The sequence below is a fragment of the Actinoplanes sp. G11-F43 genome (genome assembly GCF_050589265.1).
Classification (GTDB): Bacteria; Actinomycetota; Actinomycetes; order Mycobacteriales; family Micromonosporaceae; genus Actinoplanes.
In genome coordinates this window covers 113,798-169,577 of record NZ_JBNZCE010000018.1, presented here as the reverse complement: position 1 = coordinate 169,577, position 55,780 = coordinate 113,798, and the positions used below count along the sequence as shown (strand labels likewise).

The 55,780-nt window shown below is 70.7% G+C and carries 54 protein-coding genes and 1 pseudogene (2 of these 55 cut by a window edge); 32 read left to right on the top strand and 23 right to left on the bottom strand.

Annotated elements, in window-relative coordinates:
• The 3 genes in view from ACQ0O7_RS22705 to ACQ0O7_RS22695 are tightly spaced (at most 44 nt apart) and all read right to left on the bottom strand, a layout consistent with a single transcriptional unit that may run on beyond the window.
• Positions 1–663: the 5' portion of a pyridoxal-phosphate dependent enzyme gene (locus ACQ0O7_RS22705; protein ID WP_430784171.1), read on the bottom strand. Its footprint begins 288 nt before the window's first position; the window shows 663 of its 951 coding nt (coding positions 1–663); its start codon is at positions 661–663; its stop codon lies beyond the left edge, outside the window.
• Between the two features lie 44 nt (positions 664–707).
• Positions 708–2,465 (bottom strand): sensor histidine kinase, encoded by a 1,758-nt coding sequence (locus ACQ0O7_RS22700; RefSeq protein WP_430784170.1) that lies wholly within the window; start codon positions 2,463–2,465, stop codon positions 708–710.
• Positions 2,462–3,133 (bottom strand): response regulator transcription factor, encoded by a 672-nt coding sequence (locus tag ACQ0O7_RS22695; protein WP_430784169.1) that lies wholly within the window; start codon positions 3,131–3,133, stop codon positions 2,462–2,464. The genes ACQ0O7_RS22700 and ACQ0O7_RS22695 overlap by 4 nt, the downstream gene beginning before the upstream one ends.
• A gap of 91 nt (positions 3,134–3,224) precedes the next feature.
• Here ACQ0O7_RS22695 and ACQ0O7_RS22690 point away from each other — a divergent pair, with 91 nt between their 5' ends.
• The 4 genes from ACQ0O7_RS22690 (at position 3,225) to ACQ0O7_RS22675 (ending at position 7,114) form a co-directional block, all read left to right on the top strand.
• Positions 3,225–4,271, top strand: coding sequence for an HlyD family efflux transporter periplasmic adaptor subunit (locus ACQ0O7_RS22690; RefSeq protein WP_430784168.1), 1,047 nt, complete (start codon positions 3,225–3,227; stop codon positions 4,269–4,271).
• The gene (locus ACQ0O7_RS22685) at positions 4,268–4,942 is read left to right on the top strand and encodes an ABC transporter ATP-binding protein (protein ID WP_430784167.1); all 675 of its coding nucleotides are present in this window, start codon (positions 4,268–4,270) and stop codon (positions 4,940–4,942) included. The genes ACQ0O7_RS22690 and ACQ0O7_RS22685 overlap by 4 nt, the downstream gene beginning before the upstream one ends.
• A complete protein-coding gene (locus tag ACQ0O7_RS22680; RefSeq protein WP_430784166.1) occupies positions 4,939–6,117 on the top strand; it encodes an ABC transporter permease in 1,179 nt (392 codons plus the stop codon). Before ACQ0O7_RS22685 ends, ACQ0O7_RS22680 begins: the two co-directional genes overlap by 4 nt.
• A gap of 166 nt (positions 6,118–6,283) precedes the next feature.
• On the top strand, positions 6,284–7,114 hold the full coding sequence (locus ACQ0O7_RS22675) for an SAM-dependent methyltransferase (RefSeq protein ID WP_430784165.1): 831 nt from the start codon (positions 6,284–6,286) through the stop codon (positions 7,112–7,114).
• A gap of 412 nt (positions 7,115–7,526) precedes the next feature.
• Here ACQ0O7_RS22675 and ACQ0O7_RS22670 read toward each other — a convergent pair whose 3' ends face one another.
• From ACQ0O7_RS22670 to ACQ0O7_RS22650, 5 genes are all read right to left on the bottom strand, one after another.
• Positions 7,527–9,332 carry a polysaccharide deacetylase family protein gene (locus ACQ0O7_RS22670; RefSeq protein ID WP_430784164.1) on the bottom strand — a complete coding sequence of 602 codons (1,806 nt, stop codon included), beginning with the start codon at positions 9,330–9,332 and terminating at the stop codon, positions 7,527–7,529.
• A gap of 374 nt (positions 9,333–9,706) precedes the next feature.
• On the bottom strand, positions 9,707–10,687 hold the full coding sequence (locus tag ACQ0O7_RS22665; RefSeq protein WP_430784163.1) for an LPXTG cell wall anchor domain-containing protein: 981 nt from the start codon (positions 10,685–10,687) through the stop codon (positions 9,707–9,709).
• Positions 10,688–10,764: 77 nt separating this feature from the next.
• The gene (locus tag ACQ0O7_RS22660) at positions 10,765–11,670 is read right to left on the bottom strand and encodes a LysR family transcriptional regulator (protein WP_430784162.1); all 906 of its coding nucleotides are present in this window, start codon (positions 11,668–11,670) and stop codon (positions 10,765–10,767) included.
• A 13-nt stretch (positions 11,671–11,683) separates the two neighbouring features.
• Positions 11,684–12,679 (bottom strand): YeiH family protein, encoded by a 996-nt coding sequence (locus ACQ0O7_RS22655; RefSeq protein ID WP_430784161.1) that lies wholly within the window; start codon positions 12,677–12,679, stop codon positions 11,684–11,686.
• 107 nt (positions 12,680–12,786) lie between these two features.
• Positions 12,787–13,425 (bottom strand): TetR/AcrR family transcriptional regulator, encoded by a 639-nt coding sequence (locus tag ACQ0O7_RS22650; protein ID WP_430784160.1) that lies wholly within the window; start codon positions 13,423–13,425, stop codon positions 12,787–12,789.
• 82 nt (positions 13,426–13,507) lie between these two features.
• On the opposite strand from ACQ0O7_RS22650, the gene ACQ0O7_RS22645 reads away from it, so the two are divergent.
• From ACQ0O7_RS22645 to ACQ0O7_RS22615, 7 genes are all read left to right on the top strand, one after another.
• Complete coding sequence (locus tag ACQ0O7_RS22645) at positions 13,508–14,716, top strand: oxygenase MpaB family protein (protein WP_430784159.1); 1,209 nt, start codon at positions 13,508–13,510, stop codon at positions 14,714–14,716.
• Positions 14,709–15,902, top strand: a complete 1,194-nt coding sequence (locus ACQ0O7_RS22640; protein ID WP_430784158.1) for an oxygenase MpaB family protein — start codon at positions 14,709–14,711, stop codon at positions 15,900–15,902. Before ACQ0O7_RS22645 ends, ACQ0O7_RS22640 begins: the two co-directional genes overlap by 8 nt.
• Complete coding sequence (locus ACQ0O7_RS22635; RefSeq protein ID WP_430784157.1) at positions 15,899–18,097, top strand: molybdopterin cofactor-binding domain-containing protein; 2,199 nt, start codon at positions 15,899–15,901, stop codon at positions 18,095–18,097. The genes ACQ0O7_RS22640 and ACQ0O7_RS22635 overlap by 4 nt, the downstream gene beginning before the upstream one ends.
• Before the next feature lie 8 nt (positions 18,098–18,105).
• Positions 18,106–18,579 (top strand): (2Fe-2S)-binding protein, encoded by a 474-nt coding sequence (locus tag ACQ0O7_RS22630; RefSeq protein ID WP_430784156.1) that lies wholly within the window; start codon positions 18,106–18,108, stop codon positions 18,577–18,579.
• Between the two features lie 65 nt (positions 18,580–18,644).
• A complete protein-coding gene (locus ACQ0O7_RS22625) occupies positions 18,645–19,052 on the top strand; it encodes a YciI family protein (protein WP_430784251.1) in 408 nt (135 codons plus the stop codon).
• Positions 19,049–20,212 (top strand): RNA polymerase sigma factor, encoded by a 1,164-nt coding sequence (locus ACQ0O7_RS22620; protein ID WP_430784155.1) that lies wholly within the window; start codon positions 19,049–19,051, stop codon positions 20,210–20,212. Before ACQ0O7_RS22625 ends, ACQ0O7_RS22620 begins: the two co-directional genes overlap by 4 nt.
• Before the next feature lie 466 nt (positions 20,213–20,678).
• Positions 20,679–21,119: an iron chaperone gene (locus ACQ0O7_RS22615; protein WP_430784154.1), complete on the top strand. Its 441-nt coding sequence runs from the start codon at positions 20,679–20,681 to the stop codon at positions 21,117–21,119.
• A 24-nt stretch (positions 21,120–21,143) separates the two neighbouring features.
• Here ACQ0O7_RS22615 and murQ read toward each other — a convergent pair whose 3' ends face one another.
• Entirely contained in the window at positions 21,144–22,124 is a 981-nt protein-coding gene (gene murQ / locus ACQ0O7_RS22610; RefSeq protein ID WP_430784153.1) for an N-acetylmuramic acid 6-phosphate etherase, read from the bottom strand.
• A complete protein-coding gene (locus tag ACQ0O7_RS22605; protein ID WP_430784152.1) occupies positions 22,121–23,029 on the bottom strand; it encodes a MurR/RpiR family transcriptional regulator in 909 nt (302 codons plus the stop codon). Before ACQ0O7_RS22605 ends, murQ begins: the two co-directional genes overlap by 4 nt.
• A gap of 48 nt (positions 23,030–23,077) precedes the next feature.
• On the opposite strand from ACQ0O7_RS22605, the gene ACQ0O7_RS22600 reads away from it, so the two are divergent.
• Entirely contained in the window at positions 23,078–24,250 is a 1,173-nt protein-coding gene (locus ACQ0O7_RS22600; RefSeq protein WP_430784151.1) for an N-acetylglucosamine kinase, read from the top strand.
• A gap of 161 nt (positions 24,251–24,411) precedes the next feature.
• On the opposite strand, the gene ACQ0O7_RS22595 is transcribed toward ACQ0O7_RS22600, so the two are convergent.
• Together ACQ0O7_RS22595 and ACQ0O7_RS22590 are read right to left on the bottom strand one after the other, a co-directional pair.
• Positions 24,412–25,644 carry an exo-beta-N-acetylmuramidase NamZ family protein gene (locus ACQ0O7_RS22595; protein ID WP_430784150.1) on the bottom strand — a complete coding sequence of 411 codons (1,233 nt, stop codon included), beginning with the start codon at positions 25,642–25,644 and terminating at the stop codon, positions 24,412–24,414.
• The gene (locus ACQ0O7_RS22590) at positions 25,641–27,320 is read right to left on the bottom strand and encodes a glycoside hydrolase family 3 protein (protein ID WP_430784149.1); all 1,680 of its coding nucleotides are present in this window, start codon (positions 27,318–27,320) and stop codon (positions 25,641–25,643) included. The genes ACQ0O7_RS22595 and ACQ0O7_RS22590 overlap by 4 nt, the downstream gene beginning before the upstream one ends.
• Positions 27,321–27,429: 109 nt before the next feature.
• Here ACQ0O7_RS22590 and ACQ0O7_RS22585 point away from each other — a divergent pair, with 109 nt between their 5' ends.
• From ACQ0O7_RS22585 to ACQ0O7_RS22555, 7 genes and pseudogenes are all read left to right on the top strand, one after another.
• Positions 27,430–29,337: a serine hydrolase gene (locus ACQ0O7_RS22585; RefSeq protein WP_430784148.1), complete on the top strand. Its 1,908-nt coding sequence runs from the start codon at positions 27,430–27,432 to the stop codon at positions 29,335–29,337.
• A 33-nt stretch (positions 29,338–29,370) separates the two neighbouring features.
• Positions 29,371–30,759, top strand: a complete 1,389-nt coding sequence (gene ngcE / locus ACQ0O7_RS22580) for an N-acetylglucosamine/diacetylchitobiose ABC transporter substrate-binding protein (RefSeq protein ID WP_430784147.1) — start codon at positions 29,371–29,373, stop codon at positions 30,757–30,759.
• Between the two features lies 1 nt (position 30,760).
• Positions 30,761–31,633, top strand: coding sequence for a carbohydrate ABC transporter permease (locus ACQ0O7_RS22575; protein ID WP_430784146.1), 873 nt, complete (start codon positions 30,761–30,763; stop codon positions 31,631–31,633).
• A 5-nt stretch (positions 31,634–31,638) separates the two neighbouring features.
• The gene (locus ACQ0O7_RS22570; RefSeq protein WP_430784250.1) at positions 31,639–32,451 is read left to right on the top strand and encodes a carbohydrate ABC transporter permease; all 813 of its coding nucleotides are present in this window, start codon (positions 31,639–31,641) and stop codon (positions 32,449–32,451) included.
• Positions 32,448–32,645: pseudogene (locus tag ACQ0O7_RS22565) on the top strand (ion transporter); the annotation flags it as partial. The gene ACQ0O7_RS22570 and the pseudogene ACQ0O7_RS22565, both read left to right, overlap by 4 nt.
• Positions 32,646–32,676: 31 nt before the next feature.
• Positions 32,677–32,799 carry a hypothetical protein gene (locus ACQ0O7_RS22560; RefSeq protein ID WP_430784252.1) on the top strand — a complete coding sequence of 41 codons (123 nt, stop codon included), beginning with the start codon at positions 32,677–32,679 and terminating at the stop codon, positions 32,797–32,799.
• An 84-nt stretch (positions 32,800–32,883) separates the two neighbouring features.
• Positions 32,884–33,507: an alpha/beta fold hydrolase gene (locus ACQ0O7_RS22555; protein WP_430784145.1), complete on the top strand. Its 624-nt coding sequence runs from the start codon at positions 32,884–32,886 to the stop codon at positions 33,505–33,507.
• On the opposite strand, the gene ACQ0O7_RS22550 is transcribed toward ACQ0O7_RS22555, so the two are convergent.
• A complete protein-coding gene (locus ACQ0O7_RS22550; protein WP_430784144.1) occupies positions 33,492–33,668 on the bottom strand; it encodes a hypothetical protein in 177 nt (58 codons plus the stop codon). The two genes, ACQ0O7_RS22555 and ACQ0O7_RS22550, sit on opposite strands and share 16 nt — an antisense overlap.
• Before the next feature lie 110 nt (positions 33,669–33,778).
• On the opposite strand from ACQ0O7_RS22550, the gene ACQ0O7_RS22545 reads away from it, so the two are divergent.
• The 5 genes from ACQ0O7_RS22545 (at position 33,779) to ACQ0O7_RS22525 (ending at position 39,616) form a co-directional block, all read left to right on the top strand.
• Entirely contained in the window at positions 33,779–35,017 is a 1,239-nt protein-coding gene (locus ACQ0O7_RS22545; RefSeq protein WP_430784143.1) for a sensor histidine kinase, read from the top strand.
• Positions 35,005–35,658 carry a response regulator gene (locus ACQ0O7_RS22540; RefSeq protein ID WP_430784142.1) on the top strand — a complete coding sequence of 218 codons (654 nt, stop codon included), beginning with the start codon at positions 35,005–35,007 and terminating at the stop codon, positions 35,656–35,658. Before ACQ0O7_RS22545 ends, ACQ0O7_RS22540 begins: the two co-directional genes overlap by 13 nt.
• A 100-nt stretch (positions 35,659–35,758) precedes the next feature.
• Positions 35,759–36,526, top strand: coding sequence for an ABC transporter ATP-binding protein (locus ACQ0O7_RS22535; RefSeq protein WP_430784141.1), 768 nt, complete (start codon positions 35,759–35,761; stop codon positions 36,524–36,526).
• Positions 36,523–38,994, top strand: coding sequence for an ABC transporter permease (locus ACQ0O7_RS22530; protein WP_430784140.1), 2,472 nt, complete (start codon positions 36,523–36,525; stop codon positions 38,992–38,994). The genes ACQ0O7_RS22535 and ACQ0O7_RS22530 overlap by 4 nt, the downstream gene beginning before the upstream one ends.
• Positions 38,995–39,160: 166 nt before the next feature.
• Positions 39,161–39,616, top strand: a complete 456-nt coding sequence (locus ACQ0O7_RS22525; protein WP_430784139.1) for a hypothetical protein — start codon at positions 39,161–39,163, stop codon at positions 39,614–39,616.
• A gap of 4 nt (positions 39,617–39,620) precedes the next feature.
• Here ACQ0O7_RS22525 and ACQ0O7_RS22520 read toward each other — a convergent pair whose 3' ends face one another.
• From ACQ0O7_RS22520 to ACQ0O7_RS22510, 3 genes are read right to left on the bottom strand one after another with little or no spacing between them, the layout of a single operon-like run.
• Positions 39,621–40,667, bottom strand: a complete 1,047-nt coding sequence (locus ACQ0O7_RS22520; RefSeq protein ID WP_430784138.1) for a zinc-dependent alcohol dehydrogenase family protein — start codon at positions 40,665–40,667, stop codon at positions 39,621–39,623.
• A gap of 33 nt (positions 40,668–40,700) precedes the next feature.
• Positions 40,701–41,369 carry a hypothetical protein gene (locus ACQ0O7_RS22515; RefSeq protein ID WP_430784137.1) on the bottom strand — a complete coding sequence of 223 codons (669 nt, stop codon included), beginning with the start codon at positions 41,367–41,369 and terminating at the stop codon, positions 40,701–40,703.
• Positions 41,366–42,229, bottom strand: a complete 864-nt coding sequence (locus ACQ0O7_RS22510; protein WP_430784136.1) for a hypothetical protein — start codon at positions 42,227–42,229, stop codon at positions 41,366–41,368. Before ACQ0O7_RS22510 ends, ACQ0O7_RS22515 begins: the two co-directional genes overlap by 4 nt.
• A gap of 49 nt (positions 42,230–42,278) precedes the next feature.
• Here ACQ0O7_RS22510 and ACQ0O7_RS22505 point away from each other — a divergent pair, with 49 nt between their 5' ends.
• Positions 42,279–42,728 carry a hypothetical protein gene (locus tag ACQ0O7_RS22505; RefSeq protein WP_430784135.1) on the top strand — a complete coding sequence of 150 codons (450 nt, stop codon included), beginning with the start codon at positions 42,279–42,281 and terminating at the stop codon, positions 42,726–42,728.
• Here the strand turns inward: ACQ0O7_RS22505 and ACQ0O7_RS22500 are convergent.
• On the bottom strand, positions 42,713–43,174 hold the full coding sequence (locus tag ACQ0O7_RS22500; RefSeq protein ID WP_430784134.1) for a GNAT family N-acetyltransferase: 462 nt from the start codon (positions 43,172–43,174) through the stop codon (positions 42,713–42,715). The genes ACQ0O7_RS22505 and ACQ0O7_RS22500 overlap by 16 nt on opposite strands.
• A 498-nt stretch (positions 43,175–43,672) precedes the next feature.
• Between ACQ0O7_RS22500 and ACQ0O7_RS22495 the strand changes: the two genes are divergently transcribed.
• A complete protein-coding gene (locus ACQ0O7_RS22495; protein ID WP_430784133.1) occupies positions 43,673–44,098 on the top strand; it encodes a hypothetical protein in 426 nt (141 codons plus the stop codon).
• 63 nt (positions 44,099–44,161) lie between these two features.
• On the opposite strand, the gene ACQ0O7_RS22490 is transcribed toward ACQ0O7_RS22495, so the two are convergent.
• The gene (locus tag ACQ0O7_RS22490; RefSeq protein ID WP_430784132.1) at positions 44,162–44,851 is read right to left on the bottom strand and encodes a hypothetical protein; all 690 of its coding nucleotides are present in this window, start codon (positions 44,849–44,851) and stop codon (positions 44,162–44,164) included.
• A gap of 100 nt (positions 44,852–44,951) precedes the next feature.
• Between ACQ0O7_RS22490 and ACQ0O7_RS22485 the strand changes: the two genes are divergently transcribed.
• Entirely contained in the window at positions 44,952–45,632 is a 681-nt protein-coding gene (locus ACQ0O7_RS22485) for a hypothetical protein (RefSeq protein ID WP_430784131.1), read from the top strand.
• Between the two features lie 53 nt (positions 45,633–45,685).
• Here ACQ0O7_RS22485 and ACQ0O7_RS22480 read toward each other — a convergent pair whose 3' ends face one another.
• From ACQ0O7_RS22480 to ACQ0O7_RS22470, 3 genes are read right to left on the bottom strand one after another with little or no spacing between them, the layout of a single operon-like run.
• Entirely contained in the window at positions 45,686–46,729 is a 1,044-nt protein-coding gene (locus tag ACQ0O7_RS22480) for an NAD(P)-dependent alcohol dehydrogenase (RefSeq protein ID WP_430784249.1), read from the bottom strand.
• Positions 46,730–46,772: 43 nt separating this feature from the next.
• Positions 46,773–47,681 carry a helix-turn-helix transcriptional regulator gene (locus ACQ0O7_RS22475; protein ID WP_430784130.1) on the bottom strand — a complete coding sequence of 303 codons (909 nt, stop codon included), beginning with the start codon at positions 47,679–47,681 and terminating at the stop codon, positions 46,773–46,775.
• Between the two features lie 42 nt (positions 47,682–47,723).
• A complete protein-coding gene (locus tag ACQ0O7_RS22470) occupies positions 47,724–48,092 on the bottom strand; it encodes a hypothetical protein (protein ID WP_430784129.1) in 369 nt (122 codons plus the stop codon).
• Between the two features lie 1,136 nt (positions 48,093–49,228).
• On the opposite strand from ACQ0O7_RS22470, the gene ACQ0O7_RS22465 reads away from it, so the two are divergent.
• The 3 genes from ACQ0O7_RS22465 (at position 49,229) to ACQ0O7_RS22455 (ending at position 51,813) form a co-directional block, all read left to right on the top strand.
• On the top strand, positions 49,229–49,714 hold the full coding sequence (locus tag ACQ0O7_RS22465) for a DIP1984 family protein (protein WP_430784128.1): 486 nt from the start codon (positions 49,229–49,231) through the stop codon (positions 49,712–49,714).
• Between the two features lie 229 nt (positions 49,715–49,943).
• Positions 49,944–50,777 carry a patatin-like phospholipase family protein gene (locus ACQ0O7_RS22460; protein WP_430784127.1) on the top strand — a complete coding sequence of 278 codons (834 nt, stop codon included), beginning with the start codon at positions 49,944–49,946 and terminating at the stop codon, positions 50,775–50,777.
• 1 nt (position 50,778) lies between these two features.
• Entirely contained in the window at positions 50,779–51,813 is a 1,035-nt protein-coding gene (locus tag ACQ0O7_RS22455) for an alanine racemase (protein WP_430784126.1), read from the top strand.
• 308 nt (positions 51,814–52,121) lie between these two features.
• On the opposite strand, the gene ACQ0O7_RS22450 is transcribed toward ACQ0O7_RS22455, so the two are convergent.
• Entirely contained in the window at positions 52,122–53,417 is a 1,296-nt protein-coding gene (locus ACQ0O7_RS22450) for a sensor histidine kinase (RefSeq protein WP_430784125.1), read from the bottom strand.
• Positions 53,418–53,420: 3 nt separating this feature from the next.
• Positions 53,421–54,104 (bottom strand): response regulator transcription factor, encoded by a 684-nt coding sequence (locus ACQ0O7_RS22445; protein WP_430784124.1) that lies wholly within the window; start codon positions 54,102–54,104, stop codon positions 53,421–53,423.
• Positions 54,105–54,367: 263 nt separating this feature from the next.
• Between ACQ0O7_RS22445 and ACQ0O7_RS22440 the strand changes: the two genes are divergently transcribed.
• Positions 54,368–55,675, top strand: coding sequence for a hemolysin family protein (locus tag ACQ0O7_RS22440; RefSeq protein ID WP_430784123.1), 1,308 nt, complete (start codon positions 54,368–54,370; stop codon positions 55,673–55,675).
• A 92-nt stretch (positions 55,676–55,767) separates the two neighbouring features.
• Positions 55,768–55,780, top strand: the 5' end (the start) of a protein-coding gene (locus ACQ0O7_RS22435; protein ID WP_430784122.1) for a sporulation protein. It continues 1,124 nt past the right edge of the window; 13 of the gene's 1,137 nt are visible here — the first part of the coding sequence; it begins with the start codon at positions 55,768–55,770; the stop codon falls past the right edge of the window.

Genomic DNA, 55,780 nt, shown 5'->3' with positions numbered 1-55,780 from the left:
GATCCGGACCGGTTCGCCGGCCGCCAGCGAGCGCCTGGTGTCGTCGCCGGCTTCCGGTTCGACGCCGATCACCCGGACGCCGGGGTGCAGGGCCTTGGCCACGGTGGCGCTGCCGGCGATCAGGCCGCCGCCACCGATCGGGGCGACCAGGGTGTCGATCTCGCCGATCTCGTCGAGGAGTTCCAGGGTGGCGGTGCCCTGGCCGGCGATCACGTCGGGGTGGTCGTACGGCGGGATCAGCGCCAGCCCGCGGGTGGCGGCCAGGTCACCGGCGATGGCGTGCCGGTCTTCGGTGTACCGGTCGTAGGTGACGATGTCGGCGCCGTACCCGCGGACCGCCTCGATCTTGGCGGCTGGGCTGTCGGTGGGCATCACGATGATCGCGCTGCTGCCCAGTTCGCGGGCGGCCAGGGCGACCGCCTGGGCGTGGTTGCCGGAGGAGAAGGCGACGATGCCCCGGGACAGCTGGTCGGCGGTGAGCCGGGAGGCGGCGTGGTACGCGCCCCGGAACTTGAACGCGCCGGCCCGCTGGAAGTTCTCCGCTTTGAGGAAGACCTGTGCCCCGGCCAGCTCGTCCAGCGTCCGGGAGTGGATCACCGGGGTGCGGTGGGCGATGCCGTCGAGTCGGGCGGCGGCGTCACGGACGTCCTGGAGGGTCACCATGTCCATGATCGTAGAAAGTGGTTCCGGGGCGTTCCACACCCAATTCACGACAGGTGGACGGTGAATACCGTGCCGAGGCCGGGGGTGCTGGCGACCTCGATCCGCCAGCCGTGCGCTTCGGCCAGCCGGCGGGTGATGGCCAGGCCGAGGCCGCTGCCGCCGGTGGCCCGGCTGCGGGACCGGTCGGCGCGCCAGAACCGGTCGAAGATCCGGGGCAGGTCGTCGGCGGCGATGCCGACGCCGGTGTCGCGCACGCTGATGGTGGACCGGTCGGCGCGGACACTCACCGCTCCGCCGGGCGGGGTGTAGCGGATGGCGTTGGACACCAGGTTGCCGACGATCTGCCGGAGCCGCACCGGGTCGGCGTCGAGGGTGAGGCCGGGCGGGACGTCGAGGGTGAGGCGTACGCCGGCGGTCTGTGCGGTGCCCTGCTGACTGTCCACCACCTGCGCCAGCAGATCCGGAACGTCCGATTCCTCCAAGGAGATCCGCAGCTCCCCCTCGGCCAAATCCCCCAAATCATCAATAATATGCTGCAACTGTACGGCCTCCTCATGCAGCAGCGTCAGCAACTGCGCATCAGTCGGCGCCAGATCGTCCTGAGCCGCCTCCAGCCAGCTACGGATGTTGGTCAGCGGCGTCCGCAGCTCATGGGCCACATCGCTGACCATGTCCCGGCGCTGCGCCTCGGCCCGGTCCCGGCGCGCCGCCGAGTCGTTGAGCGCCGCCGCCAGCCGCCCGATCTCGTCACGCCCACCGGCCGGCACCGGGGTGTGCCCGCCGGCCGCGTCGGTGAGCGCCCGCAACGGCCGGACCAGGCGCCGCCCGACCAGCACGGTGACCAGGATGGTGGCGAGCAGCACCCCGCCGGTGACCACACCGACCTGGACGATGTTGTCACGGGACAGGGTGAAGGTGGTGTAGTCGCCCCCGGTGTCCGGGTCGGTGACGAACAACAGGGCGGGCGGGGCCACGTACGGCCGCAATTGGGTCTTCCGGGATTTTTCCAGGCAGGAAGCGGTGCGGCTCTGCGGGGGCAGCGGCTCAGCCGGCTTGACGGAGAGCCGTTTGTCCGCCGGGAGCTGGAAGATCCGCAGGTCGGTGCGGATGAAGAGGGTCTTGTCAGCGGCCAGGCCCAGGCACCGGGCGGTCAGCCTGGCCAACTGTCGCAGCGCCTTATCCTCGGTCGGCGTGCTGCTGTCGGCATACACCGCGGCACACCGTTCGACGGCGCCGAACGGGTCGCCGTCGGGGGCTTCCGTCCCGAACCGCCCGCCGGGCAGTGCGACGACCCGGCCCGCGACACCGGAGTGCGCCAAGCATTCGACCTGGTCGGACGCCCACTTGCGGTAGGTGTCGCGTTCCTCCTCGGGCAGCTGGAACGGCCCGACCGCGCGGGCGTCGATGTGTGAGGTGCCGCCGGTCAGCCCGAGGTCCAGGTCGAGCGGGTCGAGCCGGGCCGACGGTCGGGCCGACTGCAACGACGGGCCGGGCCCGGACTCGACGATGACCTGCCGGTCCTCGGTCATCAGGGTGATCCGGCGGCCGAGTTCGGCGGCCCGCGCGTCGATCAGTTCGTGGGCGCCGGACCAGTCGGGGTGGGTGGCGGCGTACCCGATCAGCATGTCGTAGACGCCTTTGTCGTCGGTCAGTGACCGGCCCTGCTCCTGGCGGATGGCGCGGGTGGCGGTCTGGGTGGCCAGCCAGGCGGTGGTGGCGATGGCGGCGACCGCGATCAGCACCGAGGTGACCAGCAGCCGGGTGACCAGGCTGTGCCGGACCGGGACACGGCCGCCGGTCACGCCCCGGCCACCAGCTTGTACCCGATGCCGTAGACGGTGACCAGCCGCTCCGAGCCGATCTTGCGGCGCAGGTTCATCACGTGCATGTCGATGGTGCGCTCGGTGGAACTGCGGTCGATGCCGCGGGTGTGGTGCAGCAGCTGGGCGCGGCTGAACACCCGCTCGGGCTGGCCGGACATGGCGGCCAGGATGGCGAACTCGCCGCGGGTGCACTCGATCGGTGAGCCGTCGACGGTGACCCGGTGACTGGTCTGGTCGACGGAGACGCCGCCCACCTCACGCACGTCCAAGGCGTCCTTGACGACCGGCCGGCGGCGCAGCAGGGTCCGGATCCGGGCCATCAACTCCCGCGGACTGTACGGCTTGACCAGGTAGTCGTCGGCCCCCAGCTCCAGGCCGAGCAGCAGATCCTCCTCGGTGCGCTTGGCGGTCAGCATCAGCACCAGCACGTCCGACTCGGCGCGCAGTGTGCGGCACACGTGCAGCCCGTCGAGTTCGGGCATCATCACGTCCAGGACGATCAGGTCGGGGCTGATCCGCCGGGCCGTCTCCAGCGCGGCCCGGCCGTCGTGCACCACGACCGGGTCGTGACCTTCGGCGAGCAGATATCGCCGTACCACCTCGGCCTGGCGGGGGTCGTCCTCGGCTACCAGGACCTTCGCACACATGGCAGCGACTATAGGAGTGGCGGCAACGGTTTCCGGTGTCCTCCGGGCAGACCTGACAGCTTTCTGATGATCTCCCGACACGCTCTGCGGCATGACGCAACGCAAGATGTGGGGGCTGGTCGCGGGTCTCGCCGTGGTGCTGGCCGGGTCGGGCGCGGCGGTCGCGGTGACCCGGCACCGGGCCGACCCCGCGCCTCCGCCGGCAGCACCGGCCGCCGCGACGACGGCGATCGAGCGCCGGGATCTGGCCACCACGAAGAGCCTGGACGGCAGCATCGGGTTCGGCACCGCGCGGCCGTTCGCCGGCCATCGGGAGGCCACCGTCACCTGGCTGCCCGCACCCGGCACGAAGATCAAGCGGGGGAGGCAGCTCTACCGGGCGAACGACCTGCCGGTGCCGCTGTTCTACGGCTCGATGCCACTCTACCGGCCGATCACCGGCAAGGGCCTGACCGGCCGCGACGTGCGGATCGTGGTGGACAACCTGCGGGCCCTCGGCTATCCGACCGGGCCGGTCGCGGGCGAGGAGGCCGAACTGACACCGGCCCTGATCGACGCCGTCAAACGATGGCAGAAGGACACCGGGCTTCCGGAGAGCGGTGCGATCCAGGTCGGCGACGTCGAGGTTCTCGCCGGCGCCGTACGCGTGGAGGCGGTCACCGTGCAGCCCGGCGTCCCCGCGGACGGCGAGCTGATGTCGGTGACGTCGACCCGCAAGGTGGTGACCGTACCGGCCGAGTTGTCGCAGGCGTCGTCGATCGAGCGCGGCCAGAAGGTGACAGTGGTGCTGCCGGACGAGCGCCGGGTGCCGGGCAAGGTGCTGTCGGTGGGGCGTACCGTCGCGCCACCGGAGGGAGCCGACTCGCCCAAGCTGAACATCACGGTGGTGGTCGACCAGCCCAAGAGGATCGCCGAGATCGACTCGGCGGACGTGCGGGTGGAGTTCTCCGGCGAGATCCACGAGGACGTCCTCGCCGTGCCGGTGGAAGCACTCGTCGCACTCGCCGAGGGCGGCTACGCCCTGCAACTGCCCGGCGGCGCGCTGGTCGCCGTGGAGACCGGCATGTTCGCCTCCGGCTGGGTCGAGATCACCGGCGACGGACTCGACGAGGGCACGGCCGTGGTGGTGCCCGGATGACCGCCCCCGAACCCGTCCTGTCGGTGCGGAACGCGAGCATGGTCTACCCGGGTGGAGTCACCGCCCTGGCCGGCGTCGACCTGGACGTCATGGCCGGGGAGATGGTCGCCATCGTCGGCCCGTCCGGCTCCGGCAAATCCACCCTGCTCAACATCATCGGCACCCTGGACCGCCCCACCTCCGGCACGGTACGCGTCGCCGGCCAGGACATCGCCACCCTCAGCGACCGCAGACTGTCCGCGCTGCGGGCCCGCGAGATCGGCTTCGTCTTCCAGCAGTTCCACCTCTCCGACGGCCTGTCCGCCGCCGAGAACGTGGCCACCGGCCTGCTCTACGCCGGGGTACCCCGCAGGCACCGCCGCGACCGCGCCCGGGCCGCCCTCGACCGGGTCGGCCTCGGTCACCGCGCCGGCCACCGTCCACACGAACTGTCCGGCGGCGAACGACAGCGGGTCGCCATCGCCCGCGCCCTGGTCAACAAGCCGTCCCTGGTGCTCGCCGACGAACCCACCGGCGCCCTCGACACCGCCACCGGGCAGACCGTGCTGGCCCTGCTGCACGCCCTCAACGCCGACGGCACCACCATCGCCCTGATCACCCACGACCGGGACATCGCCGCCTCCCTGCCGCGCCGGGTGGAGATCCGCGACGGCCGGATGGTGACCCGGTGAACCCCGTCGACCTGCTCGCCCTCGGCCTGATCGGGCTGCGCACCCGACCCGGCCGGGCCCTGCTCTCCGGGCTGGGCATCGCCATCGGCATCGCCACCATGATCGTGGTCACCGGCATCCCGGCGTCCAGCCAGGCCGCCCTGCTCGACCGGCTGTCCGCCCTCGGCACCAACACGCTGCAGGTCACCGCGTTGCCCCATCAGAGCCCGCCGGCCGTACTCCCCGAACAGGCGGTCGGCATGGTCACCCGGATCGGCCCGGTCACCGGCGCGTCGGCGGTTGCCAACACCCACACTGTCGTACGCCGTAACGACCGCGTCGACCGCAACGACGGAGGTGGGCTGACCGTGCTCGCCGCCCGGCTCGACCTGCCCGGGGTGATCAACGCGACGGTACGCTCCGGCAGCTGGCTCAACCCGGCCACCGCCACCTTCCCGACCGTCGTTCTCGGCGCGGTCGCCGCCGAACGCCTCGGCCTCACCACCCTGCCCACCGGCCGGCAGTCCCCACTCGTGATGATCGGCGAGAGCCGCTTCACCGTCGTCGGCATCCTCGACCCGGTCACCCTGCACCCCGACATCGACAGGTCGGTCCTGGTCGGCTGGGACGCGGCACGCACCGAGCTGGACTTCGACGGACATCCCACAGTCATTTACGTACGCGCCGAGGAAGCCCAGCTGGAGGCGGTCCGTGACGTGCTCGCCCCGACCATCTCCCCGGAACGCCCCGGCCAGGTGGTGGTGACCCGGCCGTCCGACGCGCTGGCCGCCAAACGAGCCACCGAGAACAGCTTCTCGGTGCTGTTCCTGGCCCTGGCCGGAGTCGCCCTGATCGTCGGCGGCATCGGGGTCGCCAACACCATGGTCGTGTCGGTGCTGGAACGCCGCTCCGAGATCGGCCTGCGGCGGGCACTGGGCGCCACCCGTGGCCAGATCCGAGGCCAGTTCCTCACCGAATCGGTGGTCCTCGCGGTCTGCGGCGGAGTGGCCGGAACCCTGCTGGGCCTGGCCGCCACCGTGGGTTACGCGGCCTGGCAGAACTGGCCCCTGGTCCTGCCGGTGGAGTCGGCCGGCGCCGGGGTGGCCGGCGCGATCGTCATCGGCGTGCTGGCAGGCGTGTACCCCTGCGTCCGAGCGGCCCGCCTGACCCCGACACAGGCCTTGGCCACCACCTGAGACCTGCCGCCCGGCGGTCTTCCGGCAGGTCACGGGCCCGGCCCAGGTTGATGTATCCGGGCCGGCCCACCGCGGCCGGCCCCAGCCCGAGCCGGGCGGTGCCGGAGAAGCCGTCGAAGAGATCCACGAGATGATCCATCACCATCTGGCGTGATCGTGACTGTCGGTGTTGGATGTCAGCGTGGACGACAGCAGCGCGGCTCCCCGCGGAATCGACCCGAGTCAGCCCCACCCCGCCCGCCGCTACAACTACTGGCTGGGCGGCAAGGACAATTTCGCCGCCGACCGGGCGTCCGGTGACGAGTTGGAGAGGCATTTCCCGAAGGTCCGGCTGGGGGCGCTGGCCAACCGCGCCCTGTTGCGGCGGGCCACCCGGTTCCTCACCGAGGAGGCCGGGATCCGGCAGTTCCTCGACATCGGCACCGGCCTGCCGACCGCCGACAACACCCACCAGGTGGCGCAGCGGATCGCACCGGACAGCCGGGTCGTCTATGTGGACAACGATCCACTCGTCATGGTGCACGCCCGTGCGCTGCTCAACAGCAGTCCGGAGGGGCGGACCTCGTACATCGAGGCCGACCTGAACGATCCGGAGGCGATCCTGGCCCATCCGGTGCTGGCCGACACTCTCGACCTGAAGCAGCCGGTCGGCCTCATGCTGATCGCGGTACTGCATTTCATCCACGGCACCGGCGCCGCCCAGCCGATCGTCCGGACGCTGCTGGACGCCCTGCCGTCCGGCAGCTACCTGGTCGCCACCCACGCGACGTCCGATTTCGGTAGCCCGGAACAGCAGGCCCTCTACGAGGAGCTGGTGCGCACCGGCCGCTCGGATGTCTGGACCCGCCCGTTCGACGAGGTGTCGGCTCTGTTCGACGGCCTGGAACTGGTCGAGCCCGGCGTGGTCCCGGCCAGCGAGTGGCGCCCCGAACCCGGCACCGAGATCCCGGCCCGCACCGACATCAACGTGTGGACCGCGGTAGGCCGCAAACCGTAACTTCCCCCCACGGACCGGGCGCGGTCGCCATTCACCGCCCCGGTCCGCGTCACACCAGGCCCGGCGTCGTTCCCAACCCTGCTCGGGTACGCCAGTCGGCCCCCCAGAAACCGGGCCGCCCCGCGTCGTCCGCGCGACGTGGGCGAACCCCCGGACCGCCCAGCGACCGCCGGGCGAATGCGCCGGTCACCGAAACGCCGCCCCTGTCCGACTCTGATCAGTCCCTTCCCGTCCGGCTCCGGCCAGCGCGGTCGAGAGAGCCCTCGGGAGAGTCGAGAGCCCTCGGGAGAGCCGAGAGAGTCCTCGGGAGAGTTGAGAGAGTCCTCTGGGGAGACGCCGGCCGGCCTGGACCGGACCGAATCGAGACGGGCTGCGTTCGCGTGGTGATTTCCGGCTCGCTCCGCGCCCGAAATCACCACGGGAGGGTTCGCAGGTATGCCGTCAGGCGGCCGGCCAGCAGCTGATGGTCGGCGGCGGACGGGTGCCAGTCGCAGCCCAGCAGGTCGAGGGGCAGGTCGTAGTGCAGGGCATGCACCCGGGGACCACCGGACGCGGCTATCTGCTCGACGGCGTCGGCCAGAGCCGTGGTGTTCCACAGCGTGGGATAGGTGAGCACGAGATGGGACCGGGAGCCATATCGCTCGCGCAACTGCTCCAGGAAACCCTGATACGCCTCGGTGAACGCGGCGGCCAGGGCGGTCTCGTCCGGCCACGGTTCGCCGGGGTGCACGGGTGTGGAGAAGTCGTTGATGCCGAGGCCGATAACGATCACCTGGGGCTTCCAGGTGCGCGGGCGGGGCCAGACGGCGGGGTCGGCGGCTTGGAGGGTGCGGGGGTAGTACGTGCGGTAGTCGGTTCCGGGATCCCCGCCGTCGTAATTGCGCACCATGCCCCGGCCGGACCAGGCGTTGAGCTGGTAGTCGGCGTTCAGGGAGCGGGCGGTCAGCGCGCCGAAGCTCTGGTCGGCGTTGGTGTTGCGGTCGATGCCACCGGTCGCTGAACAATCGCGGACAGTCGACGTGTTGCCGTATCCGGCGGTCCACGAATCCCCGATGAACTCGATCTGCCGGGTGCGGGCGGCCGGTGCCGTCAGGACCGCCCCGCCCGCACCGGCGACGAACCCACCGAACAGGCCGGGAGACCAGGGACTCTCGGTGCGTTTGGCGACCCGCACGGTGTGCACGCCCGGCCCCAGATCACGCACCCAGTGAGTGGTGCGGCCCGGCGTGACCAGGTTGACCGGAGGGCGGTCGTCGATGCGGAGCTCGTAGTCGTTGACCGCGTCGTCGAGCACGATCCCGACACTGCCGCCGCGGACCCGGCCCTCGAAGTAGACGCCCGGCCAGGTGTGCCGCGCGCCGGTGCCGCGATCCTCCACCCGCCCGGCGGTGTGCACCCCGGCCAGCGCCCGGGTGCCGGGAGCGACGGCCCGGCCGGTGACCGCCGAGATCCGCCCGGAACAGAGCCGGTTGTGCCTGAGCGTGGCGGCGATGCGTGGGATGGCGGCGACGGTGTTCGGCGGCCAGTCGTGCAACAGGATGACGTCACCGTCGGTGAGCTGCCCGGCGGCGGCCACGATCTGGTCGACGGAGGCGCCGTCCCAGTCCCGGGAGTCGACGTCGGTGTTGATCTCGGTGAGCCCGAACCGCCGCTCGACCGCCCGCAGCGCGTCGTCGGTGTCCAGGTAGGGCGGCCGGAACAGTTCGGGCCGCACCCCGGTGACCCGCGCGATGGCGTCCTGGGTCCGGGTGATCTGAGTGGACTGTTCGGTTTCGGTCAGCTGGGTCATGAACGGGTGGTCCCATGAGTGGTTGCCCAGCCACATGCCGGCCCGCACCTGGGCCTTGGCCAGTCCCGGATCAGCGTCCACGTTCTGTCCGGTGTTGAACATGGTGGCCCGTAGCCCGGCCCGTTTCAGCGCGGCGAGCAGAGCGGCGGTGTTCCCACCGGTGGGCCCGTCGTCGAAGGTCAGCCCGACATACCCGGCACACGCCGACCCGGTGCTCGGGGCAGCCGGCGCGACAGGAGAGGGCGCGGTGCTGACCGCGTCGGAGCGAGTCGCGGCGGAGGGCGCGGTGCTGAGGGTGTCGGAGCGAGTCGCGGCGGAGGGCGCGGTGCTGAGGGTGTCGGAGCGAGTCGCGGCGAAGGGTGTAGCGGAGGCGGGGGAGGGCGCGGCGAGAAGCCCGGCGAGGAGGGTGAGGGCGGCGGTTCGCTTCATCCTGGGAGCCCTCCAGTTCGATGGACATCGATGGATGAGCGTAGTGGGAACGCGGAGGCCGCGCCAGGCCCGGCCCGCGAAATGCCAGCCTGGGTCGTGTGGACGGCTCATCCCGAGCAGCAACGCGAAACGTCGGCGTGGGCCGGTCGTGTGGACGGCTCACCCCGAGCCGCGACCCGAAACGCCGGTGTGGGTCGGCGGGTGGTTTCACTCCATGCCGCGACCCGAAACGCCGGCGTGGGTCAGGCGAGCGTCACACCCCGCGCCGCGATGTGAGACGTCGGACTGGGGCGGGCAGGCCTTGGCCGGTGGGGAGCACTGCCGGAACCGTGCCGGGATGCGAAACGCCGGCGCGGATCACGTGGATCGGGGGGTCAGGAGGACTTGCGGCGGGTGAAGAAGATCAGGCCGCCGCCGATCGCCAGCATCGCCGCCGCGAAGCCGACCAGGCCGATGGTGTTCGGGCCGGTCTTGGGCAGGGAGCCGCTGCCGCTGGCGACCGGCGTGCGGGAGACCGAGGGGCTCACACTGACCGACCGTGACGGAGAGACCGACACCGACGGTGACGCTGACGGGGACTTCGACACCGAGGCGGACGGTGACGCGGACGGGGAGGACGACGCCGACGGCGATGCCGATGCCGATGCCGATGCCGACGGTGACGGCGACGAGCAGTTGGCCGGTTTCTGCCAGCGGCCCTCCGACGACCGGCCGCTGTTGTCCCGGATGGTGAACGGGTCGACCTGGGCCGGCCGTGGCGCCATCACGTTCTTGCCGGCGGGCACCCGGATCGTGGACCACACCCCGTCCTTGGCCTGCTTGACGTAGAACACCGCGTCCACGTTGGCCGCCGCCCCGTTGGCGAGGGTGGCGGTCAGCTTGCCGTCGCAGGCCGAGATGAACGTCACCGCCGGGGCGGGGGCGCAGGCTCCGGTGCCGCCCTCGTAGCCGACCGGCGTGCTGAGGTCGACGGCGAGATCGGTGAGGCGGCCGGCGGGGTCGGCGAGGACCGGTTCGGCGACGGTGCCGCGGACCACGTTGATCCGGTGCTGGCAGCCGGGTGTCTCGACCGTCAGCTCCACTGTGGGCGCCGCGGATGTCACATTTGTGTGGCTGGTCGCGTCGTACAGATAGCGCTGCGACGTGTAGGAGGCCAGCAGCACCGGGACCTGCTCGCCGGCGCACAGCGGCTTGGTGGTGGTCACCGAGGCGGTGCCGGCCGGGCCGTCCCATACGACCGCCAGCGCGGCGTCGGCGCCCTTCACGCAGTCGTCGGTGTCGGCCGCGGTGGCCGGACCGGTGACGGCGATGCCGCCGGCCAGTAAGCCGGCGGCGATGGTCAGCAGAAGCCGCATGAAAACTCCCCCGTGGACTGAGGCCGTGGATGCGAAGTCGTGACTCCGCAACGGCCCCCGGAGGATACGACCATCGATCAATCGACGGAAGAGGCGATGGTGAGCATCTCGGTGGCCAGCGCGGTCGGGGTGTGGCCGAGCCACAGCGCGTGCAGGGGCCGGGTCAGTGCCAGCCCGGCGATGTGGATCTCGGTGAGTTCTCCGGCCGACACTCCGGCGGCGGCCGCCCGGGCGCTGATCACGCCGATGCCGCCGCCGGCGCGGACGGTGGCCAGGATCGTGGTGGTGGAGCCGAGACTGATCGCGTGCGGCAGCACCGGCGGGTGGCCGAGGACCTGTTCCAGGCGGCTGAGGAAGGTGTCGCGGGTGCCGGAGCCGGGTTCGCGCAGCAGCAGCGGCTGGTCGGCCAGGTCGGTGGGGCGCAGTGCCCGGCCGGCCAGCGGATAGTTCGCGGTCACGACCAGGGCCAGCCGGTCCTCGCCGACCGGGCGGGCGTTCAGGTCGGCGGGCGGGTGCGGGGTCTCCACGAAACCGAGGTCGGCGGCGCCGGAGCGGACCGCCGCGACGACGCCGTGACTGTTCGCCACGTCGACCGCGATGTCCAGGCCGGGGTGGGTGCGGCGGAGGGCGAGCAGCCAGGTGGGCAGCAGGTGCTCGGCGACGGTGAGGCTGGCCGAGACGCGCAGCCGGGCCTGCCGGTCGGCGCGCAGGGTGAGGACACCGTCGGCGAGGGTCCGCGCCGCGTCGATCACTCCGTGTGACCAGGCGACGACGGCTTCTCCGGCGGGGGTGAGCAGGCTGCCGGTGCGGGAGCGGACCAGCAGGGACACGCCGAGCCGTCGTTCCAGCCGGGCGAGGCGTGCGCTGGCGCTGGGCTGGGTGATGCCGTGCGCCCGGGCCGCACGCCCGACACTGCCCGTCTCGGCCACCGAGATCAGCAGGTCGAGCGCCGGTAGATCGCTGATCCAGGGCGGCAGTGGCATCGCGCGCAGTCTGTCACAGTGGTCCACCGGTCAGGTGCTGCGCCACGAGACTGGTGACGGTGACCGCAAGGGAGAGGATCAAACCCAGGAGCAGCGGCCGTACGCCCACCCGCCGTATCGCGCCCAGGTCGGTCCGTGACCCGATCGCGGCCATGGCGACGGCGATCAGCAGGAGGGCGACATGCCGCAGGGCGTTCTGTACGTCGTACGCAATCAGTCCCAAGGTGTTGAATTCGGCCAGGATCAGGAAGCCGATCAGGAACCAGGGGACGAGCCGCCCCCGTCCGCCGCCGCGCTGGGTGAGACCGAGCACGAACACCACCGGGATGATCATCAGGGAGCGGGCGAGTTTGACGACCACCGCCTGGTCGAGGGCTTCGGGCCCGTAGGCGCCGGCCGCCGCGACCACCGAGCTGGTGTCGTTGACGGCGGTGCCGGCCAGCAGCCCGAACGCCTCCTGGCTGAGCCCGAGCGCGTGCCCGATCGGGGGCAGGGCCAGCATGGCGGCCACGTTGAACAGGAAGATCGTCGACATCGCGTACGTCACGTCGTCGCTCTTGGCCCGGATCGCCGGGGTGGCCGCCGCGATGGCCGAGGCGCCGCAGATGCCGGTGCCGACGCCGATCAGCGTCCGCAGGTCGCGGGACACGCCGAGCCACCGGCCGAGGAGCACCGCCAGCAGCAGGCAGACACCGAGCGTGCTGAGCATCACTGGCAGTGACCGGGTGCCGACGGTGACCACCTCGCCGAGGGACAGCTGGGTGCCGAGCAGCACCACGGACAGTCGCAGTGCGGGGCCGGCGGCGCGATCGAGTCCGGCGGCCGGTTCCCGGCCGGGGCTCACGCGGCGGATCAGCGGGCTCAGCAGCACACCGCCGACGATCGCGATGACCGGCGCTCCGACCAGTGGGAGCACCGTGGCGGCGGCGGTTGCGGCGAGTCCCAGCAGAACGGCGGCGACGACTCCGGTGCCGAGTGCCGGTGCACGGTGGTGGGCGAGGACGTTCACCGTCTCAGCCTTCGCCCGCGCGGCCGGGCCCGGTAGCGATCAATACCGGTCCACGGTCATAGGCGGAGGCTATGACCGGGCGGCCGGGACTGTGCTGGTGCGGCGGGTCAGCCGGCGAGGCGGCCGGCGTCCAGCATCGGGACCAGGTAGCGGCGGGCCACCGCTGCCAGCTGGGCGGTGTCGTCCATGTCGACGACCCGGCCGGGGATGGCCAGGAACGACGCGGACAGGCGCACCCACAGTTCGGCGACCAGGTCCACGTCGACGTCGGGGGAGAGGTGGCCGCCGGCCTGTTCGCGTCGCAGCTGGCCGGCCACGAACCGCTGGACGGTGGACAGGGTCTGGCCGCCGTCGCTGATCATCGAGGGGACCAGGAGGTCGGGTTCCGCCGCCATCAGGCCGCCGATCAGCGGGTTGCCGCGGATCGCCTGCAACGAGCTGACAAATCCCAGCTCCACCCGGTCGGCGACGGTCCGGGCCTGTCTGATGTCGATCCGGAAGCGGTCGAAGTAGCGCCGGAACTCGCGCCGGACCACCTGTTCGACGAGGGCGTCCTTGCCGGCGAACCGGCGGTACGCGGTGATCCGGGAGACTCCGGCGCGGCGGGCGACGTCTTCCATGGTGGTGCGGCGGATGCCGATTCGGCAGAACTGGTCGTAGGCCGTGTCGAGCAGCCGGGCGCCGACTTCGTCCAGGTCAGCGTCTTGGGGGTCGCCGTTCAGGGCTCGCCAGAGTAAGGAATCCATCGATGCCCCCTTGTGATTCTTGATTAACTTATGCTGTCCTGGCTGATACACCGAAGCAAGTCGTGTTTCACCGTATCAGGAGATGATCGTGGAACCTCTCAGCAGGCGGAACGTACTGAAAGCGGGCGCCCTCGGCGCGGCCGTCGGATGGACCTGGGCACCCTCCGGATCGATCGCCGGCGTCGGGGCCGGCACCGATCCGCGATGGGTCTGGGACCCGGAAGCCGACCCGCTGGTCGCCGACCTGATCGAGCGCGGTGACGTCCCCCGCGTCAACCAGCTGCTGCGCACCTGGAAGAAGAACGGCCAGGCGCTTCCCGACGGCCTGCCCGCCGACCTGCGTGACTTCATGGAGTACGCCCGCCGCCTCCCGGCCTGGGCCGACCCCGGCAAACTCGCCACCGCCGTCGACTTCAACGAGAAACGCGGCCTCTACCTGGGCGTCCTCTACGGACTGGCGAGCGGGATGATGAGCACCGTCATCCCCAAGGAGGCCCTCGCCGTCTACTACTCGCAGGGCGGCGCGGACATGAAGGACCGGATCTCCAAAACCGCCAAACTGGGGTACGACATCGGCTCGGTCAACGCGTACCTCCCGGACGGCGAGATGATCGTGACCGCGGTCAAGACCCGCCTCGTCCACGCGGCCGTCCGCCACCTGCTGCCCCAGTCCCCGCACTGGACCAAGGTCGCCGACGAGGACATCCCGATCAGTCAGCGCGACATCATGGTCACCTGGCACAGCCTGCCCACCACCGTGATGCGCAGACTCAACGACTGGAAGGTGCCGATCCCGGCCGCCGAGTCCGCCGCCTTCCTGCACTCCTGGCAGGTCGGGGCGTACCTGCTGGGCGTCCGTGAGGAGTACATCCCGAACTCCTGGGCCGAAGCCGGCTCGCAGGCCGAGCAGGTCCTCGACCCGATCTTGCGGGCCACCCCGGAAGGCGTCAAACTCGCCGACATCCTGCTCAACCTGGGCTCGTCGGTGGACGCCGGGCTGCTCAGCAAGCCGATCCTCGGGGCGTTCACCCGCTTCATGCTGGGGGATGAGATCGCCGGGTGGCTCAAGATCCAGCGTGAACCGGTGTGGGACACCCTGCTGCGGACCGCCTGGGGACCTTTCATCGCCGTACGCGAAGGCCTGTTGCCGTTCCCGCTGGCGCCGAAGGCGTATTGGCTGTTCGACGAGTTCCTGCGCAAGGCGGCGCTGCTGTTCCTGTCCGAGGCCCGGCCGATCAGCATCGAGATCCCGGTGACCAACCGCCCGTCGTCGAGGGAGCGTCATGGCTGAGCTGAGCCGTCGTACCGTGCTGGCCGGCGCGGCCGGATTCGCCCTGCCCGCCGCCTTCTCCCGGGACGTGTCCCCGTGGACCTGGTCACCGGCCGGATCCGTCGCCGGCGCCGGGGACGTGATCGACCCGCGCCAGGTGTGGGACATCGCCGCCGACCCGGTCTCCGCCGAGCTGCTGGACAGCGGCGTGGTGCCGGAGGTCAACCGGATCCTGTGGGACTGGACCCGCAACGACCAGCCCACCCCGGCCGGACTGCCCCGCTACCTGTACGACTTCATCGAGTCGGCACGGCAGATGCCGGCCTGGGCGGACACCGCGAAACTCGAACGGGCCGCCCGGTTCAACAAGTCCCGCGGCCTCTACCTCAACCTGCTCAACGGTGTCGGCGGCGGCATGCTGAGCACGGCCATCCCCAAGGAGGCGTGGTCGGTCTACTACTCCAAGGGTGGCGCCGACATGGAGGACCGGGTCGCCAAGACCAGCCTCCTCGGCTTCTCGGTCGGCTCGCTCAACGCGTTCCGCCCGGACGGCGACTGCGTCGTCCAGGCGGTCAAGACACGACTGGTCCACGCAGCGGTGCGGCACCTGCTGCAACAGTCACCGCACTGGAAGTGGGGCGTCCCGATCAGCCAGGAGGACATGCTCGTCACCTGGCACACCCTGCCCACCTACGCGATGCGCAAGATGCGGGACTGGCAGATCCCGATCAGCGCCGCCGACTCCCAGGCCTACCTGCACGTCTGGCAGGTCACCGCGCACCTGCTCGGCATCCGCGACGAATACGTCCCGGCCACCTGGGCGGCCGCGAACAGCCAGTCGGACCAGATCCTGCCGCCCAACATGGGCCCCACCCGGGAGGGTGTCGAACTCACCGACATCCTGCTCGGCCAGCTCGCCGAACAGACCAGCCCGGCCAGTGTCAGCCGTCCGCTGGTCAACGCCCTGGCCCGGTACCTGGTGGGCGATCAGGTGGCGGACTGGGACGGCATCCGCCGTGAACCGGTCTGGGGGCCGCTGATCGCCACCGCCTGGCCGGCCCTCATCCGGTTCCGCGAAGGCCTGATCCCGCTTCCGCTGGTCCCGGAGGCGGCGTGGGTGCTGGACGAGGCGGCCCGCCAGTACATCCTGCTCTTCCTGACGAAGGGCCGGGAGACGAAGATAACGATCCCGACGAGCAACCGATGACGATTCCACGCCGGCGTCTGCTCGGCTATGTGCTGGCCGCGCCGGTGCTGGTCACGGCCGCCCGCGCGGTCGAGGTCGATCCGGTCGAGCTGATCGACCTCAATGACATCATGACCGCGGCGGCCCTGCCGACGTCGGGACTCATCACCGTGGAGGTCAACGTCGACGGGACCGTCTCGTTCGCGTTGCCGCGGGCCGAGGTGGGGCAGGGCATCACCACGTCGACGTCCATGCTGATCGCCGACGAGTTGGGCGTACCGCTGCAACGGGTCCGGGTCACCCTCGCCGACGCCCGGCCGGAGCTGCTCTTCAACCAGCTGACCGGCGGCTCCAACACCACGATCGCCACGTTCACGCCGATCCGGGTGGCTTCCGCGGTGGCACGTCTGCGGCTGCTCCAGGCCGCTTCCCACCATTTCGGTACGCCCACCGAACGCTTGACCCTGCACGACGGCGTCGTCAGTGCGCCCGGTGGCGACCGGGTCGACATCGGGAAACTCGCCGAAGCCGCGGCCAGCCCACGGACCGTGTCGGTGCCGGTGCGACTGTCCAGCCGTTTCACCGTCATCGGCACCCCGCAGAACCGCGTCGACGCGCTCGACGCGGTCACCGGGCGCAAGAGGTTCGCCATGGACCTGGCCGTGCCCGGCGCCAAACCGGCCATGGTGTGCCGGGCGCCGACCATCAACGGCACCCCCGGCCCGGTGCACAACCTGGCCGAGGTCCTCGCCATGCCCGGCGTCACCGACGTGGTGCCGATCTCCACCGGGGTGGCGGTGCGTGCCGACACCTTCGGGCAGTGCATCGACGCGGTACGCGCTCTCCGGGTCACCTGGCGGCCCGGAACCGTCGACGGCAGATCCGACACCACCGTGCTGCGGGAGCTGGCCGCGGCGGAGATCCCGCTCGGGCCCCGGCCGCTCACCCCGTTCGTCGAAGGGCGGTTCACGTTCCACTTCCGCAGCAACAGCGCGCTGGAGACCAACTGCGCGATCGCCGACGTACGCCCGGACCGGGCCGAGATCTGGGCCTCGCTCAAGTCACCGATCGTGGCGCAGCAGACCATCGCGGCCCGGCTCGGACTACCGCTGAACCGGGTGACCGTGCACGTCACCGAGGGCGGTGGCTCGTTCGGGCGGAAACTGTTCTTCGACGCCGCCCTGGAAGCCGCCGAGGTGTCCCGGAAAGTCGGCAAGCCGGTCAAACTGATGTGGCACCGGGCCGACGACTCACGGCAGGGGCGGACCCACCCGATGGCCACGTCCCGCGTGCGGATCGCGTACCTCGGTGATGTGGTCCTCGGGTTCGAACAGCGGCACACCAGCGTCACCACCGATCTCGGGCACGGGCTGGGCGAGCTGCTCACCGCGATGGCGGCCCGGCTGCCGATCGGGGACGCCGCGTTCGCGCAGACGTTCTTCCAGTTCAGCCACACGTCGCCGTACCGGTTCGGGATCCACAGCCGGCTGCTCAGCGAGACCGGCAAGGGATTCAACACCGGCAGCATGCGCAATGTGTATTCACCGGACACCACCTGTGCGCGCGAACTCATGATCGATCAACTGGGGATCCGGATGGGGCGGGACCCGTACCGGATGCGGCGCGACTTCCTGCGGGACGGCCGGGCGAGAGCCGTCCTGGAGAAGGTCGCCACCGTCGGGCAGTGGGGGCGGTCGATGCCGGCCGGGACCGCGCAGGGCATCGCGTTCCACTCCGAGTACAAGGCGGTCAGCGCCGTCCTGGTGGAGATCGACTGCCGGCCGGCCACGGTGAACCGGCCGATCCGCGACGGTGTCGGCGGGCCACGGGTCACCAAGGTGGTGGCCGCCGTGGACGTCGGGCTGACCGTCAACCCGAAAGGCCTGGAAGCGCAGATGACGGGCTGCGTGATGGACGGCATCGCGCTGGCCCTCACCTCCAGCCTGCACCTGCGGGACGGGCATTTCCTGGAGGCGAGCTGGGACAACTACTTCTACACCCGGCAGTGGAACACCCCGCTGTCACTACAGGTGATCGTGATGCCGGACAGCTCCACGGAACCCGGCGGCGCCGGTGAGCTGGGCGTGTCGGCGTCGATGGCCGCGGTCGCCTGCGCGTACGCCCGTGCCACCGGCAGTATGCCCACGGTCTTCCCGGTCAACCACGGGACGCTGTCGTTCCAGCCCAAGCCGCAGATCCCGCCGATCCCCTCCTAGGAGCGCGTGTGTACACCTTCCGAGTCAACGGTGCACCCGTCGAGGTCGACGTCCACGGTGACGTGCGGCTGCTCTGGGTGCTGCGGGACATCCTCGGCATCACCGGGCCGAAGTACGGCTGCGGCATCAGCGTGTGCAAGGCGTGCACCAGCCATCTCAACGGCCGGGCCGTCACCCCGTGCACCATCCCGGTCCGTGATCTGCGGCCCGACGACGAGGTCGTCACCATCGAAGGACTCGGCGGTGACGGCCCGCATCCGATGCAGCGGGCCTGGATCGACCACGACGTGTCCCAGTGCGGCTACTGCCAGCCCGGCCAGATCATGGCCGCCGTCGACCTGGTCCGCCGGGTCACCGCCGAAGGCCGCCGGGTCACCGACGCCGACCTCGACGAGCTGCGTAACATCTGCCGGTGCGGCACCTACCCGCGGATCCGGGAGGCGATCAGAAGTCTCACCGGCGAGGATGTCGAGAACGGGTAACCGGCTCCGTCCCCGGTGTGAACGCGACGACAATGGGTCGTACCGGCATCGAGGAGACGCACATCATGGCCAAGTACCTGCTGCTCAAGCACTACCGGGGTGGCCCGGAGCCGCTGTTCGACGTGATGATCGACAAGTGGGCGCCGGAGGAGGTGGCGGCACACGTCCAGTACATGAGCGACTTCGCCGACCGGCTCCGGGAGAGCGGCGAGTTCGTCGACGAGCAGGCCCTCGCCCCCGAGGGCACCTTCGTCCGGTACGACGGGGAGGGCCGCCCACCGGTCACCGACGGCCCGTTCGCCGAGACCAAGGACCTGATCGCCGGCTGGATGGTGATCGACGTCGACAGCTATGAGCGGGCCCTGGAACTGGCCGCCGAACTCTCCGCCGCCCCCGGCGTCAACGGCGAGCCGCTGCGGGAATGGCTCGAAGTACGGCCGTTCTTCAGCCACCTGCCGACCGTCACCGAGTGAACCACGCTCTCCTCCGGGACCTCACCCCGGCGGTGATCGGCGTTCTCGTCCGCCGCGGAGCCGACTTCGTGGCGGCCGAGGACGCCGTCCAGGAAGCCCTCGTCGAAGCGCTGCGCACCTGGCCGTCGGTGCCGCCGGCCGACCCGCGCGGCTGGCTGATCACGGTGGCCTGGCGGCGGTTCCTCGACGAGACCCGCGCCGACACCGCCCGCCGCCGGCGCGAGGACCGGGCCCACCTCGACCCGCCGCCCGGCCCGGTGCCGTCCGGCGACGACACACTGCGGCTCTACTTCCTGTGCGCCCACCCGTCACTGACCCCCGCGTCGGCGGTCGCGCTCACCCTGCGTGCTGTCGGCGGTCTCACCACCCGGCAGATCGCCGCCGCCTACCTGGTGCCCGAAACGACCATGGCACAGCGGATCAGCCGGGCGAAGAAGACGATTGCCGGGGTACGGTTCGACAAGCCCGGCGACGTGTCCACCGTCCTGCGGGTGCTGTACCTGGTCTTCAACGAGGGGTACACCGGCGACGTCGACCTGGTCATCGAGGCGATCCGGCTGACCCGACACCTGGCCGCCGTCCTCGACCACCCCGAGGTGCACGGGCTGCTCGCACTGATGCTGCTGCACCACGCCCGGCGCGCCGCCCGCACCACCGCACACGGCGCCCTGATCCCGCTCGCCGAACAGGACCGCACCCGCTGGGACACGAGCCTGATCACCGAGGGTGTGCGGATCCTCCAGACCGCCCTGTCCCGCGACCGGCTCGGCGAGTTCCAGGCCCAGGCCGCCATCGCCGCCCTGCACGCCGACGCCCCGACCGCGTCCTCGACCGACTGGGTCCAGATAGTCGAGTGGTATGACGAGCTGGCCCGCCTCACGGATAGTCCCGTCGTCCACCTGAACCGCGCGGTAGCCGTCGGCGAGGCGGACGGCCCCCGGGCGGGCCTGGCCGCCCTGGCGTCCCTCGATCCGGATCTGCCCCGCTATCAGGCGGTCGCCGCCTACCTCCAGGAACGTGCCGGGTCCCGGGAGACGGCGGCCCACCTGTACGCCGAGGCGGCCCGCCGAGCCACCAACACCGCCGAACGTGACCACCTTCTCCTCCAGTCCGCCCGCCTCAACCACCCACCGCCGAGTTCCAGCACTCCCAGCACCTGAACGACGTTCAACAACGGCCCCGCGGCGCCTGCGCCTCCGAACCGCTCGCGGTTCAAAAGCCCTCGGACCTCGGCGGCCCCCGGCCGATCTCTCGGACGTCTTGCAGCGTTTTGAGCCCTCTCCTCGGCCGTCGGCTCACGCGAGTGCTCGCTTCCGCGCCGATCTTGAAGGATTGATCGACCACCGGACCCGATGGTCGATCAATCCTTCAAGATCGCAGCTGGGGCCCACGTGGGGATTGGCGCGAGTGATCCGGCAGCGAAGGACAAGGCTCGGCTCGGTGGAAAGGCGACCAAGATCGCGGGATTGGTGGTCGGCGGCGGGGAAGGCGGTCGAGGAGAAGGTGCCTCTCGGTGACTGCTGACGGTCAGGGCGCGTGGATCTATCAGGAATCGAGAAGGTTCGGGGCGGCGGGGGTGGATAGCGTGGGAGGCGTGATCATCTGGCGAAGGGGATGGTGAGGTAGATGGCGTCGGAGGACGGGTTCTCGGCTGCGGAGCGGGCCGCGATCAAGGAGCGGGCGACCGAGCTGAAGACTGCCGGGCGGCGGGGGAAGGCCGCGGAGAAGGCGGCGGCTGAGGCCCAGGACGTGCTGGACAAGATCGCGGCGATGCCGGAGCCGGACCGGGGGCTGGCCGAGGGGCTGCACGCGCTGGTCACCGGGACGGTGCCCGAGTTGGCGCCGAAATTGTGGTACGGGCAGCCGGCGTACGCCCGCAATGGCAAGGTTTTGTGCTTTTTCCGTAGTGGCCTGGGGGACAAGGAACGCTACTCGACGTTCGGCTTCTCGTCGGCGGCGAAACTCGACACCGGGCACGGGCTGTGGGCCACCTCGTTCGCCCTGACCGAACTCACCGACCAGGCCGCGGCGGAGATCCGCGAACTGCTGCTCCGGGCCTTGGCGTGACCGGACGGCCCGGAGCCGGATCGCTCAGGGGGTAGTGACCGTCAGTAGGCGCAGGGCCCGGGTCACGTGGCCCTCGGTGACGGCCAGGGCCCGGGCCGCGGTGTCCGGGGCGGTGCCGGACAGCAGGGTCAGCAGGGCCACCTTCGCGTCGCCGTCGGCGGCCAGCAGGGCCCTGCGGCATTCGGGCTGGCCGGCGCCGCTCGCCTCGGCCAGGATGCGGAGCTGGCGGTCCTTCAGTTTCGCGTTGGTGGCCAGCATGTCGGTCATCAGGTTGGAGTAGGTGCGGCCCAGGCGGACCATCGTCGCCGTGGAGAAGGCGTTCAGGATCAGCTTCTGGGCGGTGCCCGCCTTCATCCGCGTCGAACCGGTCAGCACCTCCGGGCCGGTGTCGGGGGCGATGTGCACGTCCACCAGCGGGGCGATCGGGGACGCCGGGTTGGCGGAGATCAGGACGGTCCGGGCGCCTTTCGCGCGGGCGGTGGTCAGGGCAGCGCGGACGTACGGCGTACGGCCGCTGGCTGTGACACCGACGACCACGTCTCCCGCCTCGACCTCCGCCACCACCGCGGAACCGGCGTCCTCATCGTCCTCAGCCGTCTCGGACGGCCCGGTCAGCGCCGGAATGCCACCGGCGATGTGCGCCACCACCCGATCGGGGGTCAGGCCGAAGGTGGGGATCAGCTCGGCCGCGTCGAGCACCGCGATCCGGCCCGACGTGCCCGCCCCGACATAGTGCACCCGGTTGCCCGAGGACAGGGCGGTCACCGCCAGTTCCACCGCGGCGGCTACCTGCGGTAACACCTCGGCCACCGCCTCCGGGACCCGGCAGTCCTCCGAGTTGATCAGGCGCAGCAGGTCGGGTGTGGACAGGCGGTCCAGGTCGGTGCTGCGCGGATTGCGCTGCTCGGTGCGGGAGAGGGCGTTTTCCGGGTGTGGCAACGGGATTCGTTCTTCCAGCGAGGGGGAGGCGGTCTGGGGCAGGAGCGGGTTGTCGACGGGCCTCACGGGCGCCTCCGATCGGGGCCGGGACGCTCCGGGTGCAGACGGCGATCACGGACCGCGGTGTACGTGGCGTCCAGCGCCGTCCTCGTCTCCTGATAGGTGCGCTGGGCCACCCCCACGAACACACAGTCGACCACGGTGAGCTGGGCCAGCCGGCTGGACATCGCGCCTGACCGGAATGTGGTTTCCCGAGCCGCGGTGGTCAGCACCAGATCGGCCACCGAGGCGATCGGTGACTTCGGGAAGTTGGTCAGCGCCACCGTCCGCGCGCCGTGCCGCCGGGCCTCGGTGAACGCGTCCACCGTGTCACTGGTGGCGCCGGTGTGCGAGATGGCGAACGCGACGTCCCGCTCGTCCAGCAGGGCGGCGCTGCTCAACGCCACGTGGGTGTCGCTCCAGGCGAACGCCACCCGGCCGATCCGGTGCAGCTTGTGCTGGAAGTCGGCGGCCACGAACGCGCTCGCGCCCACCCCGTAGATGTCCACCCGGCGGGCCGCGGCGACCACGTCGACGACCTGTTCGAGCACCGCGACGTCGATCTGGGAGGCGGTTTCCTCAACGGCGCGGGCATCCGCGAAGGCGATCTTCTCGACCACCTCGGCGAGGCTGTCACCGGGGCTGATGTCGCTGCCCGGCTGCTCGGCCGGGCCGGAGTGGCCGCCCGACTCGGAGGCCAGGGTGAGCCGCAGTTCGGAGTAGCCGTTGAAGCCCATCGCCCGGCAGAACCGGATCACCGTGGTCTCGCTGGAGCCGGCCCGCTCGGCGAGATCGGTGATGGTCAGCCGGGCCGCACCACCCGCCTCGTCGATGATCACCTGGGCGACCCGCTGCTCAGCCGGGGAGAGGGACGGCAACAGCCCGCGCGCACGGATCACCGTGGCGGCCGTGCCGCGCTTCCGGTCAGTCATGGAGAAAACTTTCCTTTGCTCGCCGCAGATCGTCAATATTCTTCATTCATGGGTACGGCGATGGTCATCGGAGTCGACGCGGGCGCCACCACGACCCGCTGCGTGATCACGACGATCGACGGCACAGTGGTGGGCCGCGGCACAGCCGGAGGCGCGAACCGCAACAGCAGCGGCGGCGCGGTGAGCACGATCCTGACCACGGCGATCACCGAGGCGCTGGATTCCGTGGGATCCCCGGGACCGCGGTGGTCGCCGGGGTCGCTGGAGTCGCCGAGGCGTCCGGGCCTGCTCGACCGAGGCGCGATCGTGGCCGGTGTCCTCGGCGCGGCCGGGTCGTCGGGTGCCGGGCGGGCGGCCTTCCGGGAGGCGGCGGAGACGGCCTGGCGGGCGGCCGGCCTGACCGGCCGGCTGACGACCGTCACCGACCTGGAGGTGGCGTTCGCGGCCGGCACACCGGAGCCGAACGGCGTGCTGCTGCTGTCCGGGACGGGAGCGCTGGCCGCCCGGTTCAGCGACGGCGTCCTGGAACGGCGGTGCGACGGTTACGGCTGGCTGCTCGGCGACGAGGGTTCCGCGGTGTGGATCGCGGTACGTGCGCTGCGGGCGGCACTGGCCGCCTTGGACGGCCGCGGCGAGCCGACATCCCTGGTCGAGGCAGCCGCCGAACACTTCCTGTCGAAGTCTGCCGGATACGCCGCGACGACATCCGGTGGAGGCTTCGCGCCGGTACCCGGAGACAGCGTCGCAGCGGCTTGCGATGGCGTCCGCGAGCCGACGCCCGGCGGCCGAAGGGAAGGGGCGGACGGTACGGCGAGCGCGATCCCGGAGAAGGGGGCCGCCCGTGAGGAGACGGCGCAGGCGTTGATCGCGGCCACCTTTGCGGTGCCGCCGGCTGAGTTGGGCCGGTTCGCGCCCGCGGTGAGTGCTGCCGCCGAGCGGGACGACGCGGTGGCCGCGCGGATCTGTGCCGCGGCCACCGGTCGCCTCCTGCACACCTTCGACAGCGCTGGGCCGCCACCCGGCGCGGTCGTGGTGCTGGCCGGTTCGGTGCTGCTCAACCCCGGTCCGGTCGCCCGGCAGGTGCGCGCGGGCCTGCTGGCCCGCACCGGCGCCGAGCCCCGGCAGGCGCGTGACGGCGCCGCCGGGGCCGCCGCCCTGGCCCTCTCCTGGATCACCGGCGCCCCCGTGTCGCCGGTGATCCATACCCGGTTGACCGGCTGAACGCCGAACCGGGAGAAGAGGGTGGCCCGCCGGAAACCGGGCCGGTGGGAAAGCGCGATCCGGTGGCGGGTGAGCCGGGAGGAAGGCGCGGTCGAACGCGGACCGGGACGGTAGGAGAGCGCGATCCGTCGGCGTCGTGGCCGGGTGGTGCGGGCCGGCCACTATGAGCCTGGCCGGGAGTAGAGGAGGTAGCGGCGGCGACGGCGGTCGAACGTGGCCAGTTCGGTCGTCCACGCGCCGGTCACCTCGGCGGTGCCGGCCCCGGCGTCGATCATGGTGCGCAGGCGGGGGGAACCGGTCAGCAGGTCGATGAAATAGCGGGTGCCGCCGTCCACCCGCCAGCTGAACGCCGGCGAGCGGCGCGCCTCCACCAGCATGGCCACGGCGGTGCGGATGGGGTCGTACACCATCGGGTCGATGACTTTGACCTCTACGCCCGCGCACAGCTGGTTGGCGAACTTGTTGAACGTGGGCGTGAAGTACGCCTCGCGGAACCGGACCCCGGGCAGGTCCAGCGCGGACAGCCGGTCGCCCCAGCGGTAGTCGAAGCCGGGGCCGCCGATCAGTTCGAACGGCAGGGTGGTGCCGCGCCCCTCGGAGAGCGCTGCCACCCCCTCGAACATGCCGGTTCCGGGGTACACCAGGGCGGTGTCGGGAGTGGGCATGTTCGGGCTGGGCGGCACCCACGGCAGATTCAGGTCGCGGCCGAACATGCGCCCGTGCCAGCCCTCGCATCTGATCACGGTCAGGTCGGCTCGACCGGACAGGAACTCGCCGTTGTAGAAGCGGGCCAGTTCACCCACCGTCATCCCGTGCTGCTGCACGATCTTGAGGCGGCCTACGCCTGAGGTGTACCCGTCGGTCATCATCGGGCCGTGACACCCGCCGCCGGCCGGGTTGGGGCGGTCCAGGACCACATACCGCAGGCCTAGGCGGGCGGCGGCGGCCATCGAGTCGTACAGCGTGTAGATGTAGGTGTAGAACCGGGCGCCCACGTCCTGGATGTCGAAGACGACGGTACGCACCCCGGCCGCGGTGAACATCCGCTCCCACTTGGCCTGATCGGCCAGGTAGGCGTCATAGACGGTCAGCCCGGTGCGGGCGTCGGTGCCGGTGCCCTCCGAGCCGCCGGCCTGCGCCGAACCTCGGAAACCGTGTTCCGGGCCGAAGATCCCGCCGATGGTGACCCCGTCGGCGTGCATCCGGTCGACGAGGTGCCGGTAATCGCGATCCACACCGGTCGGGTTGGAGACGACACCGACACGTGTCCCGCGGACGGCGGCCCATCCGTCGTCCGCGAGCTTCTCCAAGCCGGTCCGCAGTGGCCTGCCGACGCTCACCGGGACCGGCATCAGGACTCCCGCCCCGCCGGCCAGCAGCGCCCGGCGGTTCACTTCACCCCCCAGGACAGGCCATGGCCGTACGGGTGATACCCCGGTATGGCCACGGGAAGCTTTCCGCGCGGTGGTATGACTCCGGTCAGGGCCTTGGCGAGCGATCGCATCGAGACATCCGTGTAGCCGTAGGTGGCGAGACAGGTGGTGACGCCGGGCAGCGTGGTGAGATCGTGCGGATTACGGACGGCCACCACCACGACCGGCTGCCCGGTGGCGATCAGGGCCGCGACCAGCGCCTGCTGCCCGCCGTTGCTGAGCACCACGGTCAGGTCGTGCGCACGGGCCGCGTCCGCCGCCTGCTCCGGGGTGGGTGTGGGCAGGGCGGTGGCGCCGAGTTCCCGGGCCAGCACCGGCAGGGTGTCGTACGTGCTGGAGGTCCATCCGGTGACCAGGACCTTCTTCTCCGCCGCGCGGTAGGGGAGCAGGCCGGCGTCGTTGCGCAGAGCGGTCACCGTGCGGTCGGTGACGGCTTGAGCGGTACGCCGGTGGGCCGCCGCCCCGACCACCCGCTCGGCCACGTCCGGGTCGACGGGGGTCCACGTGAGCAGGCCACGCTTCTGCTTGAGAGCGAGGATCCGGCGCACCGACTCGTCGATGCGCGACTCGGTGAGCTCCCCGCCGGCCACCGCGCCGAGCACCGCGTCGACGGCCAGTTCCAGGGTCGGTGGCATGAGCAGCACGTCGATCCCGGCTTTCAGGGCCAGCACCGGCACCCGCTCATCGCCGTATTTCTCCCGCACACCGGCCATCTCCAGCGAGTCGGAGACGATCACGCCGCGGTAACCGAGTTCGCCGCGCAGCAGCCCGGTGATGATCGGTTTCGACAGCGTGGCCGGGTCGCCGGACGCATCGAGCGCGGGCACCACGATGTGCGCGCTCATGATCGTGTCGGCGCCGGCGGTGATCGCGGCCCGGAACGGTGGCGCGTCGATCCGCTGCCACTCCTGCCTGGTGTGGTTGATGACGGGCAGTCCGGTGTGGCTGTCGGTGGCGGTGTCGCCGTGCCCGGGGAAGTGCTTGGCGGAGGCGGAGATCCCGGCGCCGCGCTGGAAACCGTGGATCTGGCTCGCGGTGAGGGTGCCGGCCAGGGGCGGGTCGCTGCTGAACGAGCGGACCCCGATCACCGGGTTGGCCGGGTTCACGTTGACGTCGGCGACCGGGGCCCAGGCCTGCCGGATGCCGACCGCGCGCAGTTCGGTGCCGGTGACCTGCCCGGTCCGGTAGGCGTCGGACGGGCTGCGGCCGGCGCCGAGAGGCATCCCACCGGGAAAACGGGTGGCCGGGGCGGGCATCCGGGTGACGACGCCGTGCTCCTGGTCGGTGGAGATGGAGAGCGGTATCCGGCCGGCCGCCTTCTGCAGACCGTTGCTGAGGCCGGCGATCTGGCGCGGGTTCTGCAGACTGTTCGTCCAGGAGAAGTAGACGATGCCGCCGAGGTGGTATTTGGCCACCACTTCGGCGGGGGTGCTGACCCCGTACAACCGCTGGTTCTCGGTTGAGGGACTGGTCGCCTCGCTGCCGTAGACGTAGGTGCTGAACAGCTGGCCGACCTTCTCCGGCAGCGTCATCCCCGCGAGTAGCGCGTCCACCGGGTTGGGCTTCGCGGCCACCGGGGCGGGGATCACGACCCCCAAAGCGGCGACGGCGAGGAAAGCGACCGTATGCGTTCGCATGATGTCGGAAGGTAGCCGGGTGCCCGCCGGATGGCAATAACCTTCACTCCTCTTGCGAGTCGTGAAGGAAACATTCATCCTCGACAGGTCGGCGTATTGAGAGGCGTTGATGATCAAGTTGCGGTTCGTGGTGTACGGCGTGGTGGCCGGACTGGTCGCCGGTGCTCCCGCGCCGGCCGCCGCCATGGTCCGGCCGGAGGTGCTCCGCCCGGGTAGCCCCCGCCAGGCCGGACTGCTGGCCGGCCCGGTCGAGGCCCTGCCCGCGATCGCCGCGTCATACCTGAGGCCTACGGAGGATCATCCCGATCACCCCACGTACGCGGGTGCGACGGTGCTGGCCGCCCGCAACGGGGTGGTGGTGTCCCGGTTCGCTGTCGGGGACGCGGTCCGCTACGCCTCACCGGCCAGCGAACTGCCTCCGGAGCGGCGGGTTCCGGCCCGGGTGGACACGCTGTGGGACGTCGCGTCGATCTCCAAACTGTTCACCACGATCGTCGTACTGCAGCAGGTGGAGAAGGGCCGGGTGGAGCTGGAGGCGCCGGTCACCAGATATGTGCCGGAGTTCCCGACCGCCGGGGTCACTGTGCGTCACCTGCTCACTCACACCTCGGGTTTGCCGGCTTTCCTCCCGTTCTACTCCCTTCATTCCACGCCTGAGCTACGGCTAGCCGCCGCTTTGCGCACGCCGGTCACCGCCGGGACTACGCCCGGTAATCAGTACGTCTACTCCGACATCGGCCTGATCGTGCTCGGAGTGATCGCCGAACGGGCCACCGGTAGACCACTCGACGAGGCCGTCCGGGCCGGGGTGACCGGGCCGTTGCGGATGCATGACACCGGATACAACCCGCCGATCACCGACCGGGTCGCCGCCACCGAGTATCAGCCGTACGTCGGCAGGGGTATGGTCCGCGGTCAGGTCCACGACGAGAACGCCTGGTCCCTGGGTGGAGTGGCCGGTCATGCCGGGGTCTTCTCCACCGTCGACGACCTGGCGATCCTCTGTCAGACCCTGCTCAACGGCGGGGTGTACCGGGGTATGAGAATCCTGTCCGAGCGGATGATCCGCCGGGCGCTGGTGAACTACAACGCCGATCTGCTGGCGCAGTACCCGGAGGCGAGCCGTGGGCTCGGCTTCGAGCTGGCCAAACACTGGTACATGGACGGTATGACGTCCCCGTTCACCTTCGGGCACACCGGGTTCACCGGGACCTCGGTCGTCATCGATCCGCTCGACCGTTCGTTCCTCGTCCTGCTCAGCAACCGGGTGCATCCGGACCGGGCGTGGGGCACCAACAACGCGGCCCGCCGGGCGCTGGCCAGGGCCTTCGCCGCCGCGCACCCGATCGCCGGCCCGGCGAGGGAAAAGCAGCAGGAGACGGGAACGGCGACGGCGGTAGAGGCGGAGACGGCACCGGCGGTGGGGGAGGTCGCGGCGGTGCCTGCGGTGGGGGAGGTCGCGGCGGTGCCTGCGGTGGGGGAGGTCGCGGCGGTGCCAGTGGTGGGGGAGGTCGCGGCGGTGCCAGCGGTGGGGGAGGCCGCGACGGCACCGGCGGCGGGGGAGAAGGAGCGGGCGGAAGCGCGGACGTGGCGGACCGACCTGCAGGACGGGGCGGTCATGACACTCACCGCACGCCTGGGCCGGGGAGACCTCCTACTGTGGTACGACACCGAGCCCACCGTCGACCACCTGACCATCGAGTCCACCACCGACGGGCGGACATGGGCACCGGTGTCTCTCATACTGCGGTCCGGGCGGGAGACGATCACCGCGGAAACTCTGAGCGGGTTCGGGGGACGGCACTGGTGGACGGCTGATCCGGGCGTACCGCCGGGGACGGTCCTGCGTTTCTCCTATCGCACCGACGCGGCCTCCCAGGGACGTGGGGTTCTGGTGGCCGGCCTCGGCGCGGTGGAGTCGGCCGACGGCTGGACCCGTCAACCGGATCGGGCCGACGGCTGGACCCGTCAACCGGATCGGACCGACGGCTGGGCCCGCCGGCCGGGATCGGACTGACGGATGGACCCTTCAACCGGATCGGACCTGAACATGTCATCTGCGATCGGCCGGCGTGGCCTGCTTCTCGGCACGGCCGGTGTCCTCGGCGGCTGCGCGATGGGCGGTGGCGGCGGTGACACCGACGGCGCCAAGGGTGAGACCAGCGCGGCGAACCCGCTGGGGGTGAAGGACGACGCCGCCCTCGAGGTGGTGATCTTCAACGGCGGGTTCGGGGAGGACTACGCCAAGGCGCACCAGGAGATGTACCGGCAGCGGTATCCGAAGGCGCAGATCAAGCACTCGGCCACCCAGCAGATCGCCGAGACGCTGCAACCCCGGTTCGTGGCCGGTGACCCGCCGGACGTGGTGAACAACTCCGGCGGCAGCCAGATCGACTTCAACGGCCTGGTGGCCCAGAACGCGCTCGCCGACCTGGGTGAACTGCTCGACGCCCCGAGTCTCGACGACCCGGCGAAGAAGGTTCGCGACACTCTGCTGCCCGGAATCGTGGACGTGGGATCGTACGACGGCAGATTCCTGTCCTTGAATTACGCCTATTCGGCCTACGGCATCTGGTACTCCCGCAAGCTGTTCGAATCCCGCGGCTGGGAGTATCCGAAGACCTGGGACGAGATGATCAATCTCTGTAGGACGATCAAGGCGGCGGGCATCGCTCCGTGGACCTATCCGGGCAAGCACTCGCGTTACATGAGCTGGCCGATCCTGGCCGCGGCGGCCAAACTCGGCGGCCCCGAGGTGATCCTGGCCATCGACAATCTCGAACCGAACGCCTGGAAGAACCCGGCCGTCGTCGCCGCCGCGGAGGCGTATTACCAGCTCGCGGTGGACGGATTCCTGCAACCGGGCGCCGCCGGCATGGACCACGTCCAATCGCAGACCGAATGGTGCCGGGGCAACGCCGCCTTCCTGTCCTGCGGCTCCTGGCTGGAGAACGAGCAGAAAGCCGTCACCCCGCCGGACTTCCGGATGGCGGTCGCCCCGACGCCGTCGTTGACAAAATCGGACAGATTGCCGTACGAGACATTCCGCGGCACCGGCAGCGAGCCCTTCATCGTGCCCGCCAAGGGCAGGAACGTGCGCGGTGGACTGGAGTATCTGCGGGTCATGCTGTCGCAGGCCGGCGCCTCCGACTTCACCCGCCGGGTCAGCAGCCTGACCTGCGTGCGGGGCTCCAGCGCCGGCCTGTCGCTGGGCCCCGGGCTCACCTCGGTCACCGAGTTGATCGAGGCGTCCGACGGCGGCGCTTTCACCTGGCTGTACAACTCGTACTACCGCAAGCTCGAACGGGAACGGGTCGACGGGGCCTGCGCCGAACTGTTCGCCAAACGGATCAACGCCGCCCAGTGGTGCGACACCGTGCAGAAGTCGGCCGACGAGTTCGCCCGGGACCCGGCGATCAAGAAGTACAAGCGGACCTGACGTGCGGCGACTGTTCATCGTCACGTTCCTGATCCCGCCGATCCTGCTGTACGGGCTGTTCGTGGTCTCGCCGTACGCGCAGGCCTTCCAGATCGCCGGCACGAACTGGAGCGGGCTGTCTCCGACGTTCGAGTTCGTCGGCCTGGACAATTTCCGGCGGCTGCTCGGCGACGGCTACTTCTGGAACGCGCTCTCCCACAACGGCCTGCTGCTGGTGATCCTGCCGGTGGTGACGATCCTGCTCGGGCTCTTCTTCGCGTCGATGATCACGGTTCACGGCGTACGCGGCGCGGGTCTTTACCGGGTTGTCTTCTTCTTCCCCCAGGTGCTCTCGGTGGCGATCATCGGAGTCCTGTGGAAGGAGATGTACGCCCCGCACACCGGCATGATCAACGGCCTGCTCCGGGGCGTGGGCCTCGACGGCCTCGCGATGGCCTGGCTCGGTGATCCACGATTCGCGTTCTGGTGTGTGCTGACCGTCCTGATCTGGATGAACGTCGGCTTCTACGTCGTCCTGTTCAGCGCCGCCATGCAGGCCATACCCCGCGAGTTGTACGAGGCGGCGGCGCTCGACGGCGCGGACCGGCTGACCACCCTGGTCCGGATCACCGTGCCGCTGCTCTGGGACACCATCCAGGTCGCCTGGGTCTACCTGGCGATCATCGCCATCGACGGGTTCGCCATCGTGCAGATCCTCACCGACGGCGGCCCCAGCTCCTCGTCCGACGTGGTCGGCCTGCGGCTCTACAAGACCGCTTTCGGCGACGGCCAGTTCGGGTACGCCAGCGCCATCGGTGTCGCGATGTTCTTCCTCACGCTCACCGTGGCCGCGATGTTCCTCCAGGTCACCCGGCGTGAACGGGTCGAGTTGTGAAGCGGATCCCGCACGTCTTCCTGGCCGTGTGGGCGCTGCTCACCACACTGCCGCTGGTGTGGGCGGTGCTCAGCTCGTTCAAGAGCGACGACGAGATCCTCACCGACCCGTGGAGCCTGCCGTCCCGGCTGCGCTGGGAGAACTGGGCCCGCGCGTGGACGTCGGCGCACATCGGCCAGTACTTCCTGAACAGTGCCGTGGTGGTCACCGGCGCCCTCACCCTGACCATGCTGTTCGGGGCGATGGCGGCGTACGTGCTGGCCCGCTACAAGTTCCGTGGCAACCGGATCGTCTACTACGCGTTCGTCGGCGGCATGATGTTCCCGGTCTTCCTGGCCCTGGTGCCGCTCTTCTTCGTGGTCCGCAACCTGGGGCTGCTCGGCACCCTGCCCGGCCTGACCCTGGTGTACGCGGCGTACTCCCTGCCGTTCACGGTGTTCTTCCTGACCGCGTTCTTCCGGACCCTTCCCGGTACGGTCGCCGAAGCCGCCATGGTCGACGGGTGCGGCCACTTCGGGCTGTTCTTCCGGGTGATGCTGCCGATGGCACGTCCCGGGCTGATCAGTGTCGGCATCTTCAACTTCCTGTTCCAGTGGAACCAGTACGTGCTGCCGATCGTGCTGATGCAGGGCGAGGGTGCCGAGGACCGGTGGGTGCTGGCGCAGGGGCTGACCGCGCTGGCCGTCAACGAGGGGTATCAGGGCGACTTCAGCGGCCTGTTCGCCGGGATGACCATCGCCATGCTGCCGGTCCTGTTCGGCTATCTGCTCTTCCACCGTCAGGTCCAGGCCGGGCTGTCGGCCGGCCAGCTCCGCTGATCTCCGCTCCACCTCACCGTCGCGGTCGCCGCGGTGCCCGAACCGGTCCGGCGGGTGACGGCTGGAACGTCTTCGACTTCCTCGTCATCGCCGCGGTCTTCCTGCCCGGCCTGCACGGTGACGCGGCGACCCTGCGGGTGATCCGGATCGCGCGGGTGGTCCGGCTGGTGCGGTTCTCGCCCGGCCTGCGGACCATCGTCTCGGCACTGCTGCGCAGCCTGCCCGGTGTCGGCGGCTTCCTGGCCCTCGCCCTGGTTCGACCGGATCGTGATCAGCCAGCGGCTGGACGACCCGCGGACCGCGATCACCCAGCTGGAACGCGACCTCAAGATCGATCGTCAGCCGTGAGAACGACCGGCGCCGCCCCCGGCCACCGGCTGGATCACGCCCCACCTCCACCGGATCCCGCCGCACGGAACCTAGAGTGGCGGGATGGCCACCTTCGTGCTGATCCACGGTGCCGGTGACGTCGGCTGGTACTGGCATCTCGTCGAGGCCGAACTGCGCGCCCTCGGCCACGACACCGTCGCCCCGGACCTGCCCTGTGACGACGACTCGGCGGGCCTGACCGAATACACCGACGCGGTGGTGACGGCGATCGGCGACCGGACCGGCGGCCTGGTCGTCGTCGGGCAGTCGCTCGGCGGATTCACCGCCCCACTCGTCTGCGAACGGGTGCCGGTCGACCGCCTGGTGCTGGTGGCGCCGATGATCCCCGCGCCGGGCGAGGCGGTCACCGACTACTTCACCGACACCGGCTATGTCGACGTGTCCTCCGACGACCCCTTCTACCAGGACGTGCCGGCCGAGCTGAAGGCCGAAGCGCGCCGCCGGGGCCGGGCGCAGTCCGAGGCGCGGCTGGGCGAGCCCACGCCGATGCGGGAGTGGCCGGCCGTACCCACGAGGGTGGTGATCTGCCGGGACGACCGTCTCTTCCCGCCTGACTACCTGCGACGGGTCGCCCGGGAGCGGCTCGGGGTGACACCGGTCGAGATCGACGGCGGGCACACTCCCGCGCTGAGCCGCCCGCGGACGCTCGCTCATTGCCTGCGGTAGCGGTAGTGGTGGACGGCGAGGCCGGTGCCGGCGGCCAGGGCCACCAGACCGAACCCGGCGCCGATGAACTCGTTGCCGGTGATCGAGGCGACCGCGTTGGCGGCCAGCCCGACGATCAGCAGCACCCAGAGGACCGGACGAAGTCTCGCGTTGTCGTTCATGGGTTCCACGCTACGAATCCGGGCCGGCCGGGAACATCCCGCAGGATGTACTCATGAAGGTATAGCCAGCGCTACTGTGCCGGCCCGGGCCGCTCATTATCGTCTGACGCATGCGGATCAGGCGGGCTCGACTCATCGAGCGGTTGCGCGTGGTCGTCGACGGACTGGAACACCTCGTCGGCGGTCTCGGCACCGCTCTTCTGGCGCTGCTCGCGCTGGCCTGGACGCTGCTGGTGGCCGCCGCGTCGGTGCTCGGCGTCGGGCTGCTGCTCGCGCCGACCGTGCCCCGGATCACCCGCGCGGTCGCCGACCGGGAGCGCGCCCGCCTCACCCGCTGGGGCCCGCCGGTGGTCGGGCCACCACCGCTGCCCGCCACCACCCGCGAGGCGCTGCGCGACCCGGCGGTGCGGCGGGAGACGGCCTGGATGACCGGGCACGGCACCATCGGCCTGCTGCTCGGCGCGATCGGCATCTCGATGCCCGTCTACGCGGTGGAGTATGCGTCGTTCCCTCTCTGGTTCCGCGCCCTGGCACCCGAGGAGGGCGGCCCGGGTTTCGTGGTGTGGCGCATCGACGGGTTCGCCGACGCCGCGGTGGTCTGGGCGATCGGCGTGGTCTTCGCCGTCCTCACCGTGGTCCTGTGCCCGCCGCTCGCCCGGCTCCAGGCACTGCCCGGCCGGCGGCTGCTCGCCCCACCCGACGGCGTCGACCTCAACCTGCGGGTCGCCGAGCTGACCGCCACCCGCGCCGCCGCCCTCGACGCGCACGCCGTCGAGCTGCGCCGGATCGAGCGCTCGCTGCACGACGGCACCCAGAACCGTCTCGTCGCGCTGAACGTGATGATCGGTGCCGCCCGGCGCGCCCAGCAGCGCAACCCGGCCGCGGTCGCCGACATCCTGGACCGCGCGCAGGAGGCCACCGAGCAGGCCCTCGCCGAGCTGCGGTCGGTGGTCCGCGGCATCCTCCCGCCGGTGCTCGACGACCGCGGCCTGTCCGGGGCGCTGGCCGGGCTGGCCGGGAGCTGCCCGGTCCCGTGCACGTTGGAGGTCGATGTGCCCGGCCGGTGCGCGGTGTCGGTGGAGGCGACCGCCTACTTCGTGGTGGCCGAGGCACTGACCAACGTGGCCAAGCACAGTGGGGCGACGTCGGCGCGGGTGGCCGTCCGGCGCGCCGGTGACCGGCTGCTGCTGAGCGTCACCGACGACGGTAAGGGCGGCGCCGACGAGACCGGCGGCAGCGGGCTGGGCGGGATCCGGCAGCGGGTGGCCGCCTACGATGGCCGCTTCGTGATGTCGAGCCCGGTCGGCGGGCCGACCAGGATGGACGTGGAGCTGCCGTGCGGATCGTGATCGCTGAGGACGACGCCCTGCTGCGCGAGGGGCTGGCACTGCTGTTGCGGGCCGAGGGCCTGGACGTGGTGGCCACCACCGACTCGCCCGGCCCGTTCCTCGCCGCGGTCGGCGAGCACCGGCCCGATGTCGCGATCGTCGACGTGCGGATGCCGCCGACACACACCGACGAGGGCATCGTGGCCGCCGTCGAGGCCCGCAAACGGCAGCCGGGTCTGGCCGTGCTGGTGCTGTCCGCCTACGTCGAGCAGGCCTTCGCCACCGATCTGCTGTCACACGGCTCGGCCCGCCTGGGATACATGCTGAAGGAACGTGTGGGCCGGGTCGACGAGTTCATGGCCGCGCTGCACCGGGTCGCCGACGGTGGCACGGCCGTCGACCCCGAGGTGATCGGCCAGCTCCTGGCCCGCACCCGCCCGGACAGCCCGATCAGCCGGCTCAGCGCCCGCGAGCGTGACGTGCTCGCCCTGATGGCCGAGGGCCTGGGCAACTCGGCGATCGCGGAGCGGCTGGTCGTCACCGACGGGGCCGTGCACAAACACATCCGCAGCATCTTCGCCAAACTCGGCCTGGCCCCGGACGACCGCGCCGACCGCCGGGTCACCGCCGTCCTGCACTACCTCGACGACCAGCGGAGGTAGTGCTGGCTATACCCCGACTGGGCAGCACGCTTCATTTCGGCTGATCGATCCGCGCAGAAGACTCTCCGGTGAACGAGAAGTCCATCGAGAGGCCGAAAAGATGTCCAACCCGAGCGAGCCCGCGGTCCGTGTGCACGGGCTGACCCGCGTGTACCAGGCGGACGGCGAACCGGTGCGCGCCCTGTCCGGAGTCGGCGCGACCTTCGACCGCGGCACCTTCACCGCGATCATGGGTCCGTCCGGCTCCGGCAAGAGCACCCTGCTGCAGACCGCCGCCGGACTCGACCGGCCCACCGAGGGCAGCGTGTGGATCGGCGGCACCGAACTCAACCGGCTGTCCGAGACCGGACTGACCGAGTTGAGGCGCGACCGGATCGGATTCGTCTTCCAGGCGTTCAACCTGATCGGCGCGCTCACCGTCGCCGAGAACATCCTGCTCCCGCTGAAACTGGCCGGTGCACGCCCCGACGACGCGTGGATCAACGCGGTCGTCGAGCGGGTCGGCCTCGGCACCCGGCTGACGCACCGGCCGTCCGCGCTCTCCGGCGGCCAGCAGCAGCGGGTCGCCATCGCCCGGGCCCTCGCCGCCCGCCCCGAGGTCATCTTCTGCGACGAGCCGACCGGCGCACTGGACACCAACACCGCGGCCGAGGTGCTCCTGCTGCTGCGCGGCATCGTCGACGAGCACGGCCAGACCGTCATCATGGTCACCCACGACCCGGTGGCCGCGTCCTACGCCGACCGGGTCATCGTCCTCGCCGACGGCCACATCGTGCACGACATGCCCCAGCCGGGCGCCGTCCGCATCGCCGAACACCTGGCCACCCTGGGCCGCCGCCCGTCCGCCACGACCGGAGCGCTCCGATGACCGCGCTCGCCGCGCGGATGCTGCGGCACCGGCCCGGGGCGTCGGCCGCCACGCTGGTGGCGCTCGCCCTCGGGGCGCTGATCCTGACCGCGATGGGGGTGCTCGTCGAATCGGGGCTGCGCTACCGGGCGGAGCCGGTGCGGTATGCCGCCGCCGATCTGGTGGTGGCCCGGCCGGACACCACGTTCCACACGAAGGAGTTCGACGGCGAGGTCTACACCAGCACCGTCGCGCTGCCCGAGGGCGGCACCGTGCCCCTCGGCCTGGCCGGGCAGATCCTCGGCGCCGGTGGGGTGGCGACGGTGGCCGTGGACGAGGACGTTCCGGTGGTCACCCCGGACGGTGTGCCGGTGCCGGGGCGGGGCTGGGGGAGCGCGGTGCTCACGCCGTACCAGCTGATCGCGGGTGAGGCCCCGGCCGGTGATCGGCAGATCGTGATGACCGAGGGCGCCGCCGAGGTCGGGGAGACGGTGCCGCTGATGATCGGCGGGGTTCTCCGGCCGTACACGGTGAGTGGTCTGGCTCGTGGTCCCGCGGCGGTGTTCTTCACCGACAGCCGGGCCGCCGCCCTGTCGCCGCACGACGGCGCGGTGCGGGCCATCGGGGTGATCGCCGAACCGGGCACCGATGTCGGTGCCCTGCGTGACCGGATCGCCGGGATCGCCGGTGACGCCCGGGTGCTGACCGGCGCCGAGAGCGGGCTGGCCGAACGCTCCGAGGACCGGTCCGCCGCGTCGCTGCTGGTCCAGATCGGTGGGTCGTTCGGCGGCTACGTGATCATGCTGATCGTCTTCGTGGTCGCCGCGACCGTCGGCCTCAGCGTGCGGCACCGGCGCCGCGATCTGGCCCTGGTCCGTGCCGTGGCCGCCACCCCCGGCCAGGTCCGGCGCATGATCATGGTGGAGGCCGCGCTGGTCAGCGTGCTCGCCGTGCTCGCCGGGGTGCCGGCCGGGCTGGCCGCGGCCCGCTGGCTGACCACCGAACTGACCGGGCGCGGATTCCTGCCGGCCGGGTTCCCGATGCGGCCCGGCCTGCTCGCCGCACCGGCCGCCGCGGCGATCATCCTGCTCTCGGCGGTGCTCGCCGGGCTGCTGGCCGCCCGCCGGATCACCGGGATCCGGCCCGCCGAAACCCTCGGCGAGGCCGCGATCGAGCCACCCACCGCCGGCCGGCCGCGCATGATCAGTGGCCTGGTCGCACTGGTGTCGGCGATGTCGTCGGCGTTCGCCGCGGCCGTCACCGGCGGTCAGACCGCGATCGGCGCCGCGCTCGGCATGCTCTACCTGTTCGTGCTGGCGGTCGCCCTGCTCGCACCATGGATCAACACGGGCGCCGCCCGGCTGCTGGCCGGCCCGCTACGGACGATCTTCGGCGCCGGTGGGTACCTGGCCGCCGCCAACCTGCGGGCCAACGCCCGCGGCGGCGCCACCGTGCTGACCTCGCTGGTGCTGGCGGTCGGATTCGGCGGTTCGGTGTGGTTCCTCCAGAACAACCTGGAACGCCAGTCGGTCGCGCAGAGCCGGTCCGGGCTTCTCGCGACACGGGCGCTGGTCGCGGCCGCCGGGCTGCCCGGGTCGGCGGTGGCCGAGGTCCGGGCGATTGCCGGGGTACGCGCGGCGACCCCCGTCCAGCACACCGGCATCGTCGTGTCCATGATGGGCGACGGTGAGACGATCAGCGCCCGCGCCGTCGACCCGGCCGGACTCACCGGCACCCTCGACCTCGGGGTCACCTCCGGCGACCTGGCCGACCTGGCCGACGGCACCGTCGCCGTCTCCACCACCGTCGGCTGGAAACTCGGCGAGACGGTCGCGATCCGCCTCGGCGACGGAACCCCTGCCGACGTCCGGGTGGTCGCCACCTACCAGCGCGGACTCGGCTTCGGCGACGTCATCCTGCCGCGCGCCACGGTCGCCGGGCACACCGCCACCGGACTCGACGACGAGATCCTGATCAGCGCGCCGGCCACCCCCGCCGTGGACGCGGCACTGCGCTCGGTGGCCGCCGCCCACCCCGGCAGCAGCCTGATCGACACCTCCACCCTGACCGGCGGCCTGGCCCGGGACCTGGCACTCAGCGCCTGGCTCAACCGGCTGCTGATCGCGGTGATGGTCGGGTACACGGTGGTGGCCGCCGCGAACACGATGGTGATGGCCGCCCTGGCCCGCCGCCGTGAACTGGCCGTCCTGCGCCTGACCGGGGTCACCGCCCGCCAGGTCAAAAGCATGATCAACGCCGAGCAGGTGGGCTTGCTGGGGACCGCGATCCTGGTCGGGGGTGTGATCGCGGCGCTCACGCTGAGCAGTGTGGTCCGGGCGCTGACCGGAAGCCTCGTGCCGTACGTTCCCCCGCTGGGCTGGCTGACCGTCCTCGGCGGCACCATGATCCTGGCCCTGGCCACCACGATCCTGCCGGTCGCCCGCCTGCTCCGCGTCCCACCGATCGAGCACATGGGCATCAAGGAGTGAACGCGTCACCGGCCTCGTGCCGGGCGGAAATGTCGGTGGGTGGGGCTACGGTGCGGGCATCGGTCGGCCGGCTGCCCACCGCCGGGAGCCGGAGCCGGTCGGTATGGAGCCACTCTTCTGATCCGGGCACCTGGCTGAGGGCACACGGCGCTCATAGGATGCGGCGGTGAATTCACCTGATCGGCTCACCAGACTGTCGTTTTCGAATCTCGCCGCCATCGAGGATCCGCGGCCCCTGACCGATCTTCCGGGGCGGGTCTGGACCGAGAAGGAGTGGGCGCGGATCGAGCTCGGCTACGCCGCACAGGACATGGACGAGAAGTGGGACGTCTTCGCCGAGGACGCGGTCGTCTTCTTCCACCGGAGCTGGACGGGGTTCGGGATGTATGCCGTGACGTTCTCGCCGGTGGACGGTGGACGGCGGATCACCGAGGCGGTCACCGGGTCGGATCCGGCGCGGGGGCGGTATCACGGGGTGATGATCGAGCTTCTGGTCAGCGGGATCCTGCTGGGCGAACCGGCTGTGGAATTGCGGGCTGAGCTGACTTCGGTGCTGACCGCGGGGCGTGCCGATGTCCCGGCGGGGGCTGTCCTGCACAGCAGGATCGGGCTGCGGACCTGAGGGTTCAGCGAGACGGGTCGATCATGGTCATGCCGGCTACCGGGACGGTGTCGAACGTGGGCAGCAGGGCGGCTGCCTCGGCCAGGCCGATGGTTCGTTCGATCAGGTGCTGGGGTTGCAGGCGGCCCTGTTCGATCAGGGTCATCATCTCCGGGTAGTCGGCCGCGGCCATGCCGTGGCTGCCGAGAACGTCGAGTTCCCAGCCGATCACCCGGGCCATCGGGACCCGCGGGTGGCCGTCGACCGGGGGCAGCAGGCCGATCTGCACATGGCGGCCCTGGCGGCGCAGGCTGAGGATCGCGTCGGCGCAGGTCTGTTCGCTGCCCACCGCGTCGACCGAGGCATGACTGCCGCCGCCGGTGAGTTCGTGGACCGCGGCGGGAACGTCGATCAGGGAAACCGCGCCGGACAGCAGGGTGTGGTCGGCGCCCAGGGCGGCGGCTGCCGACAGGGCCGCCGGGTTGCGGTCGACGGCTATCACCCGGGCGCCCAGGGACTTGGCGATCATCACGGTGCTCAGGCCCACGCCGCCGGCGCCGAGAACGGTCAGCCATTCGCCGGGCTGGAGGCGGGCCCGGCCGGCCAGTGCCCGGTAGGCGGTGGCGAACCGGCAGCCCAGGGCGGCCGCCGCGGCGAAGTCGACGGTCGGGGGCAGGGCCACCAGGTTGGTGTCGGCGGCGTGCAGGGCCACCGACTCGGCGAACGAACCCCAGTGGGTGAAACCGGGCTGCTGCTGGTCGGGGCACACCTGCGCCCGGCCGTCACGGCACCACGAGCATCGGCCGCAGCCGCACACGAACGGCACCGTCACCCGGTCGCCGACGGTCCAGCGGGTCACGCCGGCGCCGACCGCGGAGATCACCCCGGCCAGCTCGTGGCCGGGCACGTGCGGCAGGGTGATCTCGTCGTGGCCGGCCCAGGCGTGCCAGTCGCTGCGGCACATGCCGGTGGCCTTCACCCGCACCACCACCCCGCCGTCGGGCGCGGCCGGTTCGGGCACCTCGCGGACGGCCGGCTGGGAACGGATGCTGTCGAAGATCACGGCGCGCACGCCGGTGAACCTACTCGATGCCGGTGCGGAACGTCAGGAGACCTCGAAGCGGAGCATCAGCAGAGCATCAAGAGATTCCCAGATCAGGCGGGGGTACGCGTCCCCCTCGTACACCTCGATCAGGTGGTCGGGTTCCGCGTCGGGCGACACGCAGTACCGCATCAGCTCACCTTCGCGGGCCACGATCAGCAGCCGGGTGGAGCCGATGTCGTGGGTCTCGTCCCAGTCCTCGACACCGTCGGGGGAGTCGGCGGATTCGGCGAGCGTCTCCATCTCCGACGGCCGACCGATCCCGAACTGGTCAGGCCCCCGGGACATGAACCCGGCGTGTGTCTCGCGCAGGAAAACCCGTACCGCGGCGGGAAAGGAATCCCAGAATCGGGGCTCGTCGCCGAAGCTGCCCGGGTCGAAGCCGATCCAGGTGATGACCGATTCGTGGATGCCGGTGACCACGTAGATCAGCACCGGAACCCCGTCGACGGCTCCCACCCGGACGTCGGCGAGCCGGTCCCGGAACATCGGCGCGAACCGGGGCAGGCGGTCCAGGATTCCGTCGTTCCAGAGCGACAGCGCCGTGGTACGCCGTACCACCGGATCGTCGGCATCAACGATCGGACGCCAGCTCGCCGGAATGACAGCGGTGTCGGATGGCCCGAGCAGCTCCGGCGACCACGCGGACAGTGTGCCGAGAATGTCGCTCACTGGCTGGCCAGCAGTTTCTGAATCAGGGCTTCCAGTTTGGGCCGTACCTCGTCGGCGAGTTTGATCTGGTCGTCCTGCCATTTCTTGTTGACGCCGCTCATGCCCCCGACGCTACGGGACTGCTTGGACAGATTCGCTTTGATCGACAGCCACTGGTAGTTCAGCGGGGCCCGGGTCACCGCGAACATGTTGCGGGGTGTCAGCTGGAGGAAGCCCTTCATCTGCATGATCTCGGTGAGCGGAATGATGTGGTCGGGAGTGACCCGCGGGTCGCCGTTCCTCTTCGCGCCGATGGTCAGGCCCGGATAGGCGTCGTCGGTGTCGCCGACTTTCGGCCGGGGCCGCCCGCGCAGCGTGACGTTGCCCAGCTCACCGGGGTTGTGGCTGCGCAGCGAGTCGTACAGTTTCCGGCCGTTGGCGTCCGACGGCGCCGGCCAGTTCTGCGCGGTGCTGGTCGGCCGGGGCGGTGGCGTCCACGTGTTCGGCAGCGCTTTCCGTGCCGTGTCGATGGCCTTTTCCCGCTCGGCCGTCGGCTTCTTCAGTTCGGGGCTGCCGGTCCGTTCGTCGGCCAGGTCCCGGATGGCGTCCAGACAGTTCTGCGCCGCCTTGGCGACCTTCGTCTTCTCGGCGTTGAGTTTGGTCGCGCTGGCGTTGTAGGCGGCGACCGAGGCGGCGCTGCGCCGGTTCACCGAACCGGATCGCGCGTTGTGCGCCTTGATCTTCGCAGCGACCGCGAGCACTTTCTGCATGTGCGCCAGGCAGAAGTCGCGCGGGTCGGCGGCGGCCGGCGCGCTTCCCAGCCCGAGCACCAGGAGAATCGCGGCGAACAGCGCGACAACCCTGCCGATGACCCGTCTCATCGGGGCATCGTATCGTCGGGCATCTAACTGTTCGACCCGGGAGAGACGAATGCCGCAGTCATTCAAGTGGTGGATCGCCGGTGGGGTGACCGCGTTCCTCCTGGTCGTCGCCGGGGTGGTGTGGGCGGTCTCGTCCGGTGGCGACGGCCCGGCCGAGGTGACCGAAGAGGATCGGATCCGGGACCTGATCAGCGAGTTCGCGCTGGCCGTCGACCGCGAGGACCAGGCGTCCATCCTGCGGCTGCTGTGCGCCGAGGAGGCGGACGAGATCCGGGCCGGCGCCGACTTCGACCCCACCCTGGACGGTGACGTCGACGTCGCGGTGTCGGCCGCCCCGGTGTCGGTCACCGACCTTCAGATCACCGGCGACACGGCCCGGGCGGGCATCACCCGCCCGGCCCGGGAGCCGGCGACCCTGGCGTTCCGCAAGGAGAACGGAACCTGGACGGTGTGCGCCCCGGCCGCCGGCTCGGTGCCGTCGCCCTACAGTTCGCGGTAGTACGTCACCAGCGGGAACGGTGTGCAGCCGAGGCTCGCGTACAGCTCGCGGGCCGGGGCGTGGAAGTCGTCACCCCCGGTGCCGATCGTCACCACCTCGGCCCCGGCCTGCTTGAGCTGCGCGAACGCGTGCTCACACAGCGCCTTTCCGAGACCGGCCCGGCGATGACCGGCGGATACCGCGACGTGTGAGATGTCGCCGCTGCGGGTGACCGGGTCGACGGTCCACGCCACAAAACCGGCGATCCGGCCGTCGATCTCGGCGACCGCCCCGCGCAGGGTGGGGATCCGGTCGGCGTACTCCTGACGCCACGATCCGTCCTGGTTGGCGAAGACCGTCTCGCCGACCGCCGGCCGGAACGACTCCTCGTGGAACGGCCCGAACACCGCGATCGCCAGGTCCAGCACGGCGGGCACATCGGCGTCGGTGAAGGTGCGAAGGAACATCTGTCTGCCTCTCGGGAGAGCTGATACCAGAAACGGGCATCAACCGGCCGCGACGCAGGGGCAGCGGCCGGTCAGACCAGGCGGGTGCGGGTGGCGAAGTAGCACGTCATGCCGGGCACGATAGCAGCCGGCTACCGCCGGCCCGGACACCGTGGGCCGAACGGGCAGCGGTTCTGGACGGTGGACCGACACGATCCGGGTCGCCGCACCCGGCCGCCGCACTACCATCCGGGGGACTCGGGGAGGCGTCCATGGTGGGGAACAACGTCGGGCTGTTCGACGAGAACCTCGCCGCCGCCGGCCACGTGTGGAAGACCCTGCTGGACGCCCGGATCGAACCCGGTGACCGGGACCTGGCCGTGATGGTCGCCGTGCACCAGGCGGCCCGCGCCGACGGGCGGGGGCGACCACCTCCCCAACCATTTCGCCTACCGCCTGGAAGCCCTGAGACGGCTGCTCGACCTCGGCCAGGACGTCCGCGCCGAAGCGCAGCTGGTGGTGGAAGCGGCGGCGGTGCACCGTACCGGCGGCCGGGCCTGGCTCTCCGGCGTCGCCGACCTGCGGGTGTCACTCGGCCGGTTCGCAGCGCTCGACGCCGCCCAGTCCGAGAACGACAGCCCTCTCGGCCCGCTGGTCGCCGCGATGATGCGGCTGTCCTACGGCGACACCGAACCGGTGCGGGTACGCGGATTCCTCGAACTCACCCTGGACCGCCTCCACCGGGAACAGCCCGACACCGACGACAGCCGCCGGTGGGTCGCGGAACGCGCCGGCCGGCTCAGTGCCCACCTCGCGAACGTGCTCGGCGCCACCCACCACCGGGCCGGCCGGGAGAACGGCGCCACCGAGTCGTGGGCCGCCCTGGACGCCAACCGCCGGGCCCGGGACAGGGCGAGCGGATCCGGCTGTGCCGGGCCTGCCTGACCGAACCGACGAGGCGGAGGATCCCCGACAGCGGGCCCGGACGGAGCCCCGACCCGCACCGGGCTACGGGAGCTGGGCGACCGCCATCGAGCCCTGGCCCTCGCCGAGTTCCCACGCCGCGAGCACCTGGTAGCCCTTCTCCGGCATCCAGTGGAAGCCGGAATACCTCGTGCCGACGAAGTGGGCGCCGGAACCCCGGGCGGAGTGGGCGTCCAGGCATAGCATGCGCATGTGGTCGCGCAGTGCGGGGTCGCTGATGGCAGCCAGGCGGCGTTCCCACTTGGGTTGGACGGCGAAGTTGGGGATGTCCGTCTCGAACGGGACCAGGTGATCGGTTCCGGTCGCCGTGCGCATCGCGTCGAACAGGGTGCCGTCGGTGTGGACGCACAGGTCGATGGAGACCCACTCGTCGGCCATGTCGGCGCCGGTCAGGCCCTCGGCGGCGAGGATCTTCGCGACCCTGGTGCCTCGCCGCGGGCGGTGGAACCCCTTCACGTCCATGTCCACGGTGAACACCGAGCGGCCCAGGTCGACCGGCCAGGGGGCGGGCACGTGCAGGCCGGGCGCGCCGTCGTACGGCGGCTGGACGATCTCGCCGCGGGCCAGCAGCCCCAGGTCCAGGTCTTCGTCGAAGAACTCGGTGGAGACGATGTCGTCCCAGTAGTAGAAGGCGTACCTCGCCGCGGGGTCGAAGTCCGCCAGTGGGCGGCGCAGCAGGATCTCGAACGCCTGCCGCAGATCACTTTCCGACATGAATTCCTCCGTTGCGATCAGCGGGTAAGGCTAGCGCAGCCGATCCGCGGGGTTAACCGGAAGGAAAGCGGGCAGTAGATCGATCATGAGGACAACTTCGATGCGATTTGCTGTAGGTGCCGGTCTGCTCTCCGCCACGCTCACCGGCTGTGCCTCGGGCTCCGCCGGTGCCGCGCCCGGCGGCGACGTTCCGTCACCGGTTGCCGCGTCGGCGGAGTCGACGACGGCCGCCGCGGTCAGCGGTATCCCGGCCGAGGCCCTGCTCCAGCCCGCCGATGTGCGCGACGCCACCGGGGAGCCACTGGAGCAGGGCGATTTCTCCCACGTACGACCGTTGCGTCCCTGTGGTTCGGACCCGTACCCGAGTGACAGCACCCGCACCGACGCGGTCGCGATGCGGTTCACCGTGCCGGGCGCCGAGGCGGGCAGCACCCCGTCGACGGTGGTGCAGTTCGTCGGCAGGCATCAGGCCGGGGGCGCGGACAAGCAGTTCACCGAGATCGGCGCCGCTCTGGCGGAGTGCCCGGGCGGGCTCGGCAAGGACCAGCACAAGTGGACGATCGTCGAATCCGACGACGACTCGGTGCTGGTGAAGATCGAGCAGAGGTTCGGTTACGCCGACGAGGACCCGGCGACCGTCGCCCACTACGCGGCGCTGGCGACCGTGAACGATGCGGTGGTCGTGGTCGCCGACCTGGGCTGGGAGAACATGGACGGCTCGGAGCAGCTGGTCCGTGACCTGATCGACAAGGCCGAGGATCGCGCCGAGATCATCAAATGAGACAAGACGATTGCGGGGGTACGAGCTTTCCGCTCGTACCCCCGCAATCGTCTTTATCGCAGTGACGCGATGTCGATCACGAACCGGAACCGGACGTCGGACTTGAGCACCCGCTCGTAGGCGTCGTTCACCTCGTCGGCGCCGATCACCTCGACCTGCGGGGCGATCCCGCGCTCGGCACAGAAGTCCAGCATCTCCTGCGTCTCGGCGATGCTGCCGATGCTGGAGCCGGCGAACGAACGCCGGTTGCCGAACAGCGTGAACACCTGGATCGGCAGCGGCTCCGGCGGCGCGCCCACACTGACGAACGTGCCGTCCAGGCGCAGCAGGTTCAGGTAGGCGCCCATGTCGATCGGCGCGCTGACCGTGTTGATGACCAGGTCGAAGCTGTTCTTCAGCGTCTCGAAGGTGGCCGGGTCGCCGGTGGCGTAGTAGTGCTTCGCACCGAACGCCAGCCCCTCCTCCTTCTTGCTCAGCGTCTGCGACAGCACGGTGACCTCGGCGCCCATCGCCGCGGCGATCTTCACGCCCATGTGGCCGAGGCCACCCAGGCCGACCACGGCGACCTTCTTGCCCGGCCCGGCCTTCCAGTGCGCCAGCGGCGAGTAGGTGGTGATGCCCGCGCACAGCAGCGGTGCCGCCGCCTCGTGCGGAATCGACTCCGGCACCCGCAGCACGAAGTCCTCGACGACCACGATGTGGGTCGAATAGCCGCCCTGGGTGACGGTGCCGTCCCGGTCGACGGCGGCGTACGTCTGGGTGTTGCCGCGCTCGCAGTACTGCTGGTGCCCGGCGAGGCAGTTCTCGCACTCCCGGCACGAGTCGACCATGCAGCCGACACCCACCCGGTCACCCACCGCGTGCAGGGTGACCTCGGTGCCGACCTCGGTGACATGCCCGACGATCTCGTGGCCGACGGTCAGCGGGTAGGGCACCTTGCCCCAGTCGCCGCGGACGGTGTGGATGTCGGAGTGGCAGATCCCGGCGTACGTGATCTCGATGAGGACATCGCGCGGGCCCAGGTCACGGCGCTCGATCGTGGTACGCACGAGCGGCTCGGTGGCCGAGGGGGCGGCGATGGCGTTGACGGTGAGAATGGTGTCCTCCGGTGCGGCTCAAGGGTGGTACCCCTCTACGAGATCACAGCGAAGGTGCAGTCCGGGAGTTACTGCCAGTACACCTCTCGTCGGTTTCGTAGGCTTCTCTGGCCGACCACGACGCCAGCATCTGCAGAGCGTTCGCGGTCGGTGAACCCGGCTCGGCGGCGTAGATGGTCAGATTCAGCTCGTTCTCCGCCCGCAGATCCATCGTCTCGTAGTTCACCACCAGGTCACCCACCACGTGATGCCGGAAATGCTTCACCCCCGTGGTGTGCATCCGCACGTTGTGCGCACCCCACCGGCGGCGGAACTCGTCACTGCGCGTCGACAACTCGCCGACCAGGTCGTGCAGGCCCTTGTCACCCGGATCCTTACCCGCCGCGGTCCGCAGATTCGCCACCAGCATGTCGGCGGCCAGATTCCAGTCCGGGTGGAACCGGTGCGCCGCACTGTCCAGGAACGTGAACCGCCCGAAATTCGGCGTCCGGGTGGGATCGGCGTACAGGTCGGCGTACATCGCCCGCCCCAGCAGATTCGCCGCGACCAGATCCTGCCGCAGGTTCACGATGATGGCCGGAGTGGTGATCGCGTCCAGGGACCACTGCAGACTCGGCCGTACGGTCCACGCCTTCGGCCTGCGCGCCGGCCGGACCAGCGCGTCACTGCCGTTCGCCTGCTGAGCCAGCCGCTGCAGATGCGCCCGCTCGGCCTCGTCCAGGCGCAGTGCCCGGGCGATCGCGTCCAGCACACTCGGCGACACCCCGGCCAGGGTGCCACGCTCCAGCTTCGCGTAATACTCGACACTGACCCCGGCCAGCGCCGCCACCTCACCCCGCCGCAGCCCCGGAACCCGCCGCGTCCCGCCACCCGACGGCAGCCCCGCCTGCTCCGGAGTGATCTTCGCCCGGCGCGTGGTCAGAAACTCCCGCACCTCAACTCGATTGTCCACCCCACGACGGTACGTCCCGGCAGCCCCGCCAGGGACTCTCTGTCAAGGCACCGCAGGGGCCTGATATCCACGACCGCCGGGCTGGGTCTCCCGCCACTCCTCGCCCAGAGCCGCGCCGAGGATCGTCACCGGAATCACCGAGGTCCCGGCGAACAGCAGCACACCGAGCGCGGCGAACAACCAGCCCCGGGCGGTGCTCGCGGTCCGCCGGGCGCGCCGCCAGAGCCACAGCGCGACCACGAACCCGATCAGCGAGGGCAGCCCGATCAGCATCGGCGGGCTGACCAAATCACCGGCTCCGACAGCCATCAGAACGAAGAACCCGGCGGCCGGCACCGCGACGACCCCGATCAGCCCGACCGCGATGATCATCAGCACGGCCGGCACCCGGGAACCCTGAACAGTCTGCACCCGATCACCATATTGAACCCGGTCACGCCGCTGTCGAGCTCAGACCGAGTGCCGATGTGCGACCCGGATTCTTGATCGGTTCGCTGCCGGGCCAGACCCGGCCTCCATGACGTTTCCGCAGGTGAGCGCTCCTCCTCAAGTAGGCGCCCGCCCCGAGCCCAGCGGACCGCGGACATCGGACCTCGATCAAGGATTCCGCTGCCTGGAGGACGCGACCACGGTTCGACACGGGTCAGATGCGGTTCCACGACGTTTCCGCTGTTGATCGTCCCTCCTGAATTGACCATCGGGGCCCGAACCGAGCCACAAATCGGCACACGAGCGGGTCCCCCAAACTCGCGCGGTGGGGCGGTGGGGCGGTGGGGCGGTGGGGCGGTGGGGCGGTGGCGCGGTGGCGCGGGCTTGGCCGTGACCGCGACCCGGAAACGCGGCGATCAACGTGAGGCACGCCCATCGCCCACCGGCAGATCCGGGTCGATTCACCACCGTTTCGAGTGCAGCTTCTCAGCCTTCTGATCACTCGCGGTCATCCCCTCGCGCTAGGACGACCCCATCCAGCGGTGATCTTGGTGGAAATTTGCCACCGGAAAGAGCCTTACTCTCGGCCGCCTGATCACTTGCGGTCAATCCCTCGCGCGGGCGATCCGCTCAGCAGAGATCTTGGTGGATTTACCACCGAAAACGGTGGTAAATCCACCAAGATCGGCCGGGGTTGGGGTCGGGAGCGGACACACGCGCGGGGATTGACCGCGAGCGGGCCGGCAGCTGAGAAGAAGATTCCTTCCGGCGGAAATCCTCCAGGATCTCAGCTTGGCGGGCTGCCCTTGCGAGGGATCGAGCGGGAGTGGGAAAACCGCCCGGGTCGTGGTCGAACAAGTGATCTCGGCGAACGCGTTCCTCACCGACGGGTAGTTGCGGGACGCGTTCACCGAGGGTGGCCCCGGATGCCGTAGAAAGCACGGTCGTCCGATGAGGCGGGAACCGGGCCGGAAGTGCCCTGCGCCTCGGCTGGCCCGTACCGCGACCGCCTCGGTGAGCCGTTGCGCCGGCGCCTCTCGCGCCGCGGGGGAGGGGCAGTCGCCGGCGTCGATCAAAAGGGGAGGCGGGATCGATCTTGGGTGGGCATAATCGTCCGCATGAGACTTGCTGAGGCCCTTGCGCTGCGGGCGGATGCGGCGCGCCGTGTGGAACAGTTGCGGGCCCGGATCGCCGGCAGTGCGCGTTATCAGGAGGGGGAGACGCCTGCCGAGGACGCCACCGCGCTGCTCGCCGAGGTGGGTGAGGTGCTCGACGAACTGGAGACGCTGATCCGGCGAATCAACCGGACCAATGCCGCCATCCAGGTCGAGGGGGGCACTCTGACCGACGCGCTGGCCCGCCGGGACGTGCTGCGCCTGCGGCACGGGCTGCTCACCTCTGCCGCCAGTGCCGCGGCCGGTGACGGACAGCGCGGATACCGGCAGTTGCGGTCCGAGCTGAAGATGATTCCGGCGCTGCCGGTGGCCGAGATCCGGCGGCAGGCCGACGATCTGGCCCGGCAGGCCGACGATCTGGCCCGGCAGGTGCGAGACGTGGACACGCTGATCCAGCGGGTCAACTGGGAGGTCGAGCTGCTCGACTGACCGGCGCGGAGCAGGTAGCCGACGTGAAGGCGTGCGCACACCCGGGACCGGCTGAAAACCGGTACTCCGCCTGGCGCGCCGGGGGCAGGCGCGGGGGTTCGATTCCCCGTTCACATCGCATGCCCAGTACGGAGCACAGGTGACAGGGAACAATTCACAGCACATCACCAACGCGCAGATTCACGACGGTGAGGGCGGGTTCGGGGAACTCCGCGATACGGTTCGCAAGATGAATAGGGCTCTTGTTCTCGGCGGTGGTGGAGTCACCGGCATCGCCTGGCATCTCGGCCTCCTCCGTGGTCTGGAGGAGGCCGGTGTTCCGCTCGGTGACGCGGACACGATCATCGGCACTTCGGCCGGATCGGTGGTCGGCGCGCTCGTCGCGGCCGGTGTCGATCTGCGGGCCGCGGTCGCCGCCCAGCAGGTGGAGGTGCCCGCCGCGAAACCGGGCAGCCGCACCGCGAGCGGGGGCAGCCGGTGGCTGACGGCGATGGCGGTGCTGATGGACCCGTCGGTGCCGCCCCGGGAGGCCCGCGCCCGGGTCGGCGCGATGGCCCTGACCGCCGACACCCAGGACGAGGCGGCCTATCTGGACCGGATGCGCGGGCTGATCCCGGTGTCCGACTGGCCGGACCGGGATCTGCGGGTGACCGTGGTGGACACCGCGGACGGGCGGGATCTGACCTTGGACGCGGCGTCCGGCGTGCCGCTGTTGCACGCGGTGTCGGCGAGCTGCGCGGTGCCGGGCCTGATGCCGCCGGTGACGATCGACGGCCGCCGCTACATGGACGGCGGTGTGCGCCTGGGTGCGGGCGCGGACTTCGCGAAGGGCGCGGACCGGCTGGTGGTGATCGCCCCGATGGCGATGGTGGGCCGGGACCGGATCCTGGCGGAGATGGCCGACTCGGGTGCGGAGCGGACGCTGCTGATCGAGCCGGACGAGGCGGCGGTGGCGGCGTTCGGCACGAACTTCATGGATCCGGCACGCCGCCCGGACGCGGTGCGGGCCGGGTTGAGGCAGGCGGCGGTGCTGGCGGACGGCGTACGGGAAATGTGGATTTAAGGTGTTGACTCCTTTTGTGGCCGTCGACGTCACGGTGCTCGACGCCAACCTGCGGGCGATGGCCGAGCATGCCGCCGCCGCTGGTCTGGCCCTGCGCCCGCACGCCAAGACCCACAAGTCGCCGGAGATCGCCCGCCGGCAGCTGGCGTACGGCGCGGCCGGCCTGACCGTGGCCACGGTGAGTGAGGCGGAGGTCTTCCAGGACGCCGGCGACCTGTTCATCGCCTACCCGGTGTGGCCGTCGCCGGAGCGCGCGGCCCGGCTGCGCGCCTTGAAAGAGCGGGTCCGGCTGCGGGTCGGGGTGGACTCGGCGGAGAGCGCGGAAGCCCTGGGCCGGGCGGTGCCGGGCCTGGAGGTGCTGGTCGAGGTGGACAGTGGACACCATCGCAGCGGGGTGGCCCCGGAGGTGGCCGGCGACGTCGCGGTCGCGGCGGACAAGGCCGGATTGACGGTACGGGGTGTGTTCACCTTCCCCGGCCACGGTTACGGGCCGGCACGTCAACAGCGGGCGGCCGAGGACGAGTCGGCGGCGCTGGCCACGGCTGCCGCGGCGGTGTCCGGGCACGGCCTGGACGCGTCGGTGCGCAGCGGCGGCTCCACCCCGACCGCCGCGCACACCGGGAGCCGGGTGCTGACCGAGATGCGCCCCGGGGTGTACGTCTTCGGCGACGCCCAGCAGCTGGAGATGGGCACGTGCGACGGGGATCAGGTGGCGCTGACCGTGACGGCGACGGTGGTGAGCCGGTCCGGGCGGCGGTTCATCCTGGACGCCGGCAGCAAGGTGCTCGGTGCCGACCAGCAGGTGTGGGCGACCGGTGCCGGCCGGCTGCTGGACTTCCCGGACGCCCGGATCGTGGCCCTGTCCGAGCATCACGCCACGGTGGAGTCCGACGATGTGCCCGCACTGGGGGAGACGGTCCGGGTGGTGCCCAACCACGTGTGCGCCACCGTCAACCTGGCCGACGAGCTGATCGTGGTCGACGGCGGTACGGTGGTGGACCGCTGGCCGGTGTCAGCCCGCGGCGCGAACACCTAAAAGCCCACACCGCGTGCCAACTTGCGGCGCGATGCGCGCCGCAACTCGGCACGTGACCGGGGTTCCCGGCTTGTGTGCCGATTTGCGGTGCGGTGCGAGCCGGATCTCGGCACGTGACGGGGGTTCCCGGCTTGTGTGCCGATTTGCGGTGCGGTGCGAGCCGGATCTCGGCACGTGACCGGGGTTCCCGGCCTGCGTGCCGACTTGCGGCTCGATGCGCGCCGCAATTCGGCACACGACTGGAGTTCCTGGTTTGTGTGGTGATCTGTGGCTTGATTCGCGCCGCAACGCGGCACGCGAACGGGGACCTAAGCCGGGGGCGGGCTGGACGGGAAGGTGACGACGGCGTCGATGCCGGTCGGCGCGGCCGGGTCCAGCCGGACGTCGCCGCCGTCCGCCTCGGCCAGCTTGCGGACCAGGGCCAGGCCGAGACCGCTGCCGCCCTTCGGGGCGCCGGGCGCGCGCCAGAACGGTTCCAGCGCCTGCTCGCGCTGACCGGCGGGCAGGCCGGGTCCGGCGTCGATGACGTGCAGTTCGATCCGGCCGTCGGCGGCCGACGCCGCGGTCAGGGTGATCTCGGAGCCGGGCGGGGCCACGTTCAGCGCGTTGGAGATCAGGTTGTCCAGTATCTGCTCGACGCTGCCGGAGACCGCGGAGACCCAGACCGGGCCTGGGGTACGGGCGTGCACGCTCACCCCGCGCTCGGCGGCCAGCGGCTGCCAGATCTCGGCCCGCTCGACCGCCTCACCGGCCAGGTCGACCGGCTCGGGGGTCTCCTCGCGCCGTTCGATCAGGGTCAGGTCGAGCAGCGTGTTGACCAGTTTGTCGAGGCGTTCGGTCTCGCCGAGGGCGGCCTCCAGATTGGCGGCGCCGGCCGGGGCGACGTCCGGCTCCAGGTTCTCCAGGCGCAGCCGTAGTGCCGCCAGGGGGCTTTTCAGCTGGTGGGAGGCGTGCTCGACGAACGAACCGCGCGCTTCCAGGACACTGTGCAGGCGGGCCGCGGTCCGGTTGAAGGTCTCGGCGAGCCGGCGCAGCTCGGGCGGTCCGGCCGCACCGGGCACCACGGCCGGGCCGGTGTCGTCGGCGAGCCGGCGGGTGGCGTGTTCCAGCAGGCGCACCGGTTTGCCGATCCAGGTGGCCAGCGCGTACGCCACCGCCACACTCACCGCCAGCACCGCCACCGAGGCGACCGCAAGCAGCGCCCAGAACTGTTGCACCTGGTCGAGCAGGGTGGCCGAGGGGACGCTGACCCGCACCGTACCCAATCCGGGTTTGCCGGGGTTGACCGGAACCTGCGCGGACATCAGCGACACCCCGGCCTCGGGCGGTCCGGTGCTGAACACGCCACGGCCGGTGGCGTCGAACAGCTCGACCCGGCCACGCCAGCGGGCGGCCGACGCGCGGGCGATCTGATGGGCGCCGTCGGTGTCGGCCTCGTCCAACTCGGCGTCGATGTACGACGCGAGGACCTCGGCCTCCCGCTCCAGCTGGCGCAGCGCCTGCTGCTGCTCGCTGCTCTGGAACACGTAGCCGAGCGGTATCGCCAGTGCGGCCAGGACCAGCAGCACCAGCGTGAGATGGCTGAGAAGGAGTCGGCGGATCATCGGTCAGGTCAGCGGAACCAGCCGGAACCCCACCCCGCGGCGTGTCTCGATCCAGGCCGGATCACCCAGTTTCTTGCGGAGTGCCGCGATGTGGAAGTCGAGGGTCTTGCCGCGGCCCTCGGCGGTCGCCCACACTTGCTCCAGGAGTTTCTGCCGGAGCACCACCGCGCCGGGCCGGGCGGCGAGCATGTCGAGCAGGTCGTACTCCTTGGGGGCGAGTGACACCGGCGCGCCGTCCACGCTGACCTCCCGGGTGGTGCGGTCGATGACCAGCCGGCCGACGGTCCGCACGTCCGGCTCGGCGGTGGTGCCGGCCGGGGTGCGCTCGATCGCGGCGGCCCGGGAGCGCCGGTCCACCGCCCGGATCCGGGCGACCAGCTCGCGCAGGCTGAACGGTTTGGCCAGGTAGTCGTCGGCGCCGCCCTCCAGCCCGCGGACCAGGTCGGCCTCGCCGCGCCGGGAGGTGAGCATGATCACCGGGACGTTGCGGGTGCGGTTGAGCTCCCAGCACACGTCGACCCCGTCGATGTCGGGCAGGCCCAGGTCGAGCAGCACCAGGTCGACCGGTGGGGCGGACAGCGCCTCGGCTCCGGTGCCCACGTGACGTGCGACGATGCCGTAGCGCGCCAGGCCCTCCACCAGCGGCACCGCGATCGAGTCGTCGTCCTCGACCAGAAGCACCTGCATCCTCAACCCCTCCACCGGCCCACGCCCGCTGACGACTATAGGAGCCCCGGTGTCGCGGCGTGGCACCGACGAGCCGCATGTCACTCGCTGAGAGTCCGCTTCGGAAACGTCGAGCACACTGCCAGGAACAGACCAGGAAATGGCAAGAAAATAGCCAGGGGCGCAATTCACAATTCATTGTGTACGCGTTCAGCGGTCGCCGTCTCCGGCGGGGTCGGATACAGTTTCGGAACTAAATTTACTTCGAGAAATGAATGGAGTTGATGTCCGCCGTGGGCGGATATGGCTGGCAAGTGGTCCTGGTCGTGGTGCTGGTGCTGTTCAACGCGGCGTTCTCGGGCAGTGAGATGGCGCTCATCTCGCTGCGGGAGAGTCAGCTGCAGCGGCTCGAGCGGCAGTCGCGCACCGGACGGACCTTGGCCAAGTTGGCGCGGAACCCCAACCGGTTCCTGGCCACCATTCAGATCGGTATCACCCTGGCCGGCTTCCTGGCCTCGGCGGCGGCGGCGACCTCGCTCGCCCAGCCGCTGATCGAGCCGCTGGGCACGTTCCTGGGTGGCGCCGCCGAGCCGGTGGCGATCTTCCTGATCACCCTGGTCCTGACGTTCTTCACGCTGGTCGTGGGTGAGCTGGCACCGAAACGGATCGCGATGCAGCGGGCCGAGGGCTGGGCCATGGTGGTGGCCCGTCCCCTCGACGTGCTGGCCACCATGTCCCGGCCGGTGATCTGGCTGCTGGGCAAGTCGACCGACGGCGTGGTGCGGCTGGCCGGCGGCGACCCGAAGGCGAGCCGTGAGGAGGTCTCCACCGAGGAGATCCGTGACATGGTCGCCAATCAGCAGGACTTCACCGCCGAGCAGCGCGAGATCATCTCGGGTGCGTTCGAGATCGCCGACCGGATCCTGCGCGAGATCCTGGTGCCCCGCCGGGACGTGCTCGTCCTCCCGGCGGACCTGACCGCGGCCGAGGCGATGACCAGGCTGGTCAAGGGCGGGCACTCGCGGGCGCCGGTGACCGGGCCGATGGGCCTGGACGACGTGCTCGGTGTGGTGCACCTGCGGGATCTGGTGGCCGCCGACGGGCTGGTCCGCGACCACATGTTCACCGCGGTGTTCCTGCCGGAGACGCTGAAGGTGTCCGACGCGCTTCGTCAGCTGCGGCTGCAGCGTCAGCAGTTCGCGCTGGTGGTCGACGAGCGCGGGGCGATCGACGGCATCGTGACGATGGAGGACCTGGTCGAGGAGGTGGTCGGCGAGATCTACGACGAGACCGACCGGGACGTCCAGTCGATGGTCCGCGAGGACGACGGCGCGATGCTGGTGCCGGGCACCTTCCCGATCCACGATCTGGCCGACATCGGCCTGGAGATCGAGGAGGAGGACCTGGACGCGGGCGACTACACCACCGTCGCCGGGCTGGTCCTGGCCCGTCTGGGGCACATCCCCACCACCACCGGCGAGACCGTCACCATCGACGGGCACACCGCCGAGGTCGTCGAGATCACCGGCCGGGCCATCACCCGGATCCGTTTGCGCGTCGCCGCTCCGGCCGAACCGGAAAAGGTGGACTGAAAAGGCCCTGGCAATACTCTCAGCGACCATTCAGGACGGTCGGCTACGTTTCGTACCGTTAATTGTGGTTTGGGGCTTTGATCGGAGTTCACGTGGTTTTCAAGA

Bases quoted from the DNA above. Each gene is read 5' to 3' on its own strand.
- ACQ0O7_RS22695 (WP_430784169.1), bottom strand. From the start codon at position 3,133: ATGTGTGCGAAGGTCCTGGTAGCCGAGGACGACCCCCGCCAGGCCGAG.
- ACQ0O7_RS22690 (WP_430784168.1), top strand. From the start codon at position 3,225: ATGACGCAACGCAAGATGTGGGGGCTGGTCGCGGGTCTCGCCGTGGTG.
- ACQ0O7_RS22685 (WP_430784167.1), top strand. From the start codon at position 4,268: ATGACCGCCCCCGAACCCGTCCTGTCGGTGCGGAACGCGAGCATGGTC.
- ACQ0O7_RS22670 (WP_430784164.1), bottom strand. From the start codon at position 9,332: ATGAAGCGAACCGCCGCCCTCACCCTCCTCGCCGGGCTTCTCGCCGCG.
- ACQ0O7_RS22665 (WP_430784163.1), bottom strand. From the start codon at position 10,687: ATGCGGCTTCTGCTGACCATCGCCGCCGGCTTACTGGCCGGCGGCATC.
- ACQ0O7_RS22660 (WP_430784162.1), bottom strand. From the start codon at position 11,670: ATGCCACTGCCGCCCTGGATCAGCGATCTACCGGCGCTCGACCTGCTG.
- ACQ0O7_RS22650 (WP_430784160.1), bottom strand. From the start codon at position 13,425: ATGGATTCCTTACTCTGGCGAGCCCTGAACGGCGACCCCCAAGACGCT.
- ACQ0O7_RS22645 (WP_430784159.1), top strand. From the start codon at position 13,508: ATGATCGTGGAACCTCTCAGCAGGCGGAACGTACTGAAAGCGGGCGCC.
- ACQ0O7_RS22640 (WP_430784158.1), top strand. From the start codon at position 14,709: ATGGCTGAGCTGAGCCGTCGTACCGTGCTGGCCGGCGCGGCCGGATTC.
- ACQ0O7_RS22635 (WP_430784157.1), top strand. From the start codon at position 15,899: ATGACGATTCCACGCCGGCGTCTGCTCGGCTATGTGCTGGCCGCGCCG.
- ACQ0O7_RS22625 (WP_430784251.1), top strand. From the start codon at position 18,645: ATGGCCAAGTACCTGCTGCTCAAGCACTACCGGGGTGGCCCGGAGCCG.
- ACQ0O7_RS22615 (WP_430784154.1), top strand. From the start codon at position 20,679: ATGGCGTCGGAGGACGGGTTCTCGGCTGCGGAGCGGGCCGCGATCAAG.
- ACQ0O7_RS22605 (WP_430784152.1), bottom strand. From the start codon at position 23,029: ATGACTGACCGGAAGCGCGGCACGGCCGCCACGGTGATCCGTGCGCGC.
- ACQ0O7_RS22600 (WP_430784151.1), top strand. From the start codon at position 23,078: ATGGGTACGGCGATGGTCATCGGAGTCGACGCGGGCGCCACCACGACC.
- ACQ0O7_RS22590 (WP_430784149.1), bottom strand. From the start codon at position 27,320: ATGCGAACGCATACGGTCGCTTTCCTCGCCGTCGCCGCTTTGGGGGTC.
- ACQ0O7_RS22585 (WP_430784148.1), top strand. From the start codon at position 27,430: ATGATCAAGTTGCGGTTCGTGGTGTACGGCGTGGTGGCCGGACTGGTC.
- ngcE (WP_430784147.1), top strand. From the start codon at position 29,371: ATGTCATCTGCGATCGGCCGGCGTGGCCTGCTTCTCGGCACGGCCGGT.
- ACQ0O7_RS22555 (WP_430784145.1), top strand. From the start codon at position 32,884: ATGGCCACCTTCGTGCTGATCCACGGTGCCGGTGACGTCGGCTGGTAC.
- ACQ0O7_RS22550 (WP_430784144.1), bottom strand. From the start codon at position 33,668: ATGAACGACAACGCGAGACTTCGTCCGGTCCTCTGGGTGCTGCTGATC.
- ACQ0O7_RS22545 (WP_430784143.1), top strand. From the start codon at position 33,779: ATGCGGATCAGGCGGGCTCGACTCATCGAGCGGTTGCGCGTGGTCGTC.
- ACQ0O7_RS22535 (WP_430784141.1), top strand. From the start codon at position 35,759: ATGTCCAACCCGAGCGAGCCCGCGGTCCGTGTGCACGGGCTGACCCGC.
- ACQ0O7_RS22530 (WP_430784140.1), top strand. From the start codon at position 36,523: ATGACCGCGCTCGCCGCGCGGATGCTGCGGCACCGGCCCGGGGCGTCG.
- ACQ0O7_RS22510 (WP_430784136.1), bottom strand. From the start codon at position 42,229: ATGAGACGGGTCATCGGCAGGGTTGTCGCGCTGTTCGCCGCGATTCTC.
- ACQ0O7_RS22505 (WP_430784135.1), top strand. From the start codon at position 42,279: ATGCCGCAGTCATTCAAGTGGTGGATCGCCGGTGGGGTGACCGCGTTC.
- ACQ0O7_RS22500 (WP_430784134.1), bottom strand. From the start codon at position 43,174: ATGTTCCTTCGCACCTTCACCGACGCCGATGTGCCCGCCGTGCTGGAC.
- ACQ0O7_RS22490 (WP_430784132.1), bottom strand. From the start codon at position 44,851: ATGTCGGAAAGTGATCTGCGGCAGGCGTTCGAGATCCTGCTGCGCCGC.
- ACQ0O7_RS22485 (WP_430784131.1), top strand. From the start codon at position 44,952: ATGCGATTTGCTGTAGGTGCCGGTCTGCTCTCCGCCACGCTCACCGGC.
- ACQ0O7_RS22465 (WP_430784128.1), top strand. From the start codon at position 49,229: ATGAGACTTGCTGAGGCCCTTGCGCTGCGGGCGGATGCGGCGCGCCGT.
- ACQ0O7_RS22460 (WP_430784127.1), top strand. From the start codon at position 49,944: ATGAATAGGGCTCTTGTTCTCGGCGGTGGTGGAGTCACCGGCATCGCC.
- ACQ0O7_RS22450 (WP_430784125.1), bottom strand. From the start codon at position 53,417: ATGATCCGCCGACTCCTTCTCAGCCATCTCACGCTGGTGCTGCTGGTC.
- ACQ0O7_RS22445 (WP_430784124.1), bottom strand. From the start codon at position 54,104: ATGCAGGTGCTTCTGGTCGAGGACGACGACTCGATCGCGGTGCCGCTG.
- ACQ0O7_RS22440 (WP_430784123.1), top strand. From the start codon at position 54,368: ATGTCCGCCGTGGGCGGATATGGCTGGCAAGTGGTCCTGGTCGTGGTG.